At 35.9% G+C, this 57,671-nt stretch carries 57 protein-coding genes and 3 pseudogenes (1 of these 60 only partly in view); 46 read left to right on the top strand and 14 right to left on the bottom strand.

Translation table 11 applies throughout. The annotated features are described in order from the left end of the window. Positions 1–69: 69 nt before the first annotated feature. The 9 genes from A4G25_RS06680 (at position 70) to tuf (ending at position 13,846) form a co-directional block, all read left to right on the top strand. Entirely contained in the window at positions 70–675 is a 606-nt protein-coding gene (locus A4G25_RS06680; protein WP_047131413.1) for a class I SAM-dependent methyltransferase, read from the top strand. Between the two features lie 220 nt (positions 676–895). After that, entirely contained in the window at positions 896–4,447 is a 3,552-nt protein-coding gene (gene rpoB, locus A4G25_RS06675) for a DNA-directed RNA polymerase subunit beta (RefSeq protein WP_047131412.1), read from the top strand. A gap of 208 nt (positions 4,448–4,655) precedes the next feature. Further along, a complete protein-coding gene (rpoC, locus tag A4G25_RS06670; RefSeq protein ID WP_232011970.1) occupies positions 4,656–8,267 on the top strand; it encodes a DNA-directed RNA polymerase subunit beta' in 3,612 nt (1,203 codons plus the stop codon). 179 nt (positions 8,268–8,446) lie between these two features. After that, positions 8,447–8,770: a hypothetical protein gene (locus A4G25_RS06665; protein ID WP_047131410.1), complete on the top strand. Its 324-nt coding sequence runs from the start codon at positions 8,447–8,449 to the stop codon at positions 8,768–8,770. A gap of 200 nt (positions 8,771–8,970) precedes the next feature. Next, positions 8,971–9,225: a ribosomal L7Ae/L30e/S12e/Gadd45 family protein gene (locus A4G25_RS06660; RefSeq protein ID WP_047131409.1), complete on the top strand. Its 255-nt coding sequence runs from the start codon at positions 8,971–8,973 to the stop codon at positions 9,223–9,225. Between the two features lie 95 nt (positions 9,226–9,320). Beyond that, the gene (gene rpsL, locus A4G25_RS06655) at positions 9,321–9,734 is read left to right on the top strand and encodes a 30S ribosomal protein S12 (protein ID WP_012664232.1); all 414 of its coding nucleotides are present in this window, start codon (positions 9,321–9,323) and stop codon (positions 9,732–9,734) included. 70 nt (positions 9,735–9,804) lie between these two features. After that, positions 9,805–10,275, top strand: a complete 471-nt coding sequence (gene rpsG / locus A4G25_RS06650; RefSeq protein WP_012664233.1) for a 30S ribosomal protein S7 — start codon at positions 9,805–9,807, stop codon at positions 10,273–10,275. A 113-nt stretch (positions 10,276–10,388) separates the two neighbouring features. Next, positions 10,389–12,470 (top strand): elongation factor G, encoded by a 2,082-nt coding sequence (gene fusA / locus A4G25_RS06645; protein WP_047131408.1) that lies wholly within the window; start codon positions 10,389–10,391, stop codon positions 12,468–12,470. 188 nt (positions 12,471–12,658) lie between these two features. Beyond that, positions 12,659–13,846, top strand: coding sequence for an elongation factor Tu (tuf, locus tag A4G25_RS06640; protein WP_047131407.1), 1,188 nt, complete (start codon positions 12,659–12,661; stop codon positions 13,844–13,846). 114 nt (positions 13,847–13,960) lie between these two features. Here the strand turns inward: tuf and A4G25_RS06635 are convergent, their stop codons facing one another. Beyond that, positions 13,961–15,142, bottom strand: coding sequence for a M20 family metallopeptidase (locus A4G25_RS06635; protein WP_047131406.1), 1,182 nt, complete (start codon positions 15,140–15,142; stop codon positions 13,961–13,963). Positions 15,143–15,337: 195 nt separating this feature from the next. On the opposite strand from A4G25_RS06635, the gene A4G25_RS06630 reads away from it, so the two are divergent. Further along, complete coding sequence (locus A4G25_RS06630; RefSeq protein WP_047131405.1) at positions 15,338–16,525, top strand: glycine C-acetyltransferase; 1,188 nt, start codon at positions 15,338–15,340, stop codon at positions 16,523–16,525. Positions 16,526–16,638: 113 nt separating this feature from the next. Here the strand turns inward: A4G25_RS06630 and A4G25_RS06625 are convergent, their stop codons facing one another. Further along, positions 16,639–17,637: a choloylglycine hydrolase family protein gene (locus A4G25_RS06625; protein ID WP_047131404.1), complete on the bottom strand. Its 999-nt coding sequence runs from the start codon at positions 17,635–17,637 to the stop codon at positions 16,639–16,641. Positions 17,638–17,740: 103 nt separating this feature from the next. Here A4G25_RS06625 and A4G25_RS06620 point away from each other — a divergent pair, with 103 nt between their 5' ends. From A4G25_RS06620 to A4G25_RS06585, 9 genes are all read left to right on the top strand, one after another. Next, positions 17,741–17,950, top strand: a complete 210-nt coding sequence (locus A4G25_RS06620; protein ID WP_063164628.1) for a hypothetical protein — start codon at positions 17,741–17,743, stop codon at positions 17,948–17,950. Beyond that, complete coding sequence (locus tag A4G25_RS12835) at positions 17,944–18,237, top strand: GNAT family N-acetyltransferase (RefSeq protein WP_082810144.1); 294 nt, start codon at positions 17,944–17,946, stop codon at positions 18,235–18,237. The genes A4G25_RS06620 and A4G25_RS12835 overlap by 7 nt, the downstream gene beginning before the upstream one ends. A gap of 15 nt (positions 18,238–18,252) precedes the next feature. After that, complete coding sequence (locus A4G25_RS06615) at positions 18,253–18,714, top strand: GNAT family N-acetyltransferase (RefSeq protein ID WP_047131403.1); 462 nt, start codon at positions 18,253–18,255, stop codon at positions 18,712–18,714. Between the two features lie 208 nt (positions 18,715–18,922). Beyond that, positions 18,923–19,885 (top strand): L-threonine 3-dehydrogenase, encoded by a 963-nt coding sequence (locus A4G25_RS06610; RefSeq protein WP_047131402.1) that lies wholly within the window; start codon positions 18,923–18,925, stop codon positions 19,883–19,885. A gap of 344 nt (positions 19,886–20,229) precedes the next feature. Beyond that, positions 20,230–21,309: a branched-chain amino acid aminotransferase gene (locus tag A4G25_RS06605; protein WP_047131401.1), complete on the top strand. Its 1,080-nt coding sequence runs from the start codon at positions 20,230–20,232 to the stop codon at positions 21,307–21,309. A gap of 153 nt (positions 21,310–21,462) precedes the next feature. Further along, on the top strand, positions 21,463–21,852 hold the full coding sequence (locus A4G25_RS06600; RefSeq protein WP_047131400.1) for a YbaN family protein: 390 nt from the start codon (positions 21,463–21,465) through the stop codon (positions 21,850–21,852). 142 nt (positions 21,853–21,994) lie between these two features. Next, positions 21,995–22,714 carry an HAD family hydrolase gene (locus A4G25_RS06595; RefSeq protein WP_174531720.1) on the top strand — a complete coding sequence of 240 codons (720 nt, stop codon included), beginning with the start codon at positions 21,995–21,997 and terminating at the stop codon, positions 22,712–22,714. Positions 22,715–22,753: 39 nt separating this feature from the next. Further along, positions 22,754–23,161, top strand: a complete 408-nt coding sequence (locus A4G25_RS06590; protein ID WP_052766733.1) for a hypothetical protein — start codon at positions 22,754–22,756, stop codon at positions 23,159–23,161. Positions 23,162–23,183: 22 nt separating this feature from the next. Beyond that, the gene (locus A4G25_RS06585) at positions 23,184–24,002 is read left to right on the top strand and encodes an HAD-IIB family hydrolase (RefSeq protein ID WP_047131399.1); all 819 of its coding nucleotides are present in this window, start codon (positions 23,184–23,186) and stop codon (positions 24,000–24,002) included. Positions 24,003–24,044: 42 nt separating this feature from the next. Here the strand turns inward: A4G25_RS06585 and A4G25_RS06580 are convergent, their stop codons facing one another. Both A4G25_RS06580 and A4G25_RS06575 read right to left on the bottom strand, forming a co-directional pair. Next, positions 24,045–24,707 (bottom strand): deoxynucleoside kinase, encoded by a 663-nt coding sequence (locus A4G25_RS06580; RefSeq protein WP_047131398.1) that lies wholly within the window; start codon positions 24,705–24,707, stop codon positions 24,045–24,047. Beyond that, on the bottom strand, positions 24,700–25,317 hold the full coding sequence (locus A4G25_RS06575) for a deoxynucleoside kinase (protein ID WP_047131397.1): 618 nt from the start codon (positions 25,315–25,317) through the stop codon (positions 24,700–24,702). The genes A4G25_RS06580 and A4G25_RS06575 overlap by 8 nt, the downstream gene beginning before the upstream one ends. Positions 25,318–25,381: 64 nt before the next feature. Between A4G25_RS06575 and tadA the strand changes: the two genes are divergently transcribed. The 3 genes from tadA (at position 25,382) to A4G25_RS06560 (ending at position 27,589) form a co-directional block, all read left to right on the top strand. Beyond that, positions 25,382–25,861 carry a tRNA adenosine(34) deaminase TadA gene (gene tadA, locus A4G25_RS06570; RefSeq protein WP_047131396.1) on the top strand — a complete coding sequence of 160 codons (480 nt, stop codon included), beginning with the start codon at positions 25,382–25,384 and terminating at the stop codon, positions 25,859–25,861. Positions 25,862–26,077: 216 nt separating this feature from the next. Continuing rightward, positions 26,078–26,956 carry a Cof-type HAD-IIB family hydrolase gene (locus tag A4G25_RS06565; protein WP_047131395.1) on the top strand — a complete coding sequence of 293 codons (879 nt, stop codon included), beginning with the start codon at positions 26,078–26,080 and terminating at the stop codon, positions 26,954–26,956. Positions 26,957–27,022: 66 nt separating this feature from the next. After that, positions 27,023–27,589 (top strand): NADPH-dependent FMN reductase, encoded by a 567-nt coding sequence (locus A4G25_RS06560; protein ID WP_047131394.1) that lies wholly within the window; start codon positions 27,023–27,025, stop codon positions 27,587–27,589. 144 nt (positions 27,590–27,733) lie between these two features. Here A4G25_RS06560 and hxlB read toward each other — a convergent pair whose 3' ends face one another. The 3 genes from hxlB to nagB all read right to left on the bottom strand — a co-directional run bounded on the left by hxlB (position 27,734) and on the right by nagB (position 29,748). Continuing rightward, the gene (hxlB, locus tag A4G25_RS06555) at positions 27,734–28,279 is read right to left on the bottom strand and encodes a 6-phospho-3-hexuloisomerase (protein ID WP_047131393.1); all 546 of its coding nucleotides are present in this window, start codon (positions 28,277–28,279) and stop codon (positions 27,734–27,736) included. Position 28,280: 1 nt separating this feature from the next. Further along, a complete protein-coding gene (gene hxlA / locus A4G25_RS06550; protein ID WP_047131392.1) occupies positions 28,281–28,913 on the bottom strand; it encodes a 3-hexulose-6-phosphate synthase in 633 nt (210 codons plus the stop codon). Between the two features lie 91 nt (positions 28,914–29,004). Continuing rightward, positions 29,005–29,748 (bottom strand): glucosamine-6-phosphate deaminase, encoded by a 744-nt coding sequence (gene nagB / locus A4G25_RS06545; protein ID WP_047131391.1) that lies wholly within the window; start codon positions 29,746–29,748, stop codon positions 29,005–29,007. A 739-nt stretch (positions 29,749–30,487) separates the two neighbouring features. On the opposite strand from nagB, the gene A4G25_RS06540 reads away from it, so the two are divergent. From A4G25_RS06540 to A4G25_RS06525, 4 genes are all read left to right on the top strand, one after another. After that, a complete protein-coding gene (locus A4G25_RS06540; protein WP_047131390.1) occupies positions 30,488–30,847 on the top strand; it encodes a YojF family protein in 360 nt (119 codons plus the stop codon). 12 nt (positions 30,848–30,859) lie between these two features. Next, positions 30,860–31,525, top strand: a complete 666-nt coding sequence (gene bshB2, locus A4G25_RS06535) for a bacillithiol biosynthesis deacetylase BshB2 (RefSeq protein WP_047131389.1) — start codon at positions 30,860–30,862, stop codon at positions 31,523–31,525. A gap of 16 nt (positions 31,526–31,541) precedes the next feature. After that, positions 31,542–32,420, top strand: a complete 879-nt coding sequence (gene folE2, locus A4G25_RS06530) for a GTP cyclohydrolase FolE2 (RefSeq protein WP_047131388.1) — start codon at positions 31,542–31,544, stop codon at positions 32,418–32,420. A 489-nt stretch (positions 32,421–32,909) separates the two neighbouring features. After that, a complete protein-coding gene (locus A4G25_RS06525; RefSeq protein ID WP_047131387.1) occupies positions 32,910–34,349 on the top strand; it encodes an MFS transporter in 1,440 nt (479 codons plus the stop codon). A 644-nt stretch (positions 34,350–34,993) separates the two neighbouring features. Here the strand turns inward: A4G25_RS06525 and thiD are convergent. Further along, positions 34,994–35,824, bottom strand: coding sequence for a bifunctional hydroxymethylpyrimidine kinase/phosphomethylpyrimidine kinase (gene thiD / locus A4G25_RS06520; RefSeq protein ID WP_012664260.1), 831 nt, complete (start codon positions 35,822–35,824; stop codon positions 34,994–34,996). Between the two features lie 190 nt (positions 35,825–36,014). Here thiD and A4G25_RS06515 point away from each other — a divergent pair, with 190 nt between their 5' ends. The 5 genes from A4G25_RS06515 (at position 36,015) to A4G25_RS06495 (ending at position 40,068) form a co-directional block, all read left to right on the top strand. After that, on the top strand, positions 36,015–36,680 hold the full coding sequence (locus tag A4G25_RS06515; RefSeq protein WP_047131386.1) for a uracil-DNA glycosylase: 666 nt from the start codon (positions 36,015–36,017) through the stop codon (positions 36,678–36,680). Then, on the top strand, positions 36,673–37,062 hold the full coding sequence (locus tag A4G25_RS06510) for a DUF5327 family protein (protein WP_047131385.1): 390 nt from the start codon (positions 36,673–36,675) through the stop codon (positions 37,060–37,062). The genes A4G25_RS06515 and A4G25_RS06510 overlap by 8 nt, the downstream gene beginning before the upstream one ends. A gap of 99 nt (positions 37,063–37,161) precedes the next feature. Next, the gene (locus A4G25_RS06505; protein ID WP_047131434.1) at positions 37,162–37,530 is read left to right on the top strand and encodes a DUF423 domain-containing protein; all 369 of its coding nucleotides are present in this window, start codon (positions 37,162–37,164) and stop codon (positions 37,528–37,530) included. Positions 37,531–37,596: 66 nt separating this feature from the next. Then, positions 37,597–39,105 (top strand): APC family permease, encoded by a 1,509-nt coding sequence (locus A4G25_RS06500; protein ID WP_047131384.1) that lies wholly within the window; start codon positions 37,597–37,599, stop codon positions 39,103–39,105. A gap of 336 nt (positions 39,106–39,441) precedes the next feature. Further along, on the top strand, positions 39,442–40,068 hold the full coding sequence (locus A4G25_RS06495) for a DedA family protein (protein ID WP_047131383.1): 627 nt from the start codon (positions 39,442–39,444) through the stop codon (positions 40,066–40,068). Positions 40,069–40,408: 340 nt separating this feature from the next. Here A4G25_RS06495 and A4G25_RS06490 read toward each other — a convergent pair whose 3' ends face one another. The 4 genes from A4G25_RS06490 to hemQ all read right to left on the bottom strand — a co-directional run bounded on the left by A4G25_RS06490 (position 40,409) and on the right by hemQ (position 44,540). Next, entirely contained in the window at positions 40,409–41,029 is a 621-nt protein-coding gene (locus A4G25_RS06490; protein ID WP_047131382.1) for a DUF2812 domain-containing protein, read from the bottom strand. A 190-nt stretch (positions 41,030–41,219) separates the two neighbouring features. Then, positions 41,220–41,684 (bottom strand): threonine/serine exporter family protein, encoded by a 465-nt coding sequence (locus A4G25_RS06485; protein ID WP_047131381.1) that lies wholly within the window; start codon positions 41,682–41,684, stop codon positions 41,220–41,222. A 10-nt stretch (positions 41,685–41,694) separates the two neighbouring features. Further along, positions 41,695–42,477 (bottom strand): threonine/serine exporter family protein, encoded by a 783-nt coding sequence (locus A4G25_RS06480; RefSeq protein WP_047131380.1) that lies wholly within the window; start codon positions 42,475–42,477, stop codon positions 41,695–41,697. A 1,313-nt stretch (positions 42,478–43,790) separates the two neighbouring features. Next, a complete protein-coding gene (hemQ, locus tag A4G25_RS06475; RefSeq protein WP_047131379.1) occupies positions 43,791–44,540 on the bottom strand; it encodes a hydrogen peroxide-dependent heme synthase in 750 nt (249 codons plus the stop codon). Between the two features lie 163 nt (positions 44,541–44,703). Here hemQ and pta point away from each other — a divergent pair, with 163 nt between their 5' ends. From pta to A4G25_RS06445, 6 genes are all read left to right on the top strand, one after another. Next, on the top strand, positions 44,704–45,693 hold the full coding sequence (gene pta, locus A4G25_RS06470; RefSeq protein WP_047131378.1) for a phosphate acetyltransferase: 990 nt from the start codon (positions 44,704–44,706) through the stop codon (positions 45,691–45,693). Then, positions 45,693–46,532 carry a lipoate--protein ligase family protein gene (locus A4G25_RS06465; RefSeq protein WP_047131377.1) on the top strand — a complete coding sequence of 280 codons (840 nt, stop codon included), beginning with the start codon at positions 45,693–45,695 and terminating at the stop codon, positions 46,530–46,532. The genes pta and A4G25_RS06465 overlap by 1 nt, the downstream gene beginning before the upstream one ends. A gap of 433 nt (positions 46,533–46,965) precedes the next feature. After that, entirely contained in the window at positions 46,966–47,889 is a 924-nt protein-coding gene (gene mvk / locus A4G25_RS06460) for a mevalonate kinase (protein ID WP_047131376.1), read from the top strand. 6 nt (positions 47,890–47,895) lie between these two features. After that, the gene (mvaD, locus tag A4G25_RS06455) at positions 47,896–48,891 is read left to right on the top strand and encodes a diphosphomevalonate decarboxylase (RefSeq protein WP_047131375.1); all 996 of its coding nucleotides are present in this window, start codon (positions 47,896–47,898) and stop codon (positions 48,889–48,891) included. Continuing rightward, entirely contained in the window at positions 48,888–49,964 is a 1,077-nt protein-coding gene (locus A4G25_RS06450; RefSeq protein WP_047131374.1) for a phosphomevalonate kinase, read from the top strand. The genes mvaD and A4G25_RS06450 overlap by 4 nt, the downstream gene beginning before the upstream one ends. Before the next feature lie 209 nt (positions 49,965–50,173). Beyond that, positions 50,174–50,518, top strand: a complete 345-nt coding sequence (locus A4G25_RS06445; protein WP_012664275.1) for a YuzB family protein — start codon at positions 50,174–50,176, stop codon at positions 50,516–50,518. Between the two features lie 258 nt (positions 50,519–50,776). On the opposite strand, the gene A4G25_RS06440 is transcribed toward A4G25_RS06445, so the two are convergent. Then, positions 50,777–51,010, bottom strand: a complete 234-nt coding sequence (locus A4G25_RS06440; RefSeq protein ID WP_047131373.1) for a hypothetical protein — start codon at positions 51,008–51,010, stop codon at positions 50,777–50,779. A 269-nt stretch (positions 51,011–51,279) separates the two neighbouring features. Here A4G25_RS06440 and A4G25_RS06435 point away from each other — a divergent pair, with 269 nt between their 5' ends. The 4 genes from A4G25_RS06435 (at position 51,280) to A4G25_RS06420 (ending at position 54,471) form a co-directional block, all read left to right on the top strand. After that, complete coding sequence (locus A4G25_RS06435; protein WP_047131372.1) at positions 51,280–51,846, top strand: flavodoxin family protein; 567 nt, start codon at positions 51,280–51,282, stop codon at positions 51,844–51,846. A 210-nt stretch (positions 51,847–52,056) separates the two neighbouring features. Beyond that, on the top strand, positions 52,057–52,533 hold the full coding sequence (locus A4G25_RS06430) for a GNAT family N-acetyltransferase (protein ID WP_047131371.1): 477 nt from the start codon (positions 52,057–52,059) through the stop codon (positions 52,531–52,533). A 57-nt stretch (positions 52,534–52,590) separates the two neighbouring features. After that, complete coding sequence (locus A4G25_RS06425; protein ID WP_047131370.1) at positions 52,591–53,889, top strand: HD domain-containing protein; 1,299 nt, start codon at positions 52,591–52,593, stop codon at positions 53,887–53,889. A gap of 69 nt (positions 53,890–53,958) precedes the next feature. Then, positions 53,959–54,471: a YwhD family protein gene (locus A4G25_RS06420; protein WP_047131369.1), complete on the top strand. Its 513-nt coding sequence runs from the start codon at positions 53,959–53,961 to the stop codon at positions 54,469–54,471. Between the two features lie 183 nt (positions 54,472–54,654). Here the strand turns inward: A4G25_RS06420 and A4G25_RS13205 are convergent. Further along, a pseudogene (locus A4G25_RS13205) lies at positions 54,655–54,949 on the bottom strand (LysE family transporter); the annotation flags it as partial. Between A4G25_RS13205 and A4G25_RS13050 the strand changes: the two are divergent. The 5 genes and pseudogenes from A4G25_RS13050 to A4G25_RS06390 form a co-directional block, all read left to right on the top strand. Beyond that, positions 54,932–55,177, top strand: a complete 246-nt coding sequence (locus A4G25_RS13050) for a hypothetical protein (protein ID WP_047131368.1) — start codon at positions 54,932–54,934, stop codon at positions 55,175–55,177. The pseudogene A4G25_RS13205 and the gene A4G25_RS13050 overlap by 18 nt on opposite strands. Positions 55,178–55,220: 43 nt before the next feature. Then, a pseudogene (locus A4G25_RS06405) lies at positions 55,221–55,473 on the top strand (type II toxin-antitoxin system Phd/YefM family antitoxin). After that, positions 55,466–55,735, top strand: a pseudogene (locus A4G25_RS06400) (Txe/YoeB family addiction module toxin). The pseudogenes A4G25_RS06405 and A4G25_RS06400 overlap by 8 nt, the downstream one beginning before the upstream one ends. A 225-nt stretch (positions 55,736–55,960) precedes the next feature. Next, positions 55,961–57,151 carry a M20 family metallopeptidase gene (locus tag A4G25_RS06395; RefSeq protein WP_047131367.1) on the top strand — a complete coding sequence of 397 codons (1,191 nt, stop codon included), beginning with the start codon at positions 55,961–55,963 and terminating at the stop codon, positions 57,149–57,151. Between the two features lie 151 nt (positions 57,152–57,302). Next, positions 57,303–57,671 carry the 5' portion of a YwiB family protein gene (locus tag A4G25_RS06390; protein WP_047131366.1) on the top strand. It continues 48 nt past the right edge of the window, so only the first 369 of its 417 coding nucleotides appear in the window; the start codon lies at positions 57,303–57,305; the stop codon falls past the right edge of the window.

Genomic DNA, 57,671 nt, shown 5'->3' with positions numbered 1-57,671 from the left:
ACTATAAATGTGTATTCTAAAGATGGACAGAAATGCATCTGTAGAGTGTTAAATAAATGAGGTGTAAGCATGAGTCATTATTATGATAAGGATCCAGAAGTTGCGAGTCAGAGAGAAGATTTTAAATATCGTTATCAACAAAACGAATTAAAACTTGCCACTGATTCAGGCGTGTTTTCAAAAGGAAAGATTGATTATGGATCTGATTTGTTATTACGAACATTTCTGAAAGAACATCCGCCTGGTCCGAGTAAGACAATTATTGATGTTGGTTGCGGATACGGACCGATTGGTTTAATGATCGCAAAAGTTTCTCCGCATCATAAAGTAATACTTTTAGATGTAAATCATCGTGCATTAGATTTGGCTAAAGAAAATAGCGAGAAAAACCATATTGATAATGCGGTGATTAAAGAAAGTGATGGATTAGCTGAAATTCCAGATGATTCCGCGGATATGATAGTGACCAATCCTCCAATAAGAGCAGGGAAGTCGGTTGTCCATGGAATATTAGAAGATGCATATTCGAAATTAAAAAAAGACGGCGAGCTTTATGTCGTGATTCAAAAGAAACAAGGCATGCCGTCGGCTAAAAAGAAAATGGAAACAGTTTTCGGTAATGTAGAAACCCTGGTGAAAGATAAAGGGTATTACATTTTAAAAAGCAAGCGTTAACCATTGACATTCATTTTTATTTCTGTTATAGTTATAGAATGTAAAAATTTATGTTCAAGAAGTGTGTACTTTTACGTATAAAATAACAAAGTAAATCATTAATAACGCAGAATAGAAAATGGTGTCATCAGGTGTGCTGCCGTTTTCTTTTTGTCTTGTTGGATTTCGAGTTGTTTGTACGGTAAAAGGCATTCGAACAATTTTTGAGGGGTGAATCTGTTTGGCAGGTAAATTTGTCCAATATGGAAGACATCGTAAACGTAGAAATTACGCGAGAATTTCTGAGGTTTTAGAGTTACCAAACCTTATCGAAATTCAAACGAAATCGTATGACTGGTTCTTAAAAGAAGGATTACTTGAAATGTTCCGAGATATTTCTCCAATTGAAGATTTCACAGGAAACCTATCTTTAGAATTTGTTGATTACAGATTAGGTGAACCAAAATATGATTTAGAGGAATCTAAGAACCGTGACGCAACTTATGCTGCACCTCTTCGTGTCAAAGTGCGTCTTATTAACAAAGAAACAGGAGAAGTGAAAGACCAAGAAGTATTTATGGGTGATTTCCCATTAATGACTGACACTGGTACTTTCGTAATTAATGGTGCTGAACGTGTTATCGTTTCACAATTAGTTCGTTCTCCATCCGTATATTTCAATGAAAAAATAGATAAAAACGGCCGTGAAAACTATGATGCGACTGTAATTCCTAACCGTGGTGCTTGGTTAGAATTTGAAACTGATGCAAAAGACATCGTTTATGTACGTATTGATAGAACTAGAAAATTGCCGTTAACTGTATTACTTCGTGCACTTGGTTATTCATCTGACCAATCAATTATTGATTTATTAGGTGACAATGAGTACTTACGTAATACGCTTGAAAAAGATAGTACTGAAAATACTGAACAAGCATTATTAGAAATTTATGAACGTTTACGCCCTGGCGAACCACCTACAGTAGAAAACGCAAAAAGCTTGCTCTACTCTCGTTTCTTCGATCCAAAACGTTATGATTTAGCGAGCGTAGGTCGTTACAAAATGAACAAAAAACTTCATTTAAAACATCGTTTATTCAACCAAAAATTGGCTGAACCGATTGTTAATAGTGATACTGGTGAAATTGTTGCTGATGAAGGTACTGTATTAGACCGTCGTAAATTAGACGAAATCATGGACGTATTAGAGTCTAATGCGAACATCGAAGTAGATGAATTAGATGGCAGCATTGTAAATGAACCAGTGGAAATTCAATCTATTAAAGTTTATGTACCAAATGATGAAGAAGGCAGAACAACAACTGTTATCGGTAATGCTTTCCCTGACTCTGAAGTTAAATGCATTACTCCAGCAGATATCGTGGCTTCTATGTCATATTTCTTCAACTTGTTACATGGTATCGGACAAACTGATGATATTGACCATTTAGGTAACCGTCGTTTACGTTCAGTAGGCGAATTGCTTCAAAACCAATTCAGAATCGGTTTATCAAGAATGGAACGTGTTGTACGTGAAAGAATGTCAATTCAAGATACTGACTCTATCACACCGCAACAACTTATCAATATCCGTCCGGTTATTGCTTCAATTAAAGAGTTTTTCGGAAGCTCTCAATTGTCTCAATTCATGGACCAAGCGAACCCATTAGCAGAGTTGACACATAAACGTCGTTTATCTGCATTAGGGCCTGGTGGTTTAACTCGTGAACGTGCTCAAATGGAAGTACGTGACGTTCACTATTCTCACTATGGCCGTATGTGTCCAATCGAAACTCCTGAGGGTCCAAACATCGGTTTGATCAACTCATTATCTAGTTATGCACGTGTGAACGAATTCGGTTTTATTGAAACACCATACCGTAAAGTTGACCTTGAAACTAATACTGTCACTGACCAAATTGACTATCTAACAGCTGATGAAGAAGACAGCTATGTTGTAGCCCAAGCAAACTCTCGCTTAGATGATGAAGGACACTTCATCAGTGAAGAAGTTGTTTGTCGTTTCCGCGGTAACAACACAATGATGGATAGAGAAAAAATGGACTACATGGACGTATCACCAAAACAAGTAGTATCAGCTGCGACAGCATGTATCCCATTCTTAGAAAACGATGACTCTAACCGTGCATTAATGGGTGCGAACATGCAACGTCAAGCAGTACCATTGATGAATCCAGAATCTCCATTTGTTGGAACAGGTATGGAACATGCAACTGCTCGCGACTCAGGTGCTGCAGTTATCAATAAACATTTTGGTCGTGTAGAACATGTTGAATCAAACGAAATTAAAGTTCGTCGTATTATTGAAGAAGATGGACAACAATATGATGGTGAATTAGATACGTACAGATTAGCTAAATTCAAACGTTCTAACTCTGGTACTTGTTACAACCAACGTCCTATCGTAAAAGATGGCGACATTGTAAGCCAAGGAGAAATCTTAGCAGATGGTCCTTCAATGGAACTTGGTGAAATGGCATTAGGCCGTAACGTAGTTGTAGGATTTATGACTTGGGACGGTTATAACTATGAAGATGCTGTAATCATGAGCGAACGCCTTGTTAAAGATGACGTTTATACTTCAATCCATATCGAAGAATATGAATCTGAAGCGCGTGATACTAAACTTGGACCTGAAGAAATCACTCGTGATATTCCTAACGTTGCAGAAAGTGCACTTAAAAATTTAGACGAACGCGGAATTGTATACGTTGGTGCTGAAGTAAAAGATGGTGACATCTTAGTTGGTAAAGTAACACCTAAAGGTGTAACTGAATTAACTGCTGAAGAAAGATTATTACATGCTATCTTTGGTGAAAAAGCACGTGAAGTTCGCGATACTTCATTACGTGTACCTCATGGTGCAGGCGGAATCGTTCTAGATGTTAAAGTATTCAACCGTGAAGACGGCGATGATTCATTATCTCCTGGTGTAAACCAATTAGTACGTGTTTACATTGTTCAAAAACGTAAAATCCACGTTGGGGATAAAATGTGTGGTCGTCATGGTAACAAAGGGGTTATCTCTAAGATTGTTCCTGAAGAAGATATGCCTTATTTACCAGACGGAACACCAATTGATATCATGTTGAACCCACTTGGTGTACCATCACGTATGAACATCGGACAAGTACTTGAGTTGCATTTAGGTATGGCTGCTAAAAACTTAGGCATCCACGTTGCTTCACCAGTATTTGATGGTGCTAACGATGACGATGTATGGTCTACAATTGAAGAAGCTGGTATGGCAAGAGATGGTAAAACTGTATTATATGATGGACGTACAGGTGAACCATTCGATAACCGTATTTCAGTCGGCGTAATGTACATGTTGAAACTTGCGCACATGGTTGATGACAAATTACATGCGCGTTCAACTGGTCCTTACTCACTTGTTACACAACAACCATTGGGTGGTAAAGCTCAATTCGGTGGACAACGTTTCGGTGAGATGGAGGTATGGGCACTTGAAGCATATGGTGCTGCGTACACATTACAAGAAATCCTAACTTATAAATCCGATGATACTGTAGGTCGTGTAAAAACATATGAAGCGATCGTTAAAGGTGAAAACATCTCTAAACCAAGTGTTCCTGAATCATTCCGAGTATTGATGAAAGAATTACAAAGTTTAGGTCTTGATGTTAAAGTCATGGATGAAGATGATAAAGAAATTGAAATGGCAGATGTTGATGAAGATGATGTAAATGAACACAAAGTCAACATCCAACAATCTTCAATTCCTGAATCACAAAAGGAAACTACTGACTAATTCATGCAATGTTCAATAAGCAAATAGCGTAATTAAAAATGAGACGAATATGAAAGGTCAGCATTAGGCAATGTCACTGGGAATCCAAACATTGTCTATATGCACCTTGAATATTTTTCATTTTATTGATCATTTATCAATCAAATAGCACAGCTAATCTAAATTGAAGGAGGTAGGCTCCTTGATTGATGTAAATAATTTCCATTATATGAAAATCGGCCTTGCTTCACCTGAAAAGATTCGTTCTTGGTCATATGGTGAGGTTAAGAAACCTGAAACTATCAACTATCGTACTTTAAAACCTGAAAAAGATGGTTTGTTCTGTGAAAGAATTTTCGGACCTACAAAAGATTGGGAATGTAGTTGCGGTAAATATAAACGTGTTCGTTATAAAGGCATGGTTTGTGACCGTTGTGGAGTTGAAGTAACTAAATCTAAAGTACGTCGTGAAAGAATGGGGCATATTGAACTTGCAGCTCCTGTATCACACATTTGGTACTTCAAAGGCATTCCAAGTCGTATGGGACTATTATTAGATATGTCTCCTAGATCATTAGAAGAAGTTATTTATTTTGCTTCTTATGTGGTTGTAGATCCAGGCCCAACAGGACTTGAGAAAAAATCATTGCTTTCTGAAGCAGAATACAGAGAATACTATGATAAATACCCTGGTCAATTCGTCGCTAAAATGGGTGCTGAAGGTATCAAAGATTTACTATCAGAAATCGATTTAGATGAAGAATTGAAAGAATTGCGTACTGAGTTAGAATCAGCTACTGGTCAAAGATTGACACGTGCAATTAAACGTTTAGAAGTAGTTGAATCATTCAGAAACTCAGGCAATGATCCTTCATGGATGATCTTGGATGTACTTCCAATTATTCCTCCAGAAATCCGTCCAATGGTTCAATTAGACGGCGGACGTTTCGCAACAAGTGACTTGAATGACTTATATCGTCGTGTTATCAACCGTAACAACCGTTTGAAACGTTTATTGGACTTAGGTGCTCCTGGCATTATTGTTCAAAACGAAAAACGTATGTTGCAAGAAGCAGTAGATGCTTTAATCGATAACGGTCGTCGCGGTCGTCCCGTTACTGGCCCAGGTAACCGTCCATTAAAATCACTTTCACATATGTTGAAAGGTAAACAAGGACGTTTCCGTCAAAACTTATTAGGTAAACGTGTTGACTATTCTGGTCGTTCAGTTATCGCAGTAGGACCAAGCTTGAAAATGTATCAATGTGGTCTGCCTAAAGAAATGGCATTAGAATTATTCAAACCTTTCGTTATGAAAGAATTAGTTCAACGCGAAATTGCAACAAATATTAAAAATGCAAAAAGTAAAATTGAACGTATGGAAGATGAAGTATGGGATGTTTTAGAAGATGTTATCAAAGAACACCCAGTTCTATTGAACCGTGCGCCTACATTGCATAGATTAGGTATCCAAGCTTTCGAACCAACATTGGTTGAAGGCCGTGCCATCCGTTTACACCCATTGGTAACAACAGCATATAACGCTGACTTTGATGGTGACCAAATGGCGGTACACGTACCTTTATCTAAAGAAGCACAAGCAGAAGCGCGTATGTTAATGCTTGCAGCTCAAAACATCTTGAACCCTAAAGATGGTAAACCAGTAGTTACACCATCACAAGATATGGTATTAGGTAACTATTACCTTACTTTAGAGCGTAAAGAAGCAGTGAATACTGGAGCAATCTTTAATAACACAAATGAAGTCTTAAAAGCATATCAAAACGGATATGTACACTTACACACTCGTATCGGACTTCATGCTGGTTCATTAAACAATCCGACATTTACTGCAGAACAAAACAATAAAATTCTTACAACTTCAGTTGGTAAAGTAATTTTCAATGAAATCATTCCAGATTCATTTGCTTATATTAACGAACCAACACAATCAAACTTAGAAGATAAAACACCTGATAAATATTTCGTAAGTGCTACTGAACTTGGAGAAGGCGGCTTGAAAGAGTACTTTGCTGAACAAGAATTAGTAGAACCATTCAACAAAAAATTCTTAGGAAATATTATCGCAGAAGTCTTTAACCGCTTTAGCATTACAGATACTTCTATGATGCTTGACCGTATGAAAGACTTAGGTTTCAAATATTCTTCTAAAGCTGGTATTACAGTTGGTGTATCTGACATCATCGTATTACCAGATAAACAAGAAATTTTAGATGAACATGAAAAATTAGTTGAACGTGTTCAAAAACAATATAATCGTGGTTTAATCACTGAAGATGAACGTTACAATGCTGTCATTGAAATTTGGACAGATGCTAAGGATGAAATTCAAAGCAGATTGATGAAATCCCTAGATAAAACTAACCCAATCTTCATGATGAGTGATTCTGGTGCCCGTGGTAACGCATCTAACTTTACTCAGTTAGCCGGTATGCGTGGCTTAATGGCTGCACCATCAGGTAAAATTATCGAAATGCCGATCACATCTTCATTCCGTGAAGGTTTAACGGTATTAGAATACTTTATCTCTACTCACGGTGCGCGTAAAGGACTTGCCGATACAGCACTTAAAACTGCCGATTCAGGTTACCTTACACGTCGTTTGGTTGACGTTGCTCAAGACGTTATTGTTCGTGAAGAAGATTGCGGAACTGACCGTGGCTTGCTTGTTTCTGATATCAAAGAAGGTACAGAAATGATCGAACCGTTCATTGAACGTATTGAAGGACGTTATTCTAAAGAAACTGTACGTCACCCTGAAACAAATGAAGTATTAGTTGAACCAGACCAATTAATCACACCAGAAATTGCAAAACGTATTACAGATGCTGGTATTGAGCAAATGTATATCCGTTCAGCATTTACATGTAACACACGTCACGGTGTTTGTGAAAAATGTTATGGTAAAAACCTTGCAACTGGTGAAAAAGTTGAAGTTGGTGAAGCAGTTGGTACAATTGCTGCACAATCAATCGGTGAACCTGGTACACAGCTTACAATGCGTACATTCCATACAGGTGGGGTAGCCGGAAGCGATATTACACAAGGTCTTCCACGTATCCAAGAGATCTTCGAAGCACGTAACCCTAAAGGTCAAGCAGTAATTACTGACATTGAAGGTACTGTTGAAGATATTAAACTTGCGAAAGACCGTCAACAAGAAATCGTGATTAAAGGTGCAAATGAAACAAGATCTTATCTTGCTTCAGGTACTTCACGCTTGAAAGTTGAAAAAGGACAACATGTTGAACGTGGTGAAGTCTTAACTGAAGGTTCAATCGAACCTAAGAACTATTTATCAGTAGCCGGCTTAAATGCAACAGAAAGCTACTTGCTTAAAGAAGTTCAAAAAGTTTACCGTATGCAAGGTGTTGAAATCGATGATAAACACGTTGAGGTAATGGTACGTCAAATGTTACGTAAAGTTCGTATTATCGAAGCTGGTGACACTAAATTATTACCAGGTTCACTTGTGGACATCCACAACTTTACAGATGCGAACCGTGAAGCATTTAAAGAGCGTAAACGTCCAGCAACTGCTAAACCAGTATTGCTTGGTATTACTAAAGCGTCTCTTGAAACAGAAAGCTTCTTGTCTGCTGCATCATTCCAAGAAACAACTCGTGTTCTTACAGATGCTGCAATCAAAGGTAAACGTGACGACTTACTAGGACTTAAAGAAAATGTTATTATCGGTAAATTAATTCCTGCTGGTACAGGCATGAGACGTTATAGCGATGCTAAATACGATAAACATGTCGATCCAATGGTTGAAGAAGCAATTGAAGAAATTGCTGCATCTGATGCACCGCAACAATAAAACGATAAATAGATTTTGTTAGATTAAGCCAATGCTGCTTCTCTATTTGAGAAGCATGCATTGGCTTTTTTTATCAAAACAAAAATCACTATTTAATATTGTTTTAAACTGAATATTAATATATCATTATTGTGTAATCTTTTTATGTAATAGTAAAATATTCACCAGGGGGCAGCATCATGAGAAAACTGTTAGGATTAAGTCTGTTGCTTGTTATACTATTAGCAGCATGTGGCAATAAAGTAGACGGCAAATACGTAAATAAAAAGGAACATGTAACTTTGGTTGCAAATGACGAGAAAAAAACAGCGCGTCTTATTGTAGAACCTTTTGGAGCACCAGTAGAAATCAAAGGGAAAATCGATACAGATAAAAAAGCAATTACTTTTGAAGAAGATGGCGAATCTTTAAAATTCAATTATGAATTTGATAAAGAACAACTCGTTTTATATGAAGAAAAAGAAAGCAAGGAAAAAGGAATCAAATTAGATAAAGAAGAATAGAGTAAAAACAAATCAGCAATCATTAGGTCTACTTTTGCATACTAAAATTAAGAGCAAAAAATAATAGAAAAAGTTGACTTGCGGCACAGATTTGTTAATATAAGAAAAGTGAGCAATATGATAACAATAGTGTTGACGAACGCTATGATAAGTGTTATTATAGTTAAGGTTGATGCAAGCAAAGCTTTGGAGGATAGTCAATGTCTAATGAAAAAGTTGCACGCTTTAACAAACACCATAGTGTTGTTGGTTTGAGAGAGACGCTTAAAGCACTCAATAAAAACCAAGTTACATCATTGATTATTGCTCAAGACGTTGAAGTTTATTTGCTTTCAGACGTATTAAGTAAGATCAATCATAGTGAAACGCCTGTTTCTTTTTTCGAAAGCAAGAAGGCTTTAGGAGAATATGCAGGTATAAACGTAGACGCAGCTATCGTTGCTCTATTGAAATGAGAATTAGTAAGTGTATGCTTACTAAATTTTATTTACTCTAAAAATGAACCACCTGGATGTGTGGGATTATAAAACAGGAGAGGAGGACATCTTAAATGCCAACTATTAACCAATTAGTGCGCAAACCTAGAAAAAGCAAAGCGAAGAAATCAGATTCACCTGCTTTGAACAAAGGTTTCAATAGTATGAAAAAACAATTTACTGACTTGAACTCACCACAAAAACGTGGCGTATGTACTCGTGTTGGTACAATGACACCTAAAAAACCTAACTCAGCATTGCGTAAATATGCTCGTGTTCGTTTGTCAAACAACATCGAAATTAACGCATATATCCCTGGTATCGGTCATAACTTACAAGAGCACAGTGTTGTACTTGTACGTGGAGGTCGTGTAAAAGACTTACCTGGTGTGCGTTACCATATCGTTCGTGGTGCACTTGATACTTCAGGTGTTGAAGGTCGTATGCAAAGCCGTTCATTATACGGTACAAAACGTCCTAAAAAATAAGTTTAAGATTGCGTAAATTTTCGAGATAAATTGTGAAATTATACTATAATATGAAGGGAGGACTCTGATTATGCCTCGTAAAGGATCAGTACCAAAAAGAGACGTTTTACCAGATCCAATTCACAACTCTAAGTTAGTGACTAAATTGATTAACAAAATCATGTTAGATGGTAAACGCGGAACAGCTCAAAGAATTCTTTATTCAGCATTCGACATCGTTCAAGAACGCAGCGGTCGTGATGCAATCGAAGTTTTCGAAGAAGCTATCAACAACATTATGCCAGTATTAGAAGTTAAAGCTCGCCGTGTAGGTGGCTCTAACTACCAAGTACCAGTAGAAGTTCGTCCAGAACGTCGTACTACTTTAGGTTTACGTTGGTTAGTTAACTATTCACGTCTTCGTGGTGAAAAAACTATGGAAGAACGTTTAGCTAACGAAATCTTAGATGCAGCTAACAATACAGGTGGCGCAGTTAAGAAACGTGAAGACACTCATAAAATGGCTGAAGCTAACAAAGCATTCGCACACTATCGCTGGTAAGATTAACGGTTTAACCCTGAGCTTGTTCCATTTGGTATACATCCAAAGGCTTGCTTAGGGCATCGCCATATCAAAGTATTTACTCAGTAATTACTGGAAGGAGAAACAATACAATGGCTAGAGACTTTTCTTTGGAAAAAACTCGTAACATTGGTATCATGGCTCACATTGACGCTGGTAAAACTACGACTACTGAACGTATCTTGTACTATACTGGCCGTATCCATAAAATTGGTGAAACTCACGAAGGGGCTTCACAAATGGACTGGATGGAACAAGAACAAGACCGTGGTATCACAATCACATCTGCAGCTACAACTGCACAATGGCATGATTATCGTGTAAACATCATCGATACACCAGGACACGTAGACTTCACTGTAGAAGTTGAACGTTCTTTACGTGTACTTGATGGTGCTGTAACAGTACTTGATGCTCAATCAGGTGTTGAACCACAAACTGAAACAGTTTGGCGTCAGGCTACAACTTATGGCGTTCCACGTATCGTATTCGTTAACAAAATGGACAAATTAGGTGCTAACTTCGAATATTCAGTAAGCACTTTACATGACCGTTTACAAGCGAATGCACAACCGATTCAATTACCAATCGGTGCAGAAGACGAATTTGAAGCAATCATTGATTTAGTAACAATGAAATGCTATCAATATAACGGCGACTTCGGTGAAGAAGTTGTTGAAATTGAAATTCCAGATGACTACAAAGACAAAGCAGCAGAAGCTCGCGAATCATTGATCGAAGCTGTTGCTGAAGCTAATGAAGACTTAATGGAAAAATATCTTGAAGGTGAAGAAATCACTGTTGATGAATTAAAAGCAGCAATCCGTCAAGCTACTTTGGATATTGAATTCTATCCTGTACTTTGCGGTACTGCATTCAAAAACAAAGGTGTTCAATTAATGTTAGACGCAGTAATTGACTACTTGCCTTCACCATTAGATGTTAAAGCAATCGTTGGTCATCATGCTGATAACCCTGATGAAGAAGTTATCGCACCACCTGATGATGATGCAGATTTCGCTGCATTAGCATTTAAAGTTATGACTGACCCATATGTTGGTAAATTAACATTCTTCCGTGTGTACTCTGGTACTTTAAATTCAGGTTCATACGTTAAAAACTCTACTAAAGACAAACGTGAACGTGTAGGTCGTTTATTACAAATGCACGCAAACACTCGTAAAGAAATCAGCACAGTTTACTCAGGAGATATCGCTGCTGCGGTAGGTCTTAAAGAAACTGGTACTGGTGACACTTTATGTGGTGAGAAAAATGACATTATCTTGGAATCAATGGAATTCCCAGAACCTGTTATTCACTTATCAGTAGAACCAAAATCTAAAGCTGACCAAGATAAAATGACTCAAGCTTTAGTTAAACTACAAGAAGAAGACCCAACATTCCATGCACATACTGATGAAGAAACTGGACAAGTTATCATCGGTGGTATGGGTGAGCTTCACTTAGATATCCTTGTAGACCGTATGAAAAAAGAATTTAACGTTGAAGCTAACGTTGGTGCACCAATGGTTTCATACCGTGAAACATTCAAAACACCAGCTAAAGTTCAAGGTAAATTCTCTCGTCAATCTGGTGGTCGTGGTCAATATGGTGATGTTCATATTGAATTCACTCCGAACGAAGTCGGCGCAGGTTTCGAATTCGAAAACGCTATCGTCGGTGGTGTAGTTCCTCGTGAATACATTCCATCAGTTGAAGCTGGTCTTAAAGATGCTATGGAAAACGGTGTAGTAGCTGGTTATCCATTAATCGACGTTAAAGCTAAGCTTTACGATGGTTCTTACCATGATGTCGATTCATCTGAAATGGCCTTCAAAATCGCTGCTTCATTAGCACTTAAAGAAGCTGCTAAAGTTGCAGATCCAGTAATCTTAGAACCAATGATGAAAGTTGAAATCTTAATGCCTGAAGAATACATGGGTGACATCATGGGTGACGTAACATCTCGTCGTGGACGCGTAGATGGTATGGAAGCTCGCGGTAACGCTCAAATGGTTCGTGCATTCGTACCACTTTCAGAAATGTTCGGTTACGCAACTTCATTACGTTCTAACACTCAAGGTCGCGGAACTTACACTATGTACTTCGATCACTATGAAGAAGTACCTAAGTCAATTGCAGAAGACATCATCAAGAAAAATAAAGGTGAATAATTAAATTCATCTTTAGGATCACAACCAAGAAATCTTTGGTAGGGTTCCTGAATTGATTTTTTCATGCAAATGCTTTATAAAGGAATTAGTCCTTTAAACAACTCAAAAATAAAGCTCTCATGATGGTGAGAAACTATCATGAGAGATAAATTAAATAACTTTTTATTAAGAAGAGGAGAGATTTCATAATGGCTAAAGAAAAATTCGATCGCTCAAAAGAACATGCCAATATTGGTACTATCGGTCACGTTGACCATGGTAAAACAACTTTAACAGCTGCAATTGCAACTGTATTAGCAAAAAATGGTGACACTGTAGCACAATCATACGACATGATTGACAACGCTCCAGAAGAAAAAGAACGTGGTATTACAATCAATACTTCACACATCGAGTATCAAACTGACAAACGTCACTATGCTCACGTTGACTGCCCAGGACACGCTGACTATGTTAAAAACATGATCACTGGTGCTGCTCAAATGGACGGCGGTATCTTAGTAGTATCTGCTGCAGATGGTCCAATGCCACAAACTCGTGAACACATCTTGTTATCACGTAACGTTGGTGTGCCAGCTTTAGTTGTATTCTTAAACAAAGCTGACATGGTTGACGATGAAGAATTATTAGAATTAGTTGAAATGGAAGTTCGTGACTTATTATCTGAATACGACTTCCCTGGTGACGATGTACCAGTAATCGTTGGTTCTGCATTGAAAGCTTTAGAAGGCGATGCTGAATACGAACAAAAAATCTTAGACTTAATGCAAGCAGTTGATGACTACATTCCAACTCCAGAACGTGACTCTGATAAACCATTCATGATGCCAGTTGAGGACGTATTCTCAATCACTGGTCGTGGTACTGTAGCTACAGGCCGTGTTGAACGTGGTCAAATCAAAGTCGGTGAAGAAGTTGAAATCATCGGTATCACTGAAGAAAGCATGAAAACAACAGTTACAGGTGTAGAAATGTTCCGTAAATTATTAGACTACGCTGAAGCTGGTGACAACATTGGTGCTTTATTACGTGGTGTTGCACGTGAAGACGTACAACGTGGACAAGTATTAGCAGCTCCTGGTTCTATTACTCCACACACTAAATTTAAAGCTGATGTTTATGTTTTATCTAAAGATGAAGGTGGACGTCATACTCCATTCTTCACTAACTACCGCCCACAATTCTACTTCCGTACTACTGACGTAACTGGTGTTGTTAACTTACCAGAAGGTACTGAAATGGTTATGCCTGGCGATAACGTAGAAATGACTGTTGAATTGATTTCTCCAATCGCTATCGAAGACGGTACTCGTTTCTCTATCCGTGAAGGTGGACGTACTGTAGGATCAGGCGTTGTTACTGAAATCCAACAATAATTTTCAACTATAACTTTAGTTGACTTTTAATAGAGAGCTCCTCATTGAGGGGCTCTTTTTTTATGTCAAAATTAAAACGGAAACCTTCTACCAAGGTCTCCGTTTCTATATTTTTTATAATCTTTCAGTCTTTATAACATCTTCTAATTCTAATATTTTTAAGAACTCACTCGCTGCATATTTCAACGCTGCTTCATCAATGTCAAAATAGGGACTATGATGTGGATGATCTGTTCCCTTACTCGCATTTCCAGAGCCAGTCAAAAAGAAAGCACCCGGTCTTACACGTTGGTAAGCAGAGAAATCTTCTCCTACCATCATCATATCTGCCTCAGTAAATCTTAAGTTCAAGTCATTAGCTGCTTCTTTCACAACTTCATAAGCTTGAGGATTATTATGCACAGGGACATATCCGCGTTCATAGGCTAAATCGTACTCGATATCATTCGCAACTGCTAAACCTTGTAATAGTTTATCTAATTTATTCATAATATGTGTTTGCACATCTGGATCAAAAGTACGCACAGTTCCTTTGCAAATAGCCGAATCAGGAATCACACTGTCTGATGCACCGGCTTGAATCATCCCAAAAGTCACAACAGCTTGTTTAATTGGATCTACAGTGCGAGAAACAATTTTTTGAGCACTTAAGATAAATTCAGCCAAAATAACAATCGGGTCGATTGTTTCATGCGGTTTTGCACCATGGCCGCCTTTTCCAGTGATTTTTACAGTGAATTCATCAGGAGATGCCATCATTGCACCGGGACGCGAATAGATAATACCTGTTGGATAACCGCTCCATAAATGATTGCCGTAAACTCTATCAACACCATCTAAACAGCCATCGTCAATCATTTGTTGTGCGCCTCCAGGGACAATTTCTTCACCATACTGAAAAATCAGAACAACATTTCCATTCAGATGGGCAAGGTGCTCATTTATAATTTCAGCAACACCTAAAAGAATAGCAGTGTGGCCGTCATGACCGCACGCATGCATACATCCTTCATTCTTAGAACGGTAAGGTTTGTCATTAAGTTCTGTAATCGGCAATGCATCAAAGTCTGCACGTAAAGCAATAGTAGGACCATCACCTTGACCTTTGAATGTTGCTACAATCCCATTTTTTCCAACCGGACGACGAATTTCACATGAAAGTTGTTCTAACTGATTAACAATATAATCATGTGTATGACTTTCTTCGAAAGATAATTCGGGGTATTGATGTAGATGTCGTCTAATTTGGATCATCGTTTTTTCTTTATCATGTGCAAGCTGATACCAGTTAATCATTGGTTTCAACCCCTTTATAAAAGTATAGATGTACATATTATAGCACGTTATGTGTTCCATAAACCTTATCCTATAAAAGCAGAAGAGTTTCTAAAAAGTCAATTTAATGCGATTTGGTAATTATCAGCTTTTATATTCTAAAAAAATGGGTTATGATAGATGTGAATTTAATAAACAAGGGGGGACCCACTTACAATGGTTCAATCACTACACAGCTTTCTAGATGAAAATATTCAGTATTTGAAAGACAATGGCCTTTACAATGAAATTGATACAGTAGAAGGTGCAAATGGTCCAGAAATTACAATTGCTGGGAAGCGCTATATCAACTTATCTTCAAATAACTATTTAGGTCTAGCAACAAATGAAGATTTAAAACAAGTTGCGAAAGACGCAGTAGATAAATACGGTGTCGGCGCAGGTGCTGTTCGTACTATCAACGGTACATTAGATATTCATGATGAATTAGAAGAAACATTAGCAGAATTCAAAGGTACAGAAGCTGCTGTTGCTTATCAATCTGGTTTTAACTGTAATATGGCAGCTATTTCAGCGGTTATGAATAAAAATGATGCGATTTTATCTGATGAATTGAACCATGCTTCTATTATTGATGGTTGCCGTTTGTCTAAAGCTAAAATCATTCGAGTTAACCATTCAGATATGGATGACTTGCGTCAAAAAGCGAAAGAAGCTGTAGAATCAGGTCAATATAATAAGGTAATGTATATCACTGATGGTGTTTTCAGCATGGATGGCGATGTTGCAAAATTGCCTGAAATCGTTGAAATTGCGGAAGAATACGGTTTAATTACTTATGTTGATGATGCACATGGCTCTGGTGTAATGGGTAAAGGTGCAGGTACTGTAAAACATTTCGGCTTACAAGATAAAATCGATTTCCAAATTGGTACATTATCTAAAGCAATAGGGGTAGTAGGCGGTTATGTTGCAGGTACACAAGAATTGATTGATTGGTTGAAAGTACAATCACGTCCATTCTTATTCTCAACGTCATTAACTCCAGAATCTTCAGCAGCTATTATTGCAGCGGTAAGAAAATTAATGAATTCTACTGAATTACATGATAAATTATGGGATAATGCAAATTATCTTAAAGATGGTTTGAAAAAACTAGGTTATGATATCGGCGATTCTGAAACACCGATTACTCCAGTTATTATTGGGGATGAAAAGAAAACACAAGAATTCAGTAAACGTTTGAAAGATGAAGGCGTGTATGTGAAATCTATCGTGTTCCCAACTGTACCGCGCGGCACAGGTCGTGTACGTAACATGCCTACAGCAGCACACACAAAAGAAATGTTAGACGAAGCATTATCAGCTTATGAAAAAGTTGGTAAAGAATTAGGTGTAATTTAATAAATTTTTCTAAATAGAAATGTGAAACAGGACCATTCATTTGATTGAACGGTCCTGTTTTGTGTTTGATAGTAAAGTTCTTTTTAGTATTAACAACTATTTTTAAATGAAGATTAGGCATCTGCTTCTTCTTCATTTAGATTTACAAATTTCAAACTTGGTTTTACGGTATAAGATTTAGGTTCATCAGCTGTAACTAAATCATCAGTTAATTCTATTGTAAATACATCAGAACCATAATAATCGCGATAATAATATTTTAAATTACTGCAATTCATTACACATTGATACTGTGTATAATGCGGCAATCCTTCTTCAAGAATGATACCGCGCGGAACACTAACCGTATCTAATAATTTGAACATATTGTTCAATCGCTTATTTTCATCTTCTGCATCTTCAATATATTGACGGAAGTAAGCAGCACGGACAAAACGGGCAGGTGACGTATAGCCTCCAGGAAGATTTTCTGTGCCTGCTTCTACTCCAATCGGTTTAATGTGTTTCATACCAAGTAATTGTGGTGCAGGTGCTTCTACATTAAACGTTGTATTTTGACGAAGGTTTTGATAATGCCATTCTAAACTTGGGTTATTTGTCAATACTTGAACGGGATTATCTTGTACGATAAGTTGTCCCTCTATAGGTGTAATAACAACACTTTGTCCTGTTTGATCAGTCACTAAAAAATGTAAAGGAGGCACTCTATCTAATGCTGGATTGACTTGTTTAAGTATACGCACTTTATCGATATTCTCCTTTAAATCCGCAATTGATTTATTCATACCGAGGAACCACATAATAAATTCTTCCGGTTCTAAATTGATATTATTAGAGGAAGTAGATGTTGCGTATGAAGCTTCTCCACTATAGTATAAAACAGCAATTGATAAACCTTGTTCATTTAAGCCGTCTGCAAATACAACACCATTTGTCGTCATTGCGGTACCTACAAACCCGTATTCCAAATCAAATGTACGGCCATTTGAAGTTTCCCATTCATAACCGCGAGGCATTACTTTTGGAAAGGAATTCAATTGAAACGAAAAATCCATTGTCCGCCCAAGATAATCAGCATCATATTGTGAAGTAAAGGTAAAACTTGTACACATGATAAAGCCCCCTTAATGATATGTATTAGATTAAAGAAATTATTAAAATCATGATAACATAGAGGCAAATCAATAAGCGACTAAATAAGGGGGGCGTGTGATAATGGAAATGCGTGAATTAAAATTAACAGACGAAGCCACTTTTAATGTTTATATCAAATCCTGGCAAACAGAACAAATCGTACCGACTGCGATAGATCTCAAACGTTATGCTTCGTATAGTGAACTAGTTTCTGAATTGAAACAGCGTAATTTAAATAAAGAATCGGTCCCTGATACGACTCTTTTTCTTTTGATAATGGTGAGATTATAGGCGCGGTCAATATAAGACATTATCTTAATGAGCACTTAAAACGAATTGGCGGTCATATCGGTTACGGAGTTCGCCCTGACTATCGAGGACAAGGTTATGCGAAAAAGTTATTGAGAGAAGGGCTTGAATTTTTAAATCAAAATGATGTAGGTGATGCCCTTGTGACATGTGATAAAAGTAATATTGCATCTGCTAAAACAATATTAGCGTTTCATCCAAAGGAATTAGAAAGTACAGTTGTAGATGGGGAAATAGTAAGAAGATTTCTTGTATCGACGAATCAATAAAAGAAGGTGAAAACAATGGAAATAAAAGTATGCAGAGATGCTGCTGTTTTAGCAAGATTGAACGAAGCGGTTCATAGTATACACGCAAAAGCGTATCCAGATATTTTTAAGCCTTTTAATTACTTAGACAGCTTAGATTTTTTTCAAAAACTATTAGAAAGAGAAGAACAGTATTTCTATGCAGTTTATCATGGGGAGGAAGCTGTCGGTTATATTTGGTTTCAAGTGGTTTCATTAATGGAAACACCTTTTCGTTACGGAATGAAGTCGCTTTACATCCATCAATTAAGTATTGAACCCAATTATCGCCAAGAAGGCCATGGCCATGCTTTGATGGCATTTGCAGAACATTTTGCAAAGCAGCAAGGATGTAAAACTGTGGAGTTAGATTACTGGGATAAGAATCTTTCAGCTACTTTCTTTTATGAGAAAGAGGGATATGAAAACCTTCGTCAATATGCACGGAAAAAATTGTAAAAGCTTCATTTTCAAATTTAAGAGACTTTGAAACTTATATATAAAGAGAAATTTGCAATTTAAAATGTAAGCGCTTTACTTATTTTTGTACATATGGTATATACAATAGTGAGTGATTATTGTAGAATATAGTTAAATAATAACAGAATGTACACCTCAGAAATACAACATGTTTTTACTATGAACTTTAAATGAGGGGATGAAATTCATGGAAAGAATTATGATTACTGGCGCACTAGGCCAAATCGGTACAGAACTTGTTTTGAAATGTCGTGAAATTTATGGAGAAGAGAATGTTTTAGCTACAGATATCAGAGAGCCAGAAACAGATTCTCCAATTAAAGATGGACCGTTTGCGCTTTTAGATGTTACAGATATTACGCGCATGGAAGAAATCGTATCAGAATTCAAACCCGATGCGCTTATGCATATGGCAGCATTGCTATCAGCCACAGCTGAAAAAAACCCATTATTAGCTTGGAATATCAATATGGGCGGATTAGTAAATGCTTTAGAGGTATCACGTGAATATAACTTGCAGTTCTTCACACCAAGTTCAATCGGTGCATTCGGCCCTACAACACCTAAAGATAAAACACCGGCATTAACAATCCAACGTCCAACTTCAATGTATGGGGTAAATAAAGTTTCTGGTGAATTATTATGTGAATATTATAATAGTAAATTCGGCGTCGATACACGCAGTGTACGTTTCCCAGGCTTGATTTCTTATGTAAAAGAACCAGGCGGCGGTACGACTGACTACGCAGTAGAAATTTATTTTGATGCTTTACGAAAAGGTGAATATACAAGCTTTATCGATAAAGGTACGTACATGGACATGATGTTCATGGATGATGCAATAGAGGCTATTATCAAGCTGATGGAAGCTGATGAAGATAAGATTAAACACCGTTGTGCTTATAATTTAAGCGGCATGAGTTTTGAACCAGAAGAAATTGCTGAAGCAATACGCAAACATATTCCTGATTTTGTATTGAAATATGATGTCGATCCTGTCCGTCAAGGTATTGCTGATAGTTGGCCAGACCGTATTGATGTCAGCTGTTCAACAGATGAATGGGGTTTCAGTCCTCAATATGATTTAGATGCAATGACAGTAGCTATGTTAGAAGGGATTAAAGCAAAAGACGCTGCAACACAACATTAAGATTTAAAGAATATAATGATGTTAGAAATTGAAATAAGCAGGTTCTTTTATCATAAAAAATAAAAAGACGAACGAAGCGGTGTTTCTTTTGAGAGAAGGAATAGTGTGCAGTTTGTCTTTTTTGTATATATGAGACTAATATGACCGCTACTGTTTGCATTTGCACCAGTGATATAGAATAATTATAGATATAAGGCAAAATCAAGGTTTTGAAAAGGGCGAAACAATTTCGATTTGTAAGTGTGTTTTTTTAATTTTCTAAAAACTCATTGAATACAATGCGCGAGATTGCTATAATTTGAGTGTTAACACTTTATTAAGTATTTATTTTAGGAGGCAAAGTCATGTCAGAAAAAGTAAAATTTGAAAAACGTGAAGACTTAAAACAAAAGCCGGATCCGAAAAATTTAGGATTTGGTCAACACTTCACAGATTACATGTTAAGTTATGACTACGATAGCGAAAAAGGCGGTTGGCATGATTTGAAGATTACACCTTATGCACCGATTGAATTAGATCCGGCTGCACAAGGACTTCATTATGGTCAACTTGTATTTGAAGGACTAAAAGCTTATAAGCATAATGGAGAAGTTGTTTTATTCAGACCAGACCAAAACTTCGCACGTATCAATCAATCACTTGATCGTTTAGAAATGCCTCAAATTGATGAAGAAGAGTTATTAGAAGGCTTGAAACAGTTAGTAGACGTAGAGCGTGATTGGGTGCCTGAAGGCGAAGGACAATCATTATATATCCGCCCATTCGTATTCGCAACAGAAGCGGGATTAGGTGTTCACCCAGCACATAATTATAAATTATTAATTATCTTATCTCCTTCAGGTTCTTATTATGGTGGAGACTCATTGAAACCAACACGTATTTATGTTGAAGACGAATATGTTCGTGCTGTACGCGGCGGTGTAGGTTTCGCAAAAGTTGCAGGTAACTATGCAGCTAGTTTATTATCACAATCTAATGCTAATGAACAAGGCTACGACCAAGTATTATGGTTAGATGGTGTAGAACGCAAATATATTGAAGAAGTGGGTAGTATGAATATCTTCTTCGTAGAAAACGGTAAACTTGTAACCCCTGAATTAAACGGCAGTATCTTGCCAGGTATTACACGTAAAACTGTCATTGCATTAGCTAAAGAATTAGGATATGAAGTAGAAGAACGTCATATCTCTATTGATGAATTACTAGAATCTTATGATAAAGGTGAATTGGAAGAAGTATTCGGAACAGGTACTGCTGCGGTTATTTCACCAGTGGGTACTTTGAAATATGAAGACCGTGAAATCACAATCAACAATAACGAAACAGGTCCAATTACACAACGCTTATATGATGAATATACAGGTATTCAAAGCGGTAAATTAGACGATCCACAAGGTTGGAGAGTCGTAGTACCAGAATATTAAAAATGTATACAAATCCGTTTAGTTAAAAGGAATTTGAACCTTTATGAATATCAGAAACAGGTCAAAACTGCTTGTTGCAGCAGGTGACCTGTTTTTTATTTTCAAACAGATATTTGATATAATTGAAATCAATTATCAATTAGAGGTGCTTGAATGAAATATTTACTCGTTACACTCGGTATCATATTTGCTGGTATAGGGTTTGTTGGAATTGTAGTACCATTATTACCCACTACACCGTTTTTATTATTAGCTGCAATCTGCTTTTCAAGAAGTTCCAAAAAATTTAACCGTTGGTTAGTGAATACAAAAATTTACGATGAATATGTAGAAAGTTTTAAAAGAGACAGAGGTTTTACTTTAAAGAAAAAATTTAAGATTTTAACAAGTTTGTATATATTGATGGGAATTTCAATTTTTATTATAGATAATTTTTATATCAGAATAACTTTGCTTATCATGCTCTTTATTCAAACGGTCGTCTTATTTACTTTTGTTAGAACACTTCCAGATAATACCAAGCCAAAAGAAAAAGAAGAGTGACACAAAGCTTGGAACCAAATTAAATAAAATATTAACGAAATGAATATTGAGTATTAGAATGAAGAATTTTATAAAAATTTCCTTCTGTATTCGCAAATTGATAAAATGAAATAAATATACAAAGAAAGAAGCGTGTTAACTGATGGCTTTGAAATGGATTTTATTTGATAAAGACGGAACTTTAATCGACTTTGATATGAGTTGGATGAAAGTTGGCATTCAAATGGTCGATGAATTTGTGGAAAAGTATATCTCACAAAAAAACGTTGAGCATGCTTATAAAACTTTAGGGGTAGATAAAGAGAAAGATCAAGTTTTACCAGGTACACCTATGGCATGCGGGTCTTTGGATGAAATTATTCAGAACTTCAATGCTTTAGCAGGAGAAGATGTCTCTGAGTGGACTCGCCAAACCAGCCAATACTTGATAGATCATCGTGTTCCGGAAATTAAATGGATTGAAGGTATGACAGATGCATTGGATACTTTAAAAGATGCCGGCTATCAAATTGGCATACTTACAAGTGATACGAAAAAAGGAACAGAGCAATTTATCGAAGCAACAGATACAGAAGCATTTTTCGATTTTATTATTTCGACTGAAGCAAACGCTGCTGAAAAGCCTAATCCAGAAGTTTTGCGACCGTTATTTGAACACGTTTCGGATTTGCGCGCTGAAGAGATAGCAATTGTGGGTGATTCTCCAAACGACATTCAAACTGCAATCAATGCTGGATTGGGACTTTCAATTGCGGTACTTACTGGTGTAGGGCAAGCACATGAATTACAACATGCTGATTATACCGTCCAATCAGCACCTGAAGCTGTAGATATTTTGGTGAAGAATAAGGCGGAAAATTAGCTTTTTAAATACAGCTTTTTACTAAGCGAGGTGGATAATATGGCAGATCAACGTACTATAGTGGATGGACGTTATGCAGAATACCAAGGAGAAATTTTTAGAGTATTGAATGAGTTCAGTCCTAAATTGAAATTAGTTACAGAGAATCCAAAAGCTGAAGCATGGGGATTCAAGGCACAAACAACCAAACATACAAATCATACGCTTTATTATAAAGAAGTCAAACGTACAGAGATAGATGCACTGTATGAAATTAAGCATGAAGCGCGTTATGGCGGCACTTTGTTTGATTTGTATTATGATGCACAAGGACAAAGTTATATCGGAACGAGCGAAGCAGATAAAGCCGAAGCCTTTGGGTTAAAAGAAACAGATGAGGATTATTATAGTAAACCAGTGGAAGAAGATGAGTATGAACCAGTCATTTATCGCAATGATTTAGATTAAGACATTTTATAGGAGGTTGTCTATGGAACATCATTTGATATTATTTGATTTTGACGAAACCTATTATAAGCATGCAACGACTAAAGAAGACATTCCTGATTTACGCAATTTAGAAGAGACATTAGAACAAGCTGTGAAAAAAGATGGTGTGGTTACGGCATTTTTATCAGGTAGTATTTTTCCTAATATCATGAAAAAAATGAAAAAAGCTGAGATGAAGTTTAAACCGCAATATATCTTTTCGGACTTATGTTCTCAGATGTATCAATTAGATGAGAACGGTGAGTACCACGAATATAAAGATTATGAAGAAGCGGTTTCTGAAACTCCCTTTACAAAAGAGAAAGTGGATGAAATTATTAATGACTTTGAACAAAAGTATGATGTAAAACTTCAACCACAGCGAAAATATAGAGATAAGGAAACTTTGTACGAATATTATTTTGATTCTCAAGGCGACCAAGATGAAGATATAAAAATGTTAGAAGACTTGCAAGAAGAAGCGGCATCTTTTGACTATGCAGTTCATTTCAATAAGACAAACCCACTAGCAGGAGATCCTGAAAATGCATATGACGTTAACTTTACACCTAAAAATGCGGGTAAGTTATTCGCAGTAAAATATTTATTAGATTTATTTGATGTACCAGCTTCTGAAGTATTAGGGTTCGGTGATAGCGGTAATGATGAAACCTATTTAAGTTATATTGGTCATCCTTTTGTTATGGTCAACAGTACAGATGATGAGATGAAAGAAAAGTTTCCAAATACCAAATATGATTATTATAAAGGTTTGAATGATGAAGTAAAAAAATATTTAAAGGAAATAGAAAAAGCTTAAATTAAAAAGCAATGAGAAATATGTATTCTCATTGCTTTATATTTATCTCGGGTCAACTTCCCGGTGTATTTTAATGATATTAGCTATTTTTTCTAATACAGGATCAAGTGTATCTAAACTTTCATGCAAATCATATTCATTAATGTTAACACGTACCACAGGACAAGCATTGAAGTTATAAATCCATTCGTCGTAACGACGAAATAATTTTTTCCAGTACTCAGGATCTGTGTCAATTTCCATTTGACGCCCACGTTGATGGATACGATCAATAACTTCGTCGTAATCGCATTCTAGATATACTAAAACATCTGGTTTAGGGAAGTAAGGCGTCATGACCATTGCATCAAAAAGCTGTGAATACGTTTCAAAATCTTCTTTAGACATTGTGCCTTGTTCTTCATGCATTTTTGCGAAGATATCAACATCTTCATAAATTGAGCGGTCTTGTATGAAACCGCCGCCGTATTCAAACATACGTTTTTGTTCTTTAAATCGTTCCGCTAAGAAATAAATTTGTAAATGGAAACTCCAACGTTCGAAGTCATCATAGAATTTATCTAAATAAGGGTTATGGTCCACATTTTCAAAAGAAGTGCGGAAGTTTAATTTTTTTGCAAGGGCGCGTGTCAGGCTAGATTTTCCAACGCCTACGGTACCTGCAATTGTAATCACTGCATCTTGAGGGATACCGTAATTATTCATGATTTGTGCCTCCTATCATTGTTTGAACAATGTTTAATATCTGTGCGTAATCTTCGGAATGATTGACAAAATCAAGTTCTGTTGTATCAATCCATTCAGCTCTTTTACCTTGGGCTTTTAAGGATTGATAAAATTCCCAATACGCTTGTTTTAAATTTAATAAATAGTCATCTTCGATTTGATGTTCAAAGCTGCGATTACGTTTAGCAATACGCTGTTTTAGAACTTCTAAATCAGCATCTAGAAAAATAACAACATTCGGCATTATTAAATCTTCAGTTAGTATTTTATAGATGCGGCTGAATTTATCGAATTCTGTGTCTGTCAAAGTTTGACGAGCAAAAATTTTATTTTTAAAGATATGATAATCACTGACAATGCCAGAAGATAGCTGTTCGAGATCTTGAACTTGTTTGTATCGATTGCATAAAAAGAACATTTCAGTTTGGAAACTCCAAGTTGAGATGTCTTCGTAGAAATCAGAAAGGAAAGGATTCTCGTCCACAATTTCTTGTGCTTCATGATATTGCAGTGTTTCACTTAAATAGTGGGCCAAAGTAGATTTTCCTACTCCTATAGGACCTTCTATGGCAATATAAGGTTGATTCATAAACAACACTCCAAGTGTTAAAATAGACAATAGTTATTGTATCACAAGGTAGGAGATAGAACATATGGCTACAGATGAAAATTATATGAAACTTGCATTAGAAGAAGCAAAAAAAGCAGAGCGCATAGGGGAAGTGCCGATTGGTGCGGTTGTAGTAAAAGATGGAGAAGTTATTGCGCGTGCGCATAATTTGCGGGAAACAGTACAACAACCTACCGCACATGCAGAACATATAGCAATTGAAAAAGCTGCCGAAGTTGTAGGAAGCTGGAGACTCGAAGATTGTACGCTATATGTAACCTTAGAGCCTTGTGTGATGTGTTCAGGTGCTATCGTCATGAGTCGTATTCCCCGTGTAGTATATGGAGCATCTGATCCAAAAGGGGGATGCAGTGGAAGCTTGATGGATTTGCTGCAAGAACCTCGTTTCAACCATCGTGCTGAAGTAGTAAGCGGAGTTTTGGAAGATGAATGCGGTGTAGTACTGAAATCTTTCTTTAAACAAATAAGAGAGAAAAAGAAGGCAGCAAAAAATAATGATTAAATGTGGCAGGCTATTTAAAATTGCATTTTGGGAAATCAGACAAACAGACGATAGAAAAAAGTGACAAAAATTTGATAGAATAGCAAGTGAACCATGTGGTGTTGCGCTCTGGTTATCTATTAAAAGCTGTAGCACTGTTATTAACTTTCAATTTTTACAGTTTACTTTTAAAAATAATATTCTGCACGTTAAAGCTAATAGAAATGAGGTAAATTTATGATTAAACTAATTGCAACTGATATGGATGGCACGTTATTAAACGCGGGTCATGAGGTTTCAGAAGAAAATATACAAGCAATCAAAGCAGCGCAAGATCAAGGTATTACGGTCGTTATCGCAACAGGACGCGCGTTTTATGAAGCAAGTTCACCGATTGAACCAACTGGTTTAAAAGTGCCGTATATCTGCTTAAATGGCGCAGAGGTGCGAGATGAATCATTTGATATAATGCATACTTCAAGTTTGAATCACGAAATGATTGAACAAATTACGAATATATTGAATAGCGAAGATGTCTATTATCAAGTGTATACAAATTTTGGTATTTATACAGAAGATCCTCAAAAAGATTTGGATATTTATATCGATATCGCTGAACATGCTGGTCAAAAAGCGGATGTTGAAAAAATCCGCAATCATATTCAACATCGTATCGATCAAGGGACTTTAAAAGTAGTTGAAAATTATGATGAAATAACTGGTCGTCGTGGTGAAATTGTAATGAAGATTCTAGCTTATGATGCAGATGTAGAGAAAATTGAACGTGTCAGCAAACAGTTAGCAAAACATTCAAATTTAGCTATTTCATCTTCAGCACGCGGCAATATTGAAATTACTAATGCTTATGCTCAAAAAGGTATTGCACTTGAAGAAATCGCGAAACAACTTGGCATTGATATGAAAGATGTAATGGCAATCGGTGATAATATGAATGATGTTTCAATGTTAGAACGTGTAGGTTACCCGGTTGCTATGGAAAATGCGATTCCTGAGGTAAAGGAATACGCAAAAGAGATTACGGATACTAATGAGCATAGCGGGGTCGGCAAAGCGATTAATAAAATGTTGGTAGAAAACCAAAAACATGAAGGGTAAGCTTTAAGGGAGCACCCGTATTGAAGAGAGTCAATTATAAATAAAAATATTATGAGGTGAAATATTATGAAAGGCTTAATTATTGTAGGGAGTGCACGTGTAGATTCACATACTAAAGCACTTGCGCAATACTTAAAAGGACAATTAGAAGAAAAAGATGTTGAAACAAACATTTTTGATTTGGCAGATCAGCCAATTCATACGTTAGATGTATCAGGAGCAAGTAACCCGCCTGATGAATATAAGAAAAATGTAGAGGAACTACAATCGAAAGCGCGTGAAGCTGATTTTATCATTTTAGGAACACCAAACTATCACGGCTCTTATTCAGGTATTTTAAAAAATGCACTTGACCATTTAACTATGGATGATTTCAAGATGAAACCTGTTGGCCTAATGGGGAATAGCGGAGGCATTGTCAGTGCTGAGCCATTATCGCACTTGCGTTTGATTGTACGTACATTGCTCGGTATTGCGGTGCCGACACAAATTGCAACGCATGATTCTGATTATGGAAAACTTGATGATGGGTCTTTCTATTTACAAGATGAAGAGTTCCAACTACGTTCTCGCCTATTTGTAGAACAGATTGTATCATTTGCAGAAAGCCGTCCATATGAACACTTAAAATAATATTGTTTAAAAACACGCCCTTTTGCTGAGCTAAAAGGGCGTGTTTTAATATATAGTGCTAGTAGGTAGCTTGGAAAGGTTATCTATTTACATAAAAAAGCCTTATATCCAATTTGTTTGGACATAAGGCAATATTTATATCGATTATTCTAAATTAGCATGATTTTGCTGCATAGCTGTTTCATCAATATTGAAAATTTCCATCAAATCAAGAACAACAGCATCTAAGAAAATTTGAGCAGATTGTTCGAATAAACTGCCGAGTGGTTGTTCTGAACCTTCCGCATCATATTTTGTGCCTGCCGGCAATTCAATAACAGTATCTGCGAGTTCACCGATTTTAGAATCAGGCTTTGTTGTAATTAAGACAACTTTCGCATCTTCACCTTTTGCTTTTTCAGCCAATAATCGTAAATGCTCTGTGCTGCCTGAACCAGAAATAACGATAAACAAGTCACCTTTATGAATAGAAGGTGTTGTTGCACCACCAATTACATGTGATGCTTTGCCGAGTTGATTCAAACGCATCGCAAAACTATTTGCAACATAGCCTGAACGGCCTTTGCCTGAGGTAAAAATGTTTTTGGCATCACGTACTTCATTTTCGAATTGTTCTACTTCGTCATTTTTAACGTGACCAAGTGTGTTTTTCAATTCATCTAAAATGAGCTGATAGCGTAATTTAGTCATATTATTCACCCTTAACTGCGTCACGGCAAGTTTTTGCAGCTTCTACAGGATCGTCCGCATTTGCGATACCGCCGCCGACGATGACTAAGTCTGGACCTTCAGCTACGATATCTTTGATAGTGTCTGGTTTAATACCGCCAGCAACTGCAACTTTAGAGTTTTTAATCACAGATTTAACTTTGTGCAAGTCTTCTAAAGGAGATTTACCTTCTGCTTGCAAATCATAACCGATGTGTACTGCAATATAGTCAGCACCCATTTCGTCTAATTCTTTTGCGCGTTTTTCAATATCTTGCACAGCAATCATATCGACTAATAATTGTTTATCATTTTTGTGTGCTTCTTCGATAGCAGCTTTGATTGAAGCATCTTCAGCTACACCTAAGATTGTTACAACATCAGCACCGAATCTAACAGCTTGGCTGACTTCATAATCTGCTGCATCCATGATTTTCATGTCTGCAAGGACTTTTACACCATCAATATGTTCATCCATATATTGAACTGATGGCAAGCCTTCGTTATATATGATAGGAGTACCGATTTCTACGATATCGACATAATCTTTCACTTTATTAGCTAATTCTGCTGCTTCTTCTTTATTTAATAAATCAATTGCTAATTGTAGTTCCAAAATGATTCATCCCTTCATATTTTAAATAGTTTAATACGAGTCACAGTAATTTATATACCCCGAAGTTTAGAAATCAAACGTACTTTAAATGTTACTCTTTACGTCCCATATCGTCTGGAGCAGCTGCTTCATCTACATAAACTTCTACATTAGGATGCTCATACAAGATAGTAGCAGGCACATCCGCATCTTCGATACCGCTTGCTAATTTAGTAATAGCAGCTTTCTTCTTCTCGCCAAAAGCGAGTAAGATAATACGTTTTGCTGACATAATTGTAGATAAACCCATAGAAACCGCTTGTTTTGGGACTTCATCTTCTGTATCGAAATAGCGGCTGTTTGCACGAATTGTACTTTCAGTTAAATCTACGACACGAGTTTCACTTTCTTTAGATGTTCCAGGTTCATTAAATCCAATATGTCCATTTTCGCCAATACCAAGAATTTGAATATCTACAGGACCGCGTTCATGTACCACAGCTTCATAGCGTTTTGCTTCATCGTTTAAGTCAGCTGCATCTCCAGTAGGGATATGGATATTACTTGCTGTGAAATAAGGATATTGTTCAAACAATACTTCTTGCATGTATTGGTGGTAACTTTCGGGATGAGTTTGTGGCAAACCAACATACTCATCTAAGTTGAACGTTTCTACATTTGAAACATCTACATCGTTCATTTTTAATAAATTTACGAAATTTGCATAGACATCTACCATTGTACCGCCTGTTGCTAATCCTAACTTACTCTCAGGATTGCGTGTAATTTGATTGAATAGTTCGCATGCTGCATAAAATGATGCATCATGACGGTTACCTAAATTAATAATTTCCAATGATATCCTCCTAAATAAAAAATAATGACAGAATAAAAAGATATATCGCATTCAGCGCGTCTTCTATCCCATCTTTCTCTGATTACATATTCATTATAACTACGAGTATTTGAAAGAGATAGTAAAGCCTTTTGGAAAGAAGTTTTTTAAAATAATTTCACTGAATTAAATGTAAAAGTACCTTTAAATAGATAAAGAGCAGTGTTTGCAGACAGCAAAATTATTTTGAATAACATTGATATTTTAAGAAGTTGCTTAAACACAAGGTTTTTTATAGAAGGGATTCGTAATAATTTCATTGATTTAAAAGAAATTATCGTATTGAGAAAATAATATATATAAAATTTTTTGTTAGCTCATTATTGGCTAAATATATTTGAGTGTTCATTTGTGTATATTCAGGAAATAGCTTTGGTATTATTCTATTAAAATATTACAATAACCTCTTTAGAAACTCGACAAACAGTTATATAATTAATATATTGTTTCTAAATTATGAACGGCATGATTTTAAGGCAAGAAAACAAGTGGGTTAATAAAAAACAAATCTTACTCAAATTGTCGGAATAAACTGAGCAAGACGATATATTTATATACGCAGATTTAGTACAATTAAGTGATACAAGAAGCGATAACTCAATCTTTAGATAGAATAATATTGAATATAATGAAACAAACTATATAAATGAATTACTGAATGAATTCAATTTGTTGTGTTTTACGCAAGGGAGTGAACGAAGTGGAACCGATTGAATACGACAAAGTACAAGGTTTACTTGAATCGTATGTAGACCAGCCAGTTTATCTGCATGTTGAAACAACGAATGGGGCATATGCAAATCATTTTGATCAACGTGTCTTCAATGCAGGAACTTTTTTAAGGAATATAAAAGTAGTTTTTGAACATGCCAAACTGAAAGGCGGGGGTAAAGAGCCGTTCAGAGTGGGTTTAAAACTACAAGATAATGGTTGGGTTTACGTACAAGGTTTAACACACTATGAAGTTAACGAAAATAACGAATTTTTATTAGCAGGATTTAATTATGAAGGACAGCTAGCTGCAACATTGGAAATCAGCACTGTTCCTTTCCAATTATAAGGAGGACGTGACATGTCAGAGGAAAGCCAAGTATTAGTTATTTTTCCGCATCCTGACGATGAGACGTTCTCATCAGCAGGAACACTAGCACGTTATATCGATAATGGCGTGCCTGTAACATACGCTTGTTTGACACTTGGTCAGATGGGACGTAATTTGGGGAACCCTCCATTTGCGACACGTGAATCACTACCAGAAATTCGTGAACGCGAACTAGAAGAAGCTGCAAAAGCAATTGGTATCAAAGATTTACGTAAGATGGGTTACCGTGATAAAACAGTAGAATTCGAACCTTATGAAAAAATCGATGGAATGGTGCAGTCTTTAATTGAAGAACTTCATCCTTCATTGATTATTTCATTTTATCCAGGTTATGCTGTCCATCCTGATCATGAAGCTACAGCAGAAGCTGTAGTTCGCACAGTAGAACGCATGCCGAAAGATGAGCGACCACGTTTGCAACTGGTTGCTTTCAGCAATGATGCCATTGAAGAATTAGGAGAACCTGATGTCATCAATGATATCAGTGAATATAGAGATACAAAATTAAATGCATTCAAAGCACATGCATCACAATCTGGTCCGTTCTTGCAGCAATTAGCAGAACCACAAGTACCAGACGAAGCCAAAAGTTTCTTAGAACAAGAAGCTTATTGGACTTATAAATTTGAATCATAAGTGGAGGCGCACACAGATGAGTGAATTTGATTTAACTACACGTGAAGGTCGTTGGAGACACTTCGGTTCTGTTGATCCAATAGAAGGTACGAAACCTACGGTTAAAGAAGAAATGACCGACTTACAAAGTACACACAAAGACTTTTTGTTTGAAATAGAAGAAGTAGGTATCAAAAATTTAGTTTATCCAGTCGTTATTGATAATTACCAAACAGCGGGCACATTTGCCTTTTCTACAAGCTTGACGCGTGAAGAAAAAGGTATCAACATGAGCCGTATCTTAGAAAGTGTTGAGAAACATTATGATAATGGTTTGGAACTCACTTTTAGCAATTTAGAAACTGTTTTGCATACTTTAGAAAAACATATGAAACAAAGTTCAGCAGGTGTAGATGTATCTGGTAAATGGTTCTTCAACCGTTACAGTCCAGTTACTAATATAAAAGCAGTAGGAAATGCAGATGTAACGTACGGCTTAGCAGTTGCAGGTGACCAAGTGACACGCAAAGAATTAACAATTCAAGCTACCGTCACAACATTATGCCCGTGTTCAAAAGAAATCAGTGAATACTCAGCACATAACCAACGCGGGGTAATTACTGTAAAAATGTACATCGACCCTTCAGCAACTTTACCGACAGACTATAAAGAGGTTATTTTAGATGCTATGGAAGCCAATGCCAGCTCTATTTTATATCCTATTTTAAAACGTCCAGATGAAAAAAGAGTGACAGAACGCGCATATGAAAATCCACGTTTTGTCGAAGATTTAATTCGTTTAATCGCAGCTGACTTAGTTGAATTAGACTGGTCAGAAGGCTTTGATATTGAATGTCGCAATGAAGAATCTATTCATCAGCATGATGCATTCGCGAAATTAAAATATAGAAAATAAGTCTGAAACATTGCACTTCTGGGGTGAGACAAAAATAGTATTATTTTATGTCTCAGTCTCAGGAGTGTTTTTTCATTCATGACATCACTTTATTACTAATGCTGTTTGTCTAGCTGAAATTATTTTTTCGAGTTATAGCTAGGTATTTGGAGCTAGGACTGCTTAATAAGCCAGCTGAATAATAAAGCAATAAAATATAAATCAAAAAATGACATATCCATCCACATCCATTACCACTACAATGAATAAGGTTAAATTTATGTATATTCAGTTGTCTGTAAAAAACTATTTATTTTTTAAATGATTGCTTAATCTCCTCTTTTGGATAATCTTTTTCTTTTTATTACTTTTCATAAATTCAACCCTTTAACTTGTATAACATTTAAAAATGTTAATAATTGTTTTTGTGAAAAATTTCCGTTTCATACTTTAGAATAGTGGTATATAGTTACATATGTTTTATCACTAAACGTAGAGGAGATGAAGTACATGCGTTTTGATAAAAACAAAATTAATCGCGTGGACGCCAGTGTGGCTAAAAGAAGTGTAGTCGCAACGGGTATAGGTAATGCTATGGAATGGTTCGATTTCGGACTCTATTCATATTTAGCAGTTATTATTAGTAAGAACTTCTTTTCAGATGTTCAAAATGATCAATTAAAATTAGTATTTACATTTGCAACGTTTGCAATTGCATTTTTATTACGCCCTGTCGGAGGTATTATCTTCGGTATTATAGGGGATAAATTCGGTCGGAAAATTGTATTGACCATCACTATCGTAATGATGGCTATTTCAACAGTACTCATTGGTTGTTTGCCGACGTATGATCAGATTGGTATATGGGCACCCATACTCTTATTGATAGGCAGAATTATCCAAGGGTTTTCAACTGGTGGAGAATATGCAGGAGCAATGGTATATGTCGCAGAAACTTCACCAGATAACCGACGCAATTCATTAGGAAGCGGATTAGAAATCGGTACGCTATCCGGTTATATCGCAGCTTCAGTATTATGCGGCGTCTTGTTCTTCTCATTAAATGATCAACAAATGGCAGCATGGGGTTGGAGAATTCCATTCTTCTTCGGACTGATTTTAGGTTTTGTTGGTTTATACTTAAGAACACATTTAGAAGAAACGCCTATTTATGAAAATGAATTATCTAAAGAAGACGAACGTGATAAAATCAGTTTTTGGACAAGTATCCGTTTTTATTATAAAGACATTATTGTATGTTTCGTAATGGTTGTTTTCTTTAATGTAACAAACTACATGGTTACATCCTATTTACCGTCATACTTAGAAGAAGTCATAGGTGTCAAAAATGGTTTGGTTACTGTCTTAATCACTTGTATTATGGCAATCATGATTCCATTAGCACTGTTTTACGGCAAAACAGCAGATAAAATCGGTGATAAGAAAGTCATGCTGTTTGGTTTAGGCGGCATTATTCTATTCAGTATTTTTGCATTCTGGCTCATTAACTTAAAAGCCATTTTCCCAGTTGCTATTGGTATTTTACTTTTAGGTATTTTTCTTGCGACATACGAAGGAACAATGCCGGGTACATTGCCGACGATTTTCTTCACACATATTCGGTACCGTACATTAGCTATCACTTTTAATGTTTCTGTTTCACTGTTTGGAGGAACAACACCTTTAATCGCTACGGCTTTAGTTGCGAAAACAGGAAATCCTTTAATGCCGGCATTTTATTTAACAGCTGTTAGTATTGTAGGGTTCTTAGTAGTACTCTTCATGCATACCAGTACTGCATCCAAATCGCTTAAAGGATCATATCCGAATGTGGATTCAGATGAAGACTTTAAAAAAGCAGCTGAGAATCCTAAAAAATCATTGTGGTGGGTTCAAGAGAAAAGAAAACGTGAACACGAGTCAGGAATTGACATGGAAGGTATTAATTAAATTTAAAAATCAATTTCAGCACGGGAAGTTTGCGCATATGCGTAGCTTTCCGTGTTTTTTATTTTTCACATAAATAAAGCACCACTGTCGAACCTGAAGGGACAAATCAGGTAACTTGAGAGAAGGGACAATCTCACAAGAGACAGTGATGCTATATTTTTAGGGTGCGCCTGCAAATTGTGTCAGGGGAAGACAATTTACGGCTTTTTAAATTCAATGATTAGATTAATTGTTAATGCAATTTCATGTTTAAGTTAGGATATGAATTTCACGTCTATTTAGGAGGTTATACGCGATTTTTATTGCATTATATTTGAGAGGGAGCTGACATTTTAGGGTGGGTAGAAAGGTGTAACGATTATCATTAGAATCTATATTCAGGAATGTTTCGGATTTACACTTTTGCCGCTCCCTCTACATTAACTATTGTATTAGATATTCAATTTAAAAACATGCGTCTATAGCATCAACTTTTACTCATACAATGTGACCATCTTCTTCTCAGACTAATTACCGAGATCTTTCAAGTTGAAATTTTGAAAAGTGTTGAGATGCAAAAAAGAGGCGTTATATAGAGTGTTTTGAAGTGCATTAAAAAAGGGGCACCACTCAATTAGAGTAATGCCACTTCTCAAAATTTAAGTTTATACTTCTTTAACATCTACATCGATTTTTTCAATACGGTTATACGCTCCATGGTCAACTGGTCCGACGAATTCATTCATTTTCCAACCGTTTTTAATTGCTGAAGCTACGAATGCTTTTGCATTTACAACTGCATCTTTAGGAGATTGGCCATTTGCTAAGTTTGCAGTTGTTGCTGCTGCGAATGTACAACCTGCGCCATGGTTATAACTTTGTTGGAACATATCTGTTGTTAATTGGTAGTATTTGTCGCCATCATAATACAAGTCATAAGATTTATCTTGGTCTAGTGCTTTGCCGCCTTTGATGATTACATTTTCAGCACCTTGATCATGAATAATTTTAGCTGCTTTTTTCATATCATCGATAGATTTTAATGTGCCTAAACCTGATAATTGTCCTGCTTCGAACAAGTTTGGTGTTGTAACTGTTGCTTTAGGCAATAGATATTTAATCATTGCGTCTGTATTGCCTGGATTCAATACTTCATCTTCACCTTTGCAGACCATAACTGGGTCAACTACAAAGTATTTCGCGCCAGATTCAGTAAAGGCCTCACCAGCACGTTTGATAATTTCTTCAGAACCTAACATACCTGTTTTGACTGCGTCTGGTCCGATAGAAATTGCTGTTTCCAATTGTTTATTGAATAAATCAAATGGAAGCGGTGTAACATCATGAGACCAAGTTTTAGGATCCATTGTCACTACAGCAGCTAATGCTACCATACCGTAAGTGTCCAACTCTTGGAACGTTTTTAAATCTGCTTGCATGCCAGCGCCTGCGCTTGTATCTGAGCCTGCAATTGTTAATACTTTTTTCAATGCCATCAAAAATACACTCCTTCGCGTAATCTTTTCTTATATTTTATCATGTTTAAATCACTAGCAACATCATATTGCATAAGACTCGATTTAGATATTGGGGTACTTGCAGAGGATAAGGGACAAAGGAGTGGTTGACTACGTCTAAACCCTTGCTTTAAGTGATACTATGTTATGATAGCGATGAGGTGATTCCATGAATTGGTCAGAAGTATTTCATGATATAACAAATCGACATGACTTTAAAGAAATGCATGATTTTTTAGACAAAGAGTATTCTACAAAAACCGTTTATCCGGATAAAGAAAATATCTATCAGGCTTTTGATTTAACGCCTTTTGATAAAGTGAAAGTCGTAATTATTGGACAAGATCCGTATCATGGCCCTAAGCAAGCACATGGTTTAGCTTTTTCTGTACAGCCGGAAGGTAAATTTCCACCATCTTTACGGAATATGTATAAGGAATTAGAAGAGGATATCGGGTGTAAACGTACCGTTTCACACTTGCAAGACTGGGCAAGAGACGGCGTATTGCTTTTAAATACGGTACTGACTGTACGTAAAGGTGAAGCTGCTTCACATCGTAATATCGGTTGGGAAGTGTTTACGGATGAAATAATTAAAGCAGTTTCAGAATATCGTGACCATGTGGTTTTCATATTATGGGGAAAACCGGCACAGCAAAAAGAGAGACTAATTGATACTTCTAAACATGATGTCATTAAGTCTGTTCATCCAAGTCCGCTCTCGGCTTATCGTGGTTTCTTCGGTTCTAAACCATACTCTAGAGCAAATGCGTATTTAGAGGCACACGGTGAGACGCCGATTGATTGGTGCGGAGAGGAGGCGCAGCGTGGATAAAGACAAAATTATCGCGTTGATAGAGCAAGAGCTCGTACAAGCAGATGAGGCAGAAAGTGAAGCGGATTTTCAAAAACATATTTATGCTATTCATACTTTAACTTCATTATATGCAGACACAAGGTCAAAAAGTAACAACTATCAAAGTGTGAGACCAAGATATAATAAAACGTATCAAACTTCTAGTTCCAATGAAACTGGAATTAAAAATAATGCTAGCCAAACAGCGCATTCAAATGTTACTGCAGCTGAGATTGAAGCGATGGGTGGAAAAGTATCTCATTCTAACTCGACATCAAATACATCGACACCGCCTGGGAATTCCAATAAAATGGTAACTGACGATGAACTCGGAAACGGTGATTCAATATTCAATTTCTAGCGAGTTGAGAAGCAGAATTTAAAATAGGAAATTGCTAAAAATATCTTTGGCATCCTTATTATATTTATAAAGGAGAGTTTCATAATGAATCTAAAATCAATGAAAACATTTTTAGCACTTGGCGCAGGGGCAGCAGCGTTATCAGTTGCGACAGGTGCTTTTGGGGCACATGCTTTAGAAGGTAAATTATCAGAACATTATTTAGATGTTTGGCAAAAAGCCACACAATATGAAATGTATCATAGCTTAGGGTTGATCGGCATCGGAATCTTAAGCGGTACAACAAAAATGAATTTGAAAGCAGCAGGGTGGATGATGTTCGGAGGTATTGTTATCTTCAGTGGTTCACTTTATGTATTATCATTAACACAAATTAAACCGCTTGGGGCAATTACGCCAATCGGCGGTGTACTTTTCATCGCATCATGGGTAACATTACTCGTTCAAGCACTGAAAATTAAAAAATAAACAACAAAATAGGTTCAAAAACTCGCCTCACAGGGTATAATGTATCGAATGAGGTGAGTTTTTATTATGGGACAGAAAAATAGAGAAAATATCCATAAAAAAGTAGATCGTGGAGATTTACAGCAAAACCTATCAGAAAAATTCGTTTGGGCTATAGCATATGGCTCATGTATCGGTTGGGGTTCTTTTATCCTGCCGGGTGACTGGATTAAACAATCTGGTTCTATTGCTGCAGCTATTGGTATTACGATAGGTGCGTTATTAATGATTATTATTGCCGTAAGTTACGGCGCACTTGTTGAACATTTTCCAGTTTCCGGTGGAGCATTTGCGTTTAGTTACTTAAGTTTCGGCAGATATGTCAGTTTCTTTTCTTCTTGGTTTCTGACGTTTGGTTACATCTGTGTTGTAGCCTTAAATGCCACCGCGTTTAGTTTGCTTTTGAAATTCATGATGCCAAGTGTATTAGAGCATGGTAAGCTCTATACGATTGCTGGTTGGGATGTCTATTTGACTGAAATCATTATTGCAACAGTATTATTACTTGTATTTATGTTAATTACGATTCGTGGCGCACACGTATCAGGAAGCTTGCAGTATTATTTCTGTGTTGCAATGGTTATAGTCGTATTATTGATGTTCTTCGGTTCATTTTTCGGCAAAGATTTTTCATTCAGCAACTTACAACCTTTAACAGCAAAACATGAAGGATGGTTTACATCTATTATTATGATTGTTGCTGTTGCACCTTGGGCATATGTTGGATTTGATAATATTCCGCAAACAGCTGAAGAATTTAATTTTTCACCGAATAAAACATTTAAATTGATTGTTTATAGCTTGCTTGCCGCAGCAGGTACATATATCTTGATGATTTTATATACTGCATGGTTAGGTAAAAGCGGTTCAAGCTTAAATGGTAACCTTTGGGTGACAGGTGCAGTCACAAAACAAGCATTTGGCTATGTTGGACTTTCTGTATTAGCAATTGCGATTATTATGGGGATTTTTACTGGCTTGAATGGATTTTTAATGAGTGCCAGTAGATTGCTTTTCTCAATGGGACGTTCAGGCATAATGCCTCGTGTCTTCAGCAAGTTGCATCCAGTGTATAAAACGCCTTATGTTGCGATTATATTCTTAGTTGCATTGACATTGATTGCACCGTGGCTTGGACGTACGGCACTTACTTGGATTGTCGATATGTCATCAACAGGTGTATCAGTGGCATATTTAATCACTTGTTTATCAGCAGCAAAATTATTCAGTTATAACAAAGCCAGCAATACTTACGCGCCTGTATATAAAACATTTGCGATTATTGGCTCGGTATTCGCTGCTATCTTCTTAGGATTATTGTTAATTCCAGGATCACCCGCTGCATTATCTATACCATCTTATATTGCATTAGCTGGCTGGTTGATACTTGGGCTTATATTCTTTATTGTTCGTTATCCTAAATTGAAAAGAATCAATAAAGATGAGCTAAGTCGATTAATCTTGGATACAAGCCAAACTAAGGTTGAATCTATGATTGATGAACCGGATTCAGATAAAGAGATATCTGGGAAGTAAGATTGAAATAATAAATAAAAATGATTGGAAATGTATAAAAGCGATGAAAACACAAGGTAGTTTTCATCGCTTAATTTTTCGTTATAAAAATATTAGTTCCAGTAGAGATTTTAAAAGACCAATAACTAAAGGAACTATATTAAAATCAAGATATAAACTTATTTAACTAACATAAGCAGCATACCCATATAAGTAACCATAATTATTATTTAATTTAAACCGTCTTGAAAAACAATGATATTACTTGCAATGAGTAATGAAATTATATAAGTTATTAAAAACAAACAAGATGTATGTTTTATCTTGTTTGTTTAAAAATAAATTAGGAGGAACAGTATGGAAAAGATGGTCGAGCAATTTATCGATCAATTTGGTTACCTCGGTGTTTTCTTGCTAATTGCTTTAGAAAATATTTTTCCACCCATTCCATCAGAGTTAATCTTAACATTCAGTGGTTTTTTAACATTACATTCCGATATGAATATTATTGGTGTGATTATTGCCGCAACACTTGGATCTGTATTTGGTGCAATCGTGTTATATTTTATCGGACGATTTTTATCTATTGAACGATTGCAGAGATTAGCAAACGGTAAAACTGGTAAAATACTGCGCTTTAAAGCAAGTGATTTAGAAAAAGCAGATGATTGGTTTGATAATCATGGTAAAAAAATTGTCTTCTTTGCACGTTTTATTCCAGTTCTCAGAAGTTTGATCTCAATACCTGCAGGAACAACTAATATGCCGCTGATTTCATTTTTAATATTAACTACACTTGGAACACTGATTTGGAATACAGTGCTTGTTATACTTGGACAACAAGCTGGAGAAGCGTGGCCGAAAATTTCTGCTGCTTTTGATTCTTTCTCAAGTATTGTACTTATTGTCTTAATTATTTTACTTATTATCGGTATTATATATTTTGTGAAGAAACGTTTTGGCAAATCTAAATATAACAAGTAAACAACAACCGTCCTCATTAATAAAAATGTTGGACGGTTGTTGTTTTCTATTTCGTGAGTGATATTTTTATATAGGTAAGAAGAACTTGGAGATGACGATAATATAATGAATATGCAATTCAAAATTATGGTAATAAGCCTTTTCTTGAAACGCCAAAAGGTTTAGTGACATTAAAAATGCATCACTATTGGAAATAAATCAAATTGTGAATAAACATAAACATCTTCTTCAGGCAGGTGCAGTTTTGTTCTTACATTATGCAAAATAACTTCCTTAGGTTCCTTACTGAGTAAATTGTAATAATATTTGCCTTCTTTATCAGTTTGGTATCGCCATGCCCCTAAATATTTAAGGCTATCGATATCTGGCTTTGAGCCGGACTTTTAACAGAAACTGAATAACTTAAATAAAGTTCATCCTCGATTTTTGGACAACTTTTTCTAATACGACGATTGATTAGAATATTGAATGGAGACAATATTATAAAAACACTTATCATAATTTGCATTGGTATTAAAAGCTTTGATGACGGCTTTCCAATCGCAGTAAAGTAAGACCAAAAGGCTACACAAACGAACATAGTGAGTACTGCTAAAATAAAAATGATACGTTTGAAAAAACTGAGATATTCGTGTTCGGCTGCTTTAGTGTCTGCTAAATTATAAATAGGATTGTCCTTTTCTTTTAAATAACTATAGAGTACCGTGTACTTAGAATAATTCAGTTGTTTTGCTAAAACTGAAAGGAAAGGGCTTTTTTCTATTTTAGTGTTTGGTTCTTTTAAATCTTCACTTCTAACAAAAGTTACTTGTAGTTTCGTATCGCTGACAGCCGAATTTTCTTCAAAAGTATAAATACCATTTTTAATGTTAGTCAGCATATACCCGTCTTTTTGTTGGGTTTCTAAATAACGAATTTCTGAAGGACTACCTTTAAAATAAAGTTTGAGTTGCTTTTTCATGATGTAAATACCTTCTTTCGTTTTATCCGTATAAAGTTTTTTAGAGTAGTATTTCTTTTCTTCTTAATTATATTTTAAATATTCTGAATATTAAAAGCAAGTGTTTTCGCTTAATTTTTATAAAAAAAGTATATAAGAAGAAAAAGATAAGCATTAAAAAGAACCTACAATAAATTATTGCAGGTTCTCCTTAACTATTTAAATTTCTTTTTTTAAAAAATGTACTTTTACCAGTAACTATTAACCGTGCAATTTGATCGGCAAATAATAAACCGGCTGCAATGGCACCTGCAATTAAAGTAACTTCTAACATAGTTTTTACAGCACTGCCGAATTGTAAAATAACTAGACTCTTCGTGGCATCAAAAGCTAAGCCCCCAGGTACTAAAGGAATTATCCCAGGTACCATAAATATGATGACGGGTTCTTTTTTTAACCGTGCCATTATGTGACTTAAGAGACCTAAAGCTAAACTGCCGAAAAAGGATGCGTAAATTGTATGTAGTTCTAAACCACGGAATAACACAATATAAACCATCCAGCCACAAGCACCAACTAATCCTGCCCAAATATACATACGTCTGGGAGCATCAAAGATTACGCAAAAGAAGAGGGAAGCGATGCAGCTGAATATAAAGTTTAATAACCAAAACATAATCATCCTCCTAAAATATCAGTAACATAGTACCCACGCCAGCTCCAATGCCGAACGAAGTCACAAGTGCTTCTAATGATTTTGTTGTAAACATCATCATATGACCACCAAATAAATCTTGAATTGCATTGGTAATCAGCACACCAGGTACTATCGGCATAACTGCTGCAATGATAATGGCAGATAAGGAACCGTCAGGAACCATAGTGTGTCCAAAGATGGCAATCGCACCTATCACTGCGGATCCTAAAAATTCTGGTATGAATAATGTTTTTAAATTCGCACGATATAATGATTCCACAACTAAATAACCTAAACTTCCTGCAAAAATTGTAGCTAAGATATCAATGAATTTTCCAGTCTGTAAATATAAAAAACTGATAGAGATAATTGCTGCTGCGATGCCTTTATATATTAAATCATGTGTCTGTTTATCTTTGTATATTTGTTTCAATTGCGTATATGCTTCTTTAAGTGTAATTTGATTAGCACTTAATTGGCGAGAGACTGAATTTGTTTGAGAAATCTTAATTAAATTGGTATCGCGTGATTCGATTCGGTACATGCGAGGTGTGGTTTGGTTATCTAATAAGAAGTTGATGACTGTGTTTGTAACGAAGCTATTGCTTTCTTCGTATCCTAAAGTTTCAGCCATTCGATTCATAGTACCTTCAACTCGTGTGCCTTCAGCACCGGACTCCAAAAGAATTCTACCTGCCAACATAATGGCGTCTTTAGCCAGCTTTTCTTCGGGTGTATCTTCTATATAACTGTTTCTATTTCCTAAATTCATGTCATCACTCATTTAATAGGCATATTTTTTACATACAAATTCCGATTTTTTTGAAAATTATACGAACTAATATGATTATGTCGTAAAAACTAAAGATACTCAAGATATTATTTTGTAATATTCATGTAAAAATTTGATGTTAAAACATTATAAAGAGGCAGAAGGATAAAAATTAACACTAAAATAAATAGAGAAAATAATAAAAACAATGGATTAAATGTAATTTTTAAATGTAAGAATTTAAGAATGAAAATAGAAAGTAAACTTTGAGAATGCCTTTAGAAAGGAAGAGAAAAAATATTGTGGTAGTTGTAGTTGCGTGTGTTAAAATTTATTTTGAATTTAGAATATAAATGAATTAGAAGTATTCTATAATATGCATTTTTGTCATTACGTTATGTTTCAAATATTTCAAAACGGTTAAAGTTATAGTGGTTGGCTGTTGAAGCCTGTTAACTGGGTAGCGACGGTTGGCATCGCTTCACAGTTAACCAGAGAGATTAACAAGTAGTGGCAAAGTTCTCCAAGGACACTACACAAGGGATGAGCGACACTGTATTTACAAGCCATACACGTGTGCGCTTGCAGGCAGATGCTGCCGGCATTTAGAGTGAGGGATGCCTTTGGTCAGTGCCACTATTGTTTAGGCTGTGTTAGGCAGTATACAGAGGGTGGTACATAGGTGTCGCTCACTTTTGTGTTGTGCAGTATTCTGTCTTTGACTTTTATATATTATATTGCATGACTATAAATGAGAGCAAAAAAGGAACTTGCGCTAAGTGAATAGCCAAGTTCCGTTCGTCTTTATACATAAATGAGAAATGTTTTTAGTACAGTTTTTATTTTTATCTTTATTTTATCTTTTGTATGCGATAATCCAAAAAGATAAAAAAGAAGTAGATAATTGGTATTTGCATTATCCATCAATCCTTTAGCATTTAATTCTGTCTTAAACAAGAAAAACGTTGATTTTAAGATATATATTATCTTTATTAGATATCACAAAATGCCACTATACCTACTAGATTGCCACTCAAAAATCCTGTAGATCCTAAAACTGAACCGATTATTGCTGAACCAGCCGTTCCAATGAGACATTTCGTTGTTTCGCAGCTGTTAACTTTTTGAAAATTATTTTGTTTCATTTGAAGGTATATTATTCGCACGATATGAAAACACCTTCAATTGTTTTAAGTAATTAATTTAATGGAAATTATTCAGCTCGGATATGAAAATGCCCCGGTAAAATGAAAACTTCACTTTGCCGGGGCTATTATAATTAATTTAAATACTGTTTTGATTTTATCGATAGATTAGATTCTGAAAAATGTTTCTAAAGTTTCTTCAGGTAGAATGTGGCCTACGAAGAAGCTGCCGAAATCGCCATAACGTGCTGTTGTTTCATCGAAGCGCATTTCGTAAACGATTTTTTTGAATTGTAGCGGGTCTTGTGCAAATAATGTTACGCCCCACTCATAATCGTCAAAACCAACTGATCCTGTAATGAATTGTTTGATTTTACCAGCATATTTACGACCAATCATACCATGGTCATACATTAATTTTTGGCGCTCTTCCATTGATAGCATATACCAGTTATATGTTTCATTACGACGTTTGCTCATTGGATAGAAACAGATATAGTCTGAATGCGGTAATTCAGGATATAAGCGTGCTTTTATATGAGGATTTTCATATGGATCTTCATCTGATTTGCCAGCTAAGTAGTTGCTGAGTTCGATGATAGAAACGTATGAATAAGTAGGCACTAAGTAATCCGCAATACGTAATTTATTAAGTGCGAGCTCGATTGAGTTCAATTCTTGCATTTCAGGACGTAAAACCCATAAAAGGATGTCTGCTTTTTGACCTGTAATATTATATAATGCATGGTCGCCATTGTGATCATCACGTACAGATGCTAATTTGTCCAGGAAGTCGTGGAATTCTTGAACAATTTGGATACGGTCTTCATCAGGTACAAGACGTAATGTAGGCCAATCTACTGCATAGAATAAATGGAGGCTGTACCAGCCATCTAATGTTTCTGCTGCTTGACTCATTTAAATCGCTCCTTTAAATATCTATTATTTCACTAAAAATTCTATCATAAAGCGTAATTGAAAGCATAGAAATTGATTATGTTTTAGCGCGTGAAATGTTAATCTAAATGACGTATAATTAAGGATGGTAAAAAAATAAACTCGTAAATTTGAGGAGGACATTATGCCTAGTTTATTAAATGTATTACAAGACAAACTTTCAGGAAAAAACGTTAAAATCGTGCTACCGGAAGGTGAAGATGAACGCGTATTAACAGCAGCAGTAAAATTACATTCAACAGATTATGTAGAACCTATTGTTTTGGGCAATGCTGATAAAGTTCAATCACTTGCTGATGATAAAGGTTTAGATATTTCTGGAATTGAAATTATTACACCTGAAACAAGCGAATTGAAATCAGAACTTGTGGATGCTTTTGTTGAGCGACGTAAAGGTAAAGCAACAAAAGAACAAGCTGAAGATATGTTGAATAATGTGAATTATTTCGGAACAATGCTTGTTTATACTGGTAAAGCTGATGGACTCGTGAGCGGAGCAGCACATTCAACTGGAGATACAGTACGTCCTGCATTACAAATTATTAAAACAAAACCAGGTGTGTCTAAAACATCAGGCGTCTTCTTTATGATTAAAGATGACGAACAATATGTATTCGGAGATTGTGCTATTAATCCTACATTAGAAGCAGCAGACCTAGCAGAAATTGCTGTAGAAAGTGCAAAAACAGCGAAAAGTTTTGGAATGGATCCTCGTGTTGCTTTATTGAGCTTCTCAACTAAGGGTTCAGCTAAATCTGATGATGTAGAAAAAGTAGAATCAGCTACTAAATTGGCTCAAGAGAAAGCTGAAGAAGAAGGATTAACAGACGTTGTTATCGATGGGGAATTCCAATTTGATGCAGCGATTGTTCCTAAAGTGGCTGCTAAAAAAGCACCAGATGCTAAAATTAAAGGTGATGCAAATGTCTTCATCTTCCCAAGCTTAGAAGCTGGAAATATTGGTTATAAAATTGCACAGCGTTTAGGTGGCTACGAAGCGATTGGTCCTGTATTACAAGGTTTGAATTCTCCAGTGAATGACTTATCACGCGGTTGCTCAACTGAAGATGTTTATAACTTATCAATCATCACTGCAGCACAAACTTTACAATAATGAACTTAATACAAGAATATTTTAATGGCTCAGATTGGCGCTATATCGATCATTCTACTGGTTTAGCGCCAATGCAGTCATTTGCCTTTGATGATACCTTTTCAGAAAGTACGGGCAAGGATTTATCATGCAGTGTGGTTCGTACTTGGATTCATCAACACACAGTAATTTTAGGAACTCATGATGCACGATTACCTCATTTGAAAGACGGCATCCGCTATCTAGTAGATGAATGTGGTTACAATGTGATTGTGCGAAATTCAGGAGGTTTAGGTGTTGTATTAGATCAAGGTATTTTGAATATCTCTTTAATTTTTAAAGGGAAGACAGAGGTCTCAATCGATAAGGCTTTCAATTTAATGTATGAATTGATTTGTAAGATGTTCGAAGATGAAAATGTACAAATCGATACAAAAGAAATTGAACGGTCGTATTGTCCTGGTAAATTTGATTTAAGTATTAATGGCAAAAAATTTGCTGGCATATCACAACGTCGAGTACGCGGCGGAATAGCAGTTCAGATTTATTTGTGTGTAGAAGGTTCCGGAGAAGAACGTGCTGAAATGATGCGCAATTTTTATGAAAATGCATTACAAGGTGAAACTACGAAATTTAAATATCCAGATATTGATCCTTCTTGCATGGCTTCGTTAGAAACTTTATTAGGACATGCTTTAACAGTGAACGATGTAATGTTTAAATTGCTTCATGCATTAAAAGCGTTAGGCGCTACTTTAAACATGAATCCAGTAACAGATGAAGAATGGCTGCGATTTGAAAAGTACTTTGATCGTATGATTGAACGAAATGCAAAAATCAACGCTAAAATGGATGACTAAAATATGGAGATGCAATTAGCTGTAAGGCGAGGCATCTCCTATTTAGCGTGCTTTGCATAAATAGGCAGCATAGCATTTTTATGACAAATTTATGTCCAAATGATTTAAATCATTTATAATTTTAGGTAAAATAAGAGAGAAGTTTATTATCTGGTCTTAATTTTTCAACCTTAAGTAGGATAAAATTTAATGAAAGATAGGCTATAATAAGACGGTATTTAAACAATTTCTAAAAATTTATAGTAATATATAAGCAAAATGTTTAAAATAAACAGAGTATATAAAGACAATAAGTATATAAGAAAAATGCATTCTGTTAAGATTTGTCTAGTCATTCATTAATCCATAAAGAGAATGGCTGGTTGCTTTTGCATGCAATTGATATGCAGATATACTTCAAGAAATTCGGGAAAGTGTTGAAGGTGATGAAAATATGACACGAACAGGCTACGGAGAATCAAACGGTAAAATTATATTAGTCGGTGAACACGCAGTAACATTTGGAGAACCTGCAATTGCAATTCCTTTTTCTTCCGGAAAAGTGAAAGTAGAAATTGAAGAAATGCCTGAATTAGCTGTTTCAACCATGATAAGTGATGTGTATGAGGGAGAAGTTGCATATGCTCCTGAACACCTTCATGCATTAATCAGCAGATTTGAAGCAGAAAGTCATATTGAATCACCGATTATGATTAGAATTGAAGCTAAATTGCCACCTTCTAGAGGATTAGGATCAAGTGCAGCAGTAGCCGTAGCCTTTACAAGAGCAGCGTTTGATTTTTTAGACAAACCCTTAAGTGATGAAGAGTTAATTGAGCATGTAAATTGGGCTGAAATGATTGCGCATGGGAAACCTAGCGGTATAGATGCACAAACTATAGTTTCTAACCAGCCAACATGGTTTCAAAAAGGAGTTTTTACTTCTTTAGAATCATTACGTATTCCTGGATACATGGTAGTTTTAGATACTGGTATAAAAGGGAATACCAAAGAGGCTGTCCGTGATGTGCATGAATTAGTAGAAAACAATCAAGAGAATAAACAGTTTATAGAACGTATTGGTCAATTAGTTTATTCTGCAAATCAAGCAATTAATACGCGTAATTTCGATGCACTTGCTGAAATATTTAATGAATGTCAATCATACTTAGCAACTTTAACTGTTAGTCACCCTAAAATAGATAAATTGCTGAATGCAGCAAAACAAGCTGGAGCAGTTGCAGGGAAATTGACAGGAAGTGGTCGAGGCGGAAGCGTCATAACGCTTGTGAAAGATTATGCGACAGCTGAAAAAGTAGTGAATGCAGTGACTAAAGCAGGCGCGCATCATACTTGGATAGAGAGTTTAGGAGGGTAATTCAAAGTGGCGAAAACTGGCAAAGCGAGAGCGCATACCAATATTGCGCTGATTAAATACTGGGGAAAAGCAGATGAGGCACTGATTATTCCAATGAATAATAGTATTTCTTTAACTTTAGATAAATTTTATACAGAAACACGTGTAATCTTTGATTCCACATTTGAAGAAGATACTTTCTTCTTGAATGGAGAACAAGCAAATGAAAAGGAAACTCAAAAAATATCTGCGTATTTAGATATAGTGAGAGAACAGGCAGGTACACATACAAAAGCGCGCATTGATAGTACCAACTTTGTCCCTACAGCTGCAGGGTTAGCTTCTTCTGCAAGTGCATTTGCAGCACTTGCAACTGCTTGTAATGAAGCATTAGATTTGGGACTTTCTGATAAAGATTTATCGAGACTTGCAAGACGCGGTTCGGGCTCTGCATGCAGAAGCATCTTCGGCGGCTTTGCTGAATGGGAAAAAGGACACGATGATGCTTCTTCATACAGTCACCCGATTGATGCGGATCATTGGGAAGATGAGCTTTCAATGATTTTTGTAGTAATTAATAATCAATCTAAGAAAGTGAAAAGCCGTGCAGGTATGTCATTAACCCGCAACACATCTCGTTTTTACCAGTATTGGTTAGATCATGTTGAAGCTGATATAAAAGAAGCAAAAGCAGCAATTAAAGATAAAGATTTCAAACGACTAGGCGAAGTCTTTGAAGCAAATGGATTACGTATGCACGCTACTAATTTAGGTGCTGAACCGCCATTTACATACTTAGTTTCAGATAGTTACGAGGCAATGTCTCTTGTTCATGATTGCCGTGAATCTGGTATCCCTGCATATTTTACAATGGATGCAGGCCCTAATGTAAAAGTCTTAGTTCAAAAGAAAGATCAGCAAGCTGTGATTGACAAGCTTACTTCATATTTTGATCCAGAACAAATTATTGCCAGCAACATCGGTACAGGTGTTGAAATTCTTAACGAGGAAGATGCATTATGATTCAAGTCAAAGCGCCAGGTAAATTATACATCGCAGGAGAGTATGCTGTGACAGAGCCAGGGTACAAATCAGTTTTAATTGCTGTGGATCGCTTTGTCACTGCTACTATAGAAGAAGCTTCAGTAGCTGAAGGTACAATTCATTCAAAAACACTTCATCATGAACCTATAACTTTCCAAAGGGAAGAAGATCAAATTGTTGTTTCTGACACAAACGCGGCCAATCAACTTAAATATGTTATTACAGCCGTTGAAGTCTTTGAACAATATGCCAAAAGTTGCGGCAAAGAGCTAAAACATTTTGATTTAGTTATTGATAGCAACTTAGATGATGCATCAGGTCATAAGTATGGTCTAGGTTCAAGTGCTGCTGTCCTTGTGTCTGTCGTTAAAGTGTTGAACGAATTTTATGAACTGGATTTAGCGAATTTGAACATTTATAAATTAGCAGTCATTGCTAATATGAAATTACAAAGTTTAAGTTCATGCGGAGATATTGCAGTAAGTGTCTTTACTGGATGGCTCGCATACAGTACATTCGATCATGACTGGGTGATGCAGCAAATTGAAACTTCATCAGTAGCGGAAGTTGTGAAGAAAAACTGGCCAGGGCTTTATACTGAACCGCTTCAAGCTCCTGAAAATATGGAAGTTTTAATCGGTTGGACAGGCTCCCCAGCTTCATCACCTTACTTAGTCAGCGAAGTGAAGCGGTTAAAATCAGATCCTGACTTTTATGGTCGCTTTCTAGAACAATCACAATCATGTGTAGAACGTTTGATTTATGCATTCAAAACAAATAATTTAAAAGGTGTACAAGCAATGATTCGTCGTAACCGCTCGATTATTCAACAAATGGATAAAGAAGCAAACGTCGACATTGAAACACCGCAATTAAAATTATTATGTGATATCGCTGAAACATACGGCGCAGCTGCAAAAACTTCAGGCGCAGGCGGTGGAGATTGCGGTATCGCAATTACAGGAGACCACAAAGAACGCACTTCAATTTACAAGAGTTGGAGAGCATCAGAAATCAAACCATTGCCTTTCCATGTTTACCAAGGTCAATAATACAAAAAAGAGCTGTCTAACCGCGAAAAGGTGCACACGCGGAAAAGACAGTTTTTTTCGTGGAAAAGCTGAGTGACAATCGTGTAGATGAAATGTGCGGAATTCGCTCTTGAAATTTTACGGAAAAAGGGTAAAATAGATAAAGTTGAAATTGAATGAATAACGAAAATAATAGATAACTTTAAAGATAAAGAGAGGTGGACACAGCAGTGCAAAACAAATTCCTGATTTGTGATGATTGCCAAGCAGTAAATTGCAAATCTCTAGAAAGAAAGTTGAAAAAACTAGACCCAGAAGCTGAAATTGAGATTGGCTGCCAATCATACTGCGGTCCAGGTCGCAGAAAGACATTCGCTTTCGTGAACAACCGTCCTCTTGCAGCATTGACGGAAGACGAATTGATGGAAAAAGTTGAAAAACAACTTCAAAAACCGCGTGACCCAGAAGAAGAAGAACGATTGCGCAAACGTAATGAAGAACGTAAGCGCCGCAAAGAAGAGCAAGATCGTAAACTAAAAGAGAAATTAGCAAAACGCAAACAAACGAAAGCATAATAGAAAATCCCTAGCGTTCTCATCGTTAAACAAGCTACAGAGAACATAGGGATTTTTTTAAAATTATATATAATATGAGGAGTAAATCTTAACTACTTGCTAAAATACTTTAATAACAATAAAAAGACAGAACCTATAATTACTGAGAGTATCTTTTCAATACAATGTAATTCGGATTCTGTCCCTTTAATTTATGAACTAAAATATCGCATGGTCCTTTCTATATCGACAACTTCACATGTGAGTTAACTGTAAACCTTAATAAACTTTCACATATGATCGACAAGCATTCAGCACATCTTTAGTATAGAAGTGACGTAAATTGTCCTTTGTGTAAGATGGAATTAATTGTTTCTTTCTTACCCACATATCAATTAAAGAAGATGGGATACCGTCGACTTCCATTTCGGATTCATCGGTTACTAAAGTGTCCCAATCTAATGTCACAGGCTGGGAGTCAATATAAATGTTACCAAAGCTCATATCATCCATATTATAATCACCTTTTTAAATTTTTTAGTACCAACACCTAAATTAAGTATTGTACTTGATATTGCTTATAGAGGTTAAATACCCGCTCTCAAACAAAACTATTCAATATTTTTACAAAAAATTAATGTAAGATTCATCAAAATGGTATATTAAGATGAAGTAGCCTATAATAATAAAGTAATTGTAAACGTTACCACTTTTATTTTAATAGGATATGAAAAAAGTGAATTAAATCGCGTTTAAATTGAGAAAGGAAGCGTCATATTCATATGATTACAGTTTTATTCGGAGGTAGCAGACCAGAAGGAAACTCAGCAGAATTAGCGAAAATAGTTTTGAAAGATTTAGATTATAACTGGATTGATCTTACAAAATATCACTTTGACCCAGTCAGAGATGTGCGACATAACGGAGAAATGATTACAGATTATACAGATGATTATAAAAAAATTATAGACCAAGTGCTAAAAAGCGATACGGTGTTATTTGTATCACCTGTATATTGGTATAGTATTTCCGCTTCAATGAAAGCTTTTATTGATCATTGGTCTGAAACATTAAGAGATAAAGATTATAAAGATTTTAAAGACAAAATGGCACAAATTGAATTCCGTTTGATTTTGGTAGGTGGGGATTGTCCGAAAATCAAAGCAAGACCTTGCATGCATCAAATGGAATACAGCCTGGAATTTTTAGGTGCGGCTTTAAAAGATTACTTAATCGGTAATGCCAATGCACCAGGGGACATTCTGAAAGATACATACGCAGTGAATATCGCAGAGAAATGGAATGTCGAATTAAAACAAAAGGTAGAGAAATTGCAAGAAATAAAATAGATGTAAAAGCTGCTGATCTTTCAGCAGTTTTTTTGTTAAAAGATTTTCACCTATCAGAAATACTATCTTTACCAAATTTAATTTCAGGGAAAAGGATAATGATAAGAAACATCAACTAGAGCGCTTTGAAGTGCTATTTTTAAACGAATACACTGTCACCTATGATATAATTAAATCATTATTTTGAAATATGTAAGGGGAGAAATTGCCATGCGAAAAGTAAGAGAAGCAACACCAGCAGATGTCGTGGGCATTAGAGATGTCGCAACTAAAGCTTGGTATAATACGTATTTAAATATCTATGCTGCGAAAACAGTCAATGAGTTATTAGCAGCTTCATATAACGAACAGCATTTAACAAAAAGATTGAATGACCAACTCTTTCTTGTTGCAGAAGAAGATGGAGAAATCGTCGGATTCGCAAACTTTATTAATGGCAGCGAATTATTCTTATCTGCACATTATGTGCGTCCGGCCTCTCAACGTAAAGGCTATGGAACAGATTTGCTGAATGCAGGATTAGAACATTTTAAAGGCCAATATGATGTTTTGTATCTTGAAGTAGATAATCAAAACACAGAAGGCGTAGAATATTATCGTCAACAAGGGTTTGAGTTAGTACGTGCTTACCATCATGAAATGTATGGAGAAGTGATGGACTTAGCTTTAATGAAAAAAGCGTTTTAATCTACTTGTCTGCAGAAATATCGGCTGCAGTAATATAATATACAAGGAGGGAATCGGATGACAGAGACAAATTACGGCACAAAAAAATTATTTGAAGAGAAAGTATTCAAAGATCCGATTCATCGTTATATCCATGTGAAAGATCAAGTGATTTGGGACTTGATTAAAACAAAAGAATTTCAACGTTTGCGTCGAATAAAACAGCTCGGAACACTTTATTTATCATTCCACACTGCAGAACATAGTCGTTTCGGTCATTCTCTTGGTGTGTATGAAATTGTCCGCCGAATTATAGATGAATCATTCAGAGGACGTGAAGCTTGGGATGATGCGGATCGACCGTTAGCATTGTGTGCAGCATTGCTGCATGACTTAGGTCATGGTCCATTTTCTCACAGCTTTGAAAAAATATTTGATACAGATCATGAAGCTTTTACACAAGCCATTATCACGGGCGACACTGAAGTCAATGAAGTGTTGAGCCGTGTATCACCGACTTTCCCGCAAGAAGTAGCAGATGTTATTAATAAAACGCATCAAAACAAACTCGTCATTTCCATGATTTCATCACAAATTGATGCAGATAGAATGGATTACTTGCAACGTGATGCTTATTTTACAGGTGTATCTTACGGCAAGTTTGATATGGAGCGTATTTTACGTTTAATGCGTCCGACAAAAGATGAGGTTTTGATTAAAGAAAGCGGTATGCACGCAGTAGAGAATTTTATAATGAGCCGTTATCAAATGTATTGGCAGATTTATTTCCACCCTGTCAGCCGTGGTGGGGAAGTATTATTAAATAATACATTAAAACGTGCTAAGGAATTATACCAAGACGGGTATGAGTTTGAACGTTTCCCAACAGATTTTATTCCATTCTTTGAAGGCACAATGACGATTGAGCAATATGTAGATTTGGATGAAGCAGTCGTTCTTTATTACTTAAAAGAGTGGATAAAAGAGCGCGATCCGATTTTAAGTGATTTAGCGCGTCGTTTTATTAACAGGGACTTATTTAAATTTCTGCCGTTTGATGGTTCTATTATTACAATGAATGAACTCAGAGAACTGTTTGAAGAAGCAGGAATTAATCCGAATTATTATTTTGTCAGCGAGTCATTTTCTGATTTGCCTTATGATTATGACCGACCAGGCTCTAACCGACAGCCGATTCATTTATTACAGCGTAATGGAAAGATACGTGAAATCAGCAGTCAATCTATGGTGATTCAGAGTATTACCGGTATTAATCGACAAGATTATAAATTATATTTCCCTAAAGAACTGATTTATAATATTGAAGATGATGCGATACGTGAACGTATTATCAGTATTTTAAACGAACTCAATTAATTATATTGTGTTAGAAATAACGTTAATGATACAGTAAAATAGCATTGAAAACTAGTGGAGGTGTGACTTTTGTCAGAGAATAAAGGTTTTAAATTCAACATTATTAAAAATGACCCGCTTGACGGCCATAAAGGGACAAATATCGGGGCAATCAGTTTAGATAACGTTGCACCCGTGTTTATAGATTTACAATCTAAAGAAGCATTTATCGATATTGGAGCGATGCATGCACGTGCTGATGTTGAAAAAGGTGTGAAATGGATTACTGATAAAGAAACTGTTGAAGGTCCAGAAGCTAAAGAATATTGGTTATGCTGGGTAACGACTGAACGTGGCGAACAAGGTGCTTATTATGCAGGTTTGACTGCATGTTATTTAATGGTGAATAAGAAAATCCGCCGCGGTTATAAGAGCATGCCGGAACACGTGAATATGATGGACAAATCGATGAAACATAAAGTAGTTATTGATCATATCGGTGATGAAAATATTGATATTATCCGTGAATTCTTAAAAAATCATGACATTGACATGTGGAATAATTCTAGCGATGAGTTGAAATCTGCATTACATGAAAATTAAAGTATTAAGATAAATCTCTCAGCAAAATTGTACTGCATCCTCAAAGTTGAACCTAAAAAATTCAACTTTGAGGATGCTTTATTTATGAGTAAAAACACAATGCTTCTTATTAATCATTTTTATTTTTGAGTATTGTGCATCTCTTTTAAATACCATTTCAAAACATATAAATACTTCCTCATATCAAAAGATTAAATGTAAAATGTTTTTCGCAATAATCAAACTAACTATAATAACAATAACACTAGATACTTTATTTAAAATCATTATATATTTGCCAGTCTTATCTATAGAGCCTAACATCTTCCCTAATATAGCTAATAAAATAAACCATAATAGTGGAAATACTGAACAATACTTTTCCTGTCCCTGAATAAACAGAAGCACTGGTCCCAATAACACCTACTGTATCCATAATTGCATGAGGATTTAATAGCGATACGGATAAAGCAAAACCAATTTGCTTTTTAACACGCATATTAAAATTGGCAATGTTTACCACAAAGCTTATAGTTTTACTGATAATGATGTTACTTACTACATAGAACAGGGACGTGAAATAGAGTTTTTAAGCACATCAGAGGGTGCAAAAATAGAAGAGATAGAAAGTAAGTTTAATGAATGCTCTGACTTAGCTGAACAACAAAAAAAGAGAAAGAAAAAAGAAAAAAGAAAAAGAACTAAGCTAAGGAATTATCTTAGTTAAATTATACAACTTATGGTACAAAGATTTTGAGGAGATGATAATAATGACTGTTGAAACATATTCAAATGCTAGAAAAAACTTTAGAAGTTTAATTAAACAAGTAAATGAAAATAGTGAAGCTGTTACCATCACAACAAATGAAGAAAACGCCGTTTTAATGTCTGAAACTGATTATAATGCAATAAATAATGGAAACTCTTTACTTACAACAAAACCCAGCTAACGCTGCACATCTTAAACGTTCAATTGAACAACTAGAAAAAGGCAATTCTGTTCAGGTAGAAATAGATGAGTAAATTAAATATTTCATTTTCTCCTGAAGCATTTGAAGATTATAAGAATTGGCAAACTTAAGATGAAAAAGTTTGGAAGAAAAATAATCAATTGACTAAAAGTATTAATCGTGATGGCATGTTAGATGGAATTGGCAGGCCAGAACGTTTAAAAGGTGATTTCAGGGGTTGGTATAGCAGACGTATCACACAAGAACACAGATTAGTTTATAAAGTAACAAGTGAATCAATTTTAGTTGCTTCATGCAAGTATCATTATCAATAAAGAAAAGGGACTGGGACATAATTCCAGTCTCAAATAAAAGGAGCTAGAACATTAATATCCCACCCCCTTTTTCTCATTTATTAGGTGAAATACTTCTCATATATCAAGTGAAATGACACCATATTTTAACTGAATATGTTACAGTGATAGTATTAATTATCAGAATAATTCTAATTATTTAACATTTGTAAGTTGGAATATTCACATATACAAGGAGTGGGGAGTATGAGTTCAGAATTAATTCGCAGACTTAAACAAAAAGAAGATAAAATGGTGGAAATGCGCCGTTATTTACATGCGCATCCTGAACTATCTTTTAAAGAAGTAGAAACACCGAAGTATATTGCGGATTTTTATAAGGGGAAAGATTGTGAAGTAGAAACTAATGTAGGTGACAATGGCGTAAAAGTTACAATCGATAGCGGAAAACCAGGGAAAACCATTGCGATTCGTGCTGACTTTGATGCTTTACCTATTGAAGAGGATACAGGGTTGCCGTTTGCATCTGAAAATCCAGGAGTGATGCATGCGTGCGGTCATGATGCACATACAGCTTATATGCTGACGTTAGCAGATACATTAATTGATATGAAAGATCAATTCAAAGGGAAGGTTGTTGTGATTCACCAACCAGCTGAAGAAATGCCGCCAGGCGGTGCACTCGGTATGATTCGTGACGGTGTATTAGACGGTGTCGATCATGTGTTGGGTGTGCATGTGATGAGTAATGGTGAACGAGGTACAATTTATTATCGTGAAGGCTATGTGCAGACCGGCCGAGCATATTTTAAATTGACAATTCATGGCCAAGGCGGCCATGGTTCATCGCCACATGCTGCTAATGATGCTATTGTAGCTGGTGCTAATTTTGTTACAACAGTTCAAACTGTGGTTTCTCGTCGTTTAAGTCCTTTTGAAACAGGTGTGGTATCTATCGGCTCATTTGATGCTAAAGGGCAATTTAATGTTATTAAAGATAAAGTAGAAATTGAAGGAGATGTCCGTGGGCTGAATGATGAGACTAAACATAAAATAGCAGAGGAACTAGAACGCATTGTAGATGGACTTGAGCATACATTCGGGGTGACGTGTGATTATGAATTTGTAGATGATTATCCAGCGTTATACAATGACCCTGACTTCACAGAATATGTCGCAAATACTATGAAAGATTCAGAGCGTGAAGCAGTTAAAAAGGTAGAACGATGTGCACCTTGGCCGCCATCAGAAGACTTTGCCTATTATGCAAAAGAATTGCCGAGTGCTTTTATTTTTGCAGGTGCAGAACCTGAAAAAGGTGATGTTTATCCGCATCATCATCCGAAATTCAATATTAGTGAAACTTCTATGATGTCAGCTGCAGAAGCAGTTGGTACGGTAGTTTTAGATTATTTGAATCAAGAGGATGAAAAATAGTGAAGAAGTGGATTCAAAAAGCACTTCTAAAATTTAAAAATAACTTTAAAATCAGGGCATACGGTGTGAATTTCATCACTGTATGCCCTGTATATATATGATATAATGATGTGTATTAATTCAAAATTAAAGAATAGGGTGAGTGCGTCAATTGGACCAGAATATCCACATCCAAACGTTGCAAGTAATCAAACGCGATGGAGAAACAGATGAGTTTGAATATGAAACAAATGGCACTTGGCAAGAAAAGCGTCAAGTGGAATATATTCGTTTTGACGAACAAATTGAAGATATTACGATTCATGTCACATTGAAAATTCAAGATGGCGAAGTTAAATTAATGCGTAATGGGGAGATTAAACAAAACTTGCATTTTGTTGAAGGTAAAGACACAGTCTCTTTATATGAAATCCCCGCAGGTAAAATCCCGTTAACTGTACGCACATTAAGCATTAACCATTTTATACAACCAGAAATGTCAAAACTTAAAATTCGTTATGAACTTTTTCAAGATGAAGAA

Source organism: Staphylococcus condimenti (genome assembly GCF_001618885.1).
GTDB lineage: Bacteria > Bacillota > Bacilli > Staphylococcales > Staphylococcaceae > Staphylococcus > Staphylococcus condimenti.
The sequence above is the reverse complement of the archived record's forward strand: the minus strand, read 5'-3'. Positions and strand labels throughout refer to the sequence as shown.

Excerpts from the sequence above, each read along its gene's own strand:
- hemQ (WP_047131379.1), bottom strand. The coding sequence starts at position 44,540 with ATGAGTCAAGCAGCAGAAACATTAGATGGCTGGTACAGCCTCCATTTA.
- A4G25_RS06660 (WP_047131409.1), top strand. The coding sequence starts at position 8,971 with ATGTCTAATGAAAAAGTTGCACGCTTTAACAAACACCATAGTGTTGTT.
- A4G25_RS06495 (WP_047131383.1), top strand. The coding sequence starts at position 39,442 with ATGGAAAAGATGGTCGAGCAATTTATCGATCAATTTGGTTACCTCGGT.
- rpsL (WP_012664232.1), top strand. The coding sequence starts at position 9,321 with ATGCCAACTATTAACCAATTAGTGCGCAAACCTAGAAAAAGCAAAGCG.
- A4G25_RS06430 (WP_047131371.1), top strand. The coding sequence starts at position 52,057 with ATGCGAAAAGTAAGAGAAGCAACACCAGCAGATGTCGTGGGCATTAGA.
- rpoC (WP_232011970.1), top strand. The coding sequence starts at position 4,656 with ATGAAAATCGGCCTTGCTTCACCTGAAAAGATTCGTTCTTGGTCATAT.
- mvk (WP_047131376.1), top strand. The coding sequence starts at position 46,966 with ATGACACGAACAGGCTACGGAGAATCAAACGGTAAAATTATATTAGTC.
- A4G25_RS06575 (WP_047131397.1), bottom strand. The coding sequence starts at position 25,317 with ATGAATCAACCTTATATTGCCATAGAAGGTCCTATAGGAGTAGGAAAA.
- hxlB (WP_047131393.1), bottom strand. The coding sequence starts at position 28,279 with ATGACTAAATTACGCTATCAGCTCATTTTAGATGAATTGAAAAACACA.
- A4G25_RS06565 (WP_047131395.1), top strand. The coding sequence starts at position 26,078 with ATGATTAAACTAATTGCAACTGATATGGATGGCACGTTATTAAACGCG.
- A4G25_RS06585 (WP_047131399.1), top strand. The coding sequence starts at position 23,184 with ATGGAACATCATTTGATATTATTTGATTTTGACGAAACCTATTATAAG.
- A4G25_RS06615 (WP_047131403.1), top strand. The coding sequence starts at position 18,253 with ATGGAAATAAAAGTATGCAGAGATGCTGCTGTTTTAGCAAGATTGAAC.
- A4G25_RS06610 (WP_047131402.1), top strand. The coding sequence starts at position 18,923 with ATGGAAAGAATTATGATTACTGGCGCACTAGGCCAAATCGGTACAGAA.
- A4G25_RS06605 (WP_047131401.1), top strand. The coding sequence starts at position 20,230 with ATGTCAGAAAAAGTAAAATTTGAAAAACGTGAAGACTTAAAACAAAAG.
- bshB2 (WP_047131389.1), top strand. The coding sequence starts at position 30,860 with ATGTCAGAGGAAAGCCAAGTATTAGTTATTTTTCCGCATCCTGACGAT.
- A4G25_RS06440 (WP_047131373.1), bottom strand. The coding sequence starts at position 51,010 with ATGGATGATATGAGCTTTGGTAACATTTATATTGACTCCCAGCCTGTG.
- A4G25_RS06425 (WP_047131370.1), top strand. The coding sequence starts at position 52,591 with ATGACAGAGACAAATTACGGCACAAAAAAATTATTTGAAGAGAAAGTA.
- A4G25_RS06490 (WP_047131382.1), bottom strand. The coding sequence starts at position 41,029 with ATGAAAAAGCAACTCAAACTTTATTTTAAAGGTAGTCCTTCAGAAATT.
- rpsG (WP_012664233.1), top strand. The coding sequence starts at position 9,805 with ATGCCTCGTAAAGGATCAGTACCAAAAAGAGACGTTTTACCAGATCCA.
- tuf (WP_047131407.1), top strand. The coding sequence starts at position 12,659 with ATGGCTAAAGAAAAATTCGATCGCTCAAAAGAACATGCCAATATTGGT.
- A4G25_RS06450 (WP_047131374.1), top strand. The coding sequence starts at position 48,888 with ATGATTCAAGTCAAAGCGCCAGGTAAATTATACATCGCAGGAGAGTAT.
- A4G25_RS06665 (WP_047131410.1), top strand. The coding sequence starts at position 8,447 with ATGAGAAAACTGTTAGGATTAAGTCTGTTGCTTGTTATACTATTAGCA.
- A4G25_RS06590 (WP_052766733.1), top strand. The coding sequence starts at position 22,754 with ATGGCAGATCAACGTACTATAGTGGATGGACGTTATGCAGAATACCAA.
- A4G25_RS06635 (WP_047131406.1), bottom strand. The coding sequence starts at position 15,142 with ATGATTAACTGGTATCAGCTTGCACATGATAAAGAAAAAACGATGATC.
- A4G25_RS06525 (WP_047131387.1), top strand. The coding sequence starts at position 32,910 with ATGCGTTTTGATAAAAACAAAATTAATCGCGTGGACGCCAGTGTGGCT.
- A4G25_RS06620 (WP_063164628.1), top strand. The coding sequence starts at position 17,741 with ATGGAAATGCGTGAATTAAAATTAACAGACGAAGCCACTTTTAATGTT.
- A4G25_RS06625 (WP_047131404.1), bottom strand. The coding sequence starts at position 17,637 with ATGTGTACAAGTTTTACCTTTACTTCACAATATGATGCTGATTATCTT.
- A4G25_RS06505 (WP_047131434.1), top strand. The coding sequence starts at position 37,162 with ATGAAAACATTTTTAGCACTTGGCGCAGGGGCAGCAGCGTTATCAGTT.
- A4G25_RS06595 (WP_174531720.1), top strand. The coding sequence starts at position 21,995 with ATGGCTTTGAAATGGATTTTATTTGATAAAGACGGAACTTTAATCGAC.
- A4G25_RS06515 (WP_047131386.1), top strand. The coding sequence starts at position 36,015 with ATGAATTGGTCAGAAGTATTTCATGATATAACAAATCGACATGACTTT.
- A4G25_RS06500 (WP_047131384.1), top strand. The coding sequence starts at position 37,597 with ATGGGACAGAAAAATAGAGAAAATATCCATAAAAAAGTAGATCGTGGA.
- A4G25_RS06465 (WP_047131377.1), top strand. The coding sequence starts at position 45,693 with ATGAACTTAATACAAGAATATTTTAATGGCTCAGATTGGCGCTATATC.
- tadA (WP_047131396.1), top strand. The coding sequence starts at position 25,382 with ATGGCTACAGATGAAAATTATATGAAACTTGCATTAGAAGAAGCAAAA.
- A4G25_RS06600 (WP_047131400.1), top strand. The coding sequence starts at position 21,463 with ATGAAATATTTACTCGTTACACTCGGTATCATATTTGCTGGTATAGGG.
- A4G25_RS06560 (WP_047131394.1), top strand. The coding sequence starts at position 27,023 with ATGAAAGGCTTAATTATTGTAGGGAGTGCACGTGTAGATTCACATACT.
- A4G25_RS06580 (WP_047131398.1), bottom strand. The coding sequence starts at position 24,707 with ATGAATAATTACGGTATCCCTCAAGATGCAGTGATTACAATTGCAGGT.
- A4G25_RS06680 (WP_047131413.1), top strand. The coding sequence starts at position 70 with ATGAGTCATTATTATGATAAGGATCCAGAAGTTGCGAGTCAGAGAGAA.
- pta (WP_047131378.1), top strand. The coding sequence starts at position 44,704 with ATGCCTAGTTTATTAAATGTATTACAAGACAAACTTTCAGGAAAAAAC.
- fusA (WP_047131408.1), top strand. The coding sequence starts at position 10,389 with ATGGCTAGAGACTTTTCTTTGGAAAAAACTCGTAACATTGGTATCATG.
- A4G25_RS06435 (WP_047131372.1), top strand. The coding sequence starts at position 51,280 with ATGATTACAGTTTTATTCGGAGGTAGCAGACCAGAAGGAAACTCAGCA.
- thiD (WP_012664260.1), bottom strand. The coding sequence starts at position 35,824 with ATGGCATTGAAAAAAGTATTAACAATTGCAGGCTCAGATACAAGCGCA.
- A4G25_RS06630 (WP_047131405.1), top strand. The coding sequence starts at position 15,338 with ATGGTTCAATCACTACACAGCTTTCTAGATGAAAATATTCAGTATTTG.
- A4G25_RS06485 (WP_047131381.1), bottom strand. The coding sequence starts at position 41,684 with ATGTTTTGGTTATTAAACTTTATATTCAGCTGCATCGCTTCCCTCTTC.
- A4G25_RS06395 (WP_047131367.1), top strand. The coding sequence starts at position 55,961 with ATGAGTTCAGAATTAATTCGCAGACTTAAACAAAAAGAAGATAAAATG.
- folE2 (WP_047131388.1), top strand. The coding sequence starts at position 31,542 with ATGAGTGAATTTGATTTAACTACACGTGAAGGTCGTTGGAGACACTTC.
- A4G25_RS06480 (WP_047131380.1), bottom strand. The coding sequence starts at position 42,477 with ATGAATTTAGGAAATAGAAACAGTTATATAGAAGATACACCCGAAGAA.